General features: G+C 71.3%; 44 protein-coding genes, 1 other RNA gene and 1 pseudogene (1 of these 46 only partly in view). 33 read left to right on the top strand and 13 right to left on the bottom strand.

The features are described from left to right. Positions 1-286 carry the beginning of a DUF4142 domain-containing protein gene (locus ACTWPV_RS37705; RefSeq protein ID WP_443155451.1) on the bottom strand. The gene continues 359 nt to the left of window position 1, outside the view, so 286 of the gene's 645 nt are visible here — the first part of the coding sequence; the start codon lies at positions 284-286; its stop codon lies beyond the left edge, outside the window. 117 nt (positions 287-403) lie between these two features. Here ACTWPV_RS37705 and ACTWPV_RS37700 point away from each other — a divergent pair, with 117 nt between their 5' ends. The 4 genes from ACTWPV_RS37700 to ACTWPV_RS37685 all read left to right on the top strand — a co-directional run bounded on the left by ACTWPV_RS37700 (position 404) and on the right by ACTWPV_RS37685 (position 6947). Next, complete coding sequence (locus tag ACTWPV_RS37700) at positions 404-949, top strand: sigma-70 family RNA polymerase sigma factor (protein WP_132333685.1); 546 nt, start codon at positions 404-406, stop codon at positions 947-949. After that, positions 949-1146, top strand: coding sequence for a zf-HC2 domain-containing protein (locus tag ACTWPV_RS37695; RefSeq protein WP_443155450.1), 198 nt, complete (start codon positions 949-951; stop codon positions 1144-1146). Before ACTWPV_RS37700 ends, ACTWPV_RS37695 begins: the two co-directional genes overlap by 1 nt. An 84-nt stretch (positions 1147-1230) precedes the next feature. After that, positions 1231-2034, top strand: coding sequence for a tryptophan 2,3-dioxygenase (locus tag ACTWPV_RS37690; protein WP_443155449.1), 804 nt, complete (start codon positions 1231-1233; stop codon positions 2032-2034). Between the two features lie 38 nt (positions 2035-2072). Next, complete coding sequence (locus tag ACTWPV_RS37685) at positions 2073-6947, top strand: NAD-glutamate dehydrogenase (protein ID WP_443155448.1); 4875 nt, start codon at positions 2073-2075, stop codon at positions 6945-6947. A gap of 211 nt (positions 6948-7158) precedes the next feature. Here the strand turns inward: ACTWPV_RS37685 and ACTWPV_RS37680 are convergent, their stop codons facing one another. Continuing rightward, positions 7159-8181 carry a hypothetical protein gene (locus ACTWPV_RS37680; RefSeq protein WP_347643306.1) on the bottom strand — a complete coding sequence of 341 codons (1023 nt, stop codon included), beginning with the start codon at positions 8179-8181 and terminating at the stop codon, positions 7159-7161. Between the two features lie 121 nt (positions 8182-8302). On the opposite strand from ACTWPV_RS37680, the gene prfB reads away from it, so the two are divergent. The 7 genes from prfB to ACTWPV_RS37645 all read left to right on the top strand — a co-directional run bounded on the left by prfB (position 8303) and on the right by ACTWPV_RS37645 (position 18095). Next, complete coding sequence (gene prfB / locus ACTWPV_RS37675; protein WP_443155447.1) at positions 8303-9418, top strand: peptide chain release factor 2; 1116 nt, start codon at positions 8303-8305, stop codon at positions 9416-9418. A 379-nt stretch (positions 9419-9797) separates the two neighbouring features. Beyond that, positions 9798-10487 (top strand): cell division ATP-binding protein FtsE, encoded by a 690-nt coding sequence (ftsE, locus tag ACTWPV_RS37670; RefSeq protein WP_132333661.1) that lies wholly within the window; start codon positions 9798-9800, stop codon positions 10485-10487. A 20-nt stretch (positions 10488-10507) separates the two neighbouring features. After that, positions 10508-11416, top strand: coding sequence for a permease-like cell division protein FtsX (gene ftsX, locus ACTWPV_RS37665; protein WP_347643308.1), 909 nt, complete (start codon positions 10508-10510; stop codon positions 11414-11416). A 53-nt stretch (positions 11417-11469) separates the two neighbouring features. Next, positions 11470-11937, top strand: a complete 468-nt coding sequence (smpB, locus tag ACTWPV_RS37660; RefSeq protein WP_132593604.1) for an SsrA-binding protein SmpB — start codon at positions 11470-11472, stop codon at positions 11935-11937. 85 nt (positions 11938-12022) lie between these two features. Beyond that, positions 12023-13876 (top strand): penicillin-binding transpeptidase domain-containing protein, encoded by a 1854-nt coding sequence (locus ACTWPV_RS37655; protein ID WP_443155446.1) that lies wholly within the window; start codon positions 12023-12025, stop codon positions 13874-13876. 362 nt (positions 13877-14238) lie between these two features. After that, positions 14239-14622, top strand: a transfer-messenger RNA (tmRNA) gene (gene ssrA, locus ACTWPV_RS37650). 152 nt (positions 14623-14774) lie between these two features. After that, positions 14775-18095 carry a BTAD domain-containing putative transcriptional regulator gene (locus tag ACTWPV_RS37645; protein WP_443155445.1) on the top strand — a complete coding sequence of 1107 codons (3321 nt, stop codon included), beginning with the start codon at positions 14775-14777 and terminating at the stop codon, positions 18093-18095. Here ACTWPV_RS37645 and ACTWPV_RS37640 read toward each other — a convergent pair. The 8 genes from ACTWPV_RS37640 to ACTWPV_RS37605 all read right to left on the bottom strand — a co-directional run bounded on the left by ACTWPV_RS37640 (position 18028) and on the right by ACTWPV_RS37605 (position 24176). Further along, positions 18028-19398, bottom strand: coding sequence for an MFS transporter (locus ACTWPV_RS37640; protein ID WP_443155458.1), 1371 nt, complete (start codon positions 19396-19398; stop codon positions 18028-18030). The two genes, ACTWPV_RS37645 and ACTWPV_RS37640, sit on opposite strands and share 68 nt — an antisense overlap. Before the next feature lie 231 nt (positions 19399-19629). Beyond that, entirely contained in the window at positions 19630-20232 is a 603-nt protein-coding gene (locus ACTWPV_RS37635) for an NADPH-dependent FMN reductase (protein WP_443155444.1), read from the bottom strand. 116 nt (positions 20233-20348) lie between these two features. Then, entirely contained in the window at positions 20349-21134 is a 786-nt protein-coding gene (locus tag ACTWPV_RS37630; RefSeq protein WP_443155443.1) for a class I SAM-dependent methyltransferase family protein, read from the bottom strand. Continuing rightward, positions 21131-21691 (bottom strand): lysophospholipid acyltransferase family protein, encoded by a 561-nt coding sequence (locus ACTWPV_RS37625; protein WP_443155442.1) that lies wholly within the window; start codon positions 21689-21691, stop codon positions 21131-21133. The genes ACTWPV_RS37630 and ACTWPV_RS37625 overlap by 4 nt, the downstream gene beginning before the upstream one ends. Next, entirely contained in the window at positions 21688-22482 is a 795-nt protein-coding gene (locus ACTWPV_RS37620; protein WP_443155441.1) for a phosphatidate cytidylyltransferase, read from the bottom strand. Before ACTWPV_RS37620 ends, ACTWPV_RS37625 begins: the two co-directional genes overlap by 4 nt. Further along, complete coding sequence (locus ACTWPV_RS37615; RefSeq protein ID WP_347643316.1) at positions 22479-23081, bottom strand: CDP-alcohol phosphatidyltransferase family protein; 603 nt, start codon at positions 23079-23081, stop codon at positions 22479-22481. Before ACTWPV_RS37615 ends, ACTWPV_RS37620 begins: the two co-directional genes overlap by 4 nt. 259 nt (positions 23082-23340) lie before the next feature. After that, on the bottom strand, positions 23341-23688 hold the full coding sequence (locus ACTWPV_RS37610; protein ID WP_443155440.1) for a DoxX family protein: 348 nt from the start codon (positions 23686-23688) through the stop codon (positions 23341-23343). Positions 23689-23714: 26 nt separating this feature from the next. Next, the gene (locus ACTWPV_RS37605) at positions 23715-24176 is read right to left on the bottom strand and encodes a carboxymuconolactone decarboxylase family protein (protein WP_443155439.1); all 462 of its coding nucleotides are present in this window, start codon (positions 24174-24176) and stop codon (positions 23715-23717) included. A gap of 105 nt (positions 24177-24281) precedes the next feature. Here ACTWPV_RS37605 and ACTWPV_RS37600 point away from each other — a divergent pair, with 105 nt between their 5' ends. From ACTWPV_RS37600 to ACTWPV_RS37555, 10 genes are all read left to right on the top strand, one after another. Next, positions 24282-27143 (top strand): BTAD domain-containing putative transcriptional regulator, encoded by a 2862-nt coding sequence (locus ACTWPV_RS37600; protein ID WP_443155438.1) that lies wholly within the window; start codon positions 24282-24284, stop codon positions 27141-27143. 308 nt (positions 27144-27451) lie between these two features. Further along, entirely contained in the window at positions 27452-28696 is a 1245-nt protein-coding gene (locus tag ACTWPV_RS37595) for an MFS transporter (RefSeq protein WP_443155437.1), read from the top strand. 455 nt (positions 28697-29151) lie between these two features. After that, positions 29152-30387, top strand: coding sequence for a sugar transferase (locus ACTWPV_RS37590; RefSeq protein ID WP_443155436.1), 1236 nt, complete (start codon positions 29152-29154; stop codon positions 30385-30387). A 3-nt stretch (positions 30388-30390) separates the two neighbouring features. After that, positions 30391-31668 (top strand): O-antigen ligase family protein, encoded by a 1278-nt coding sequence (locus ACTWPV_RS37585; RefSeq protein WP_443155435.1) that lies wholly within the window; start codon positions 30391-30393, stop codon positions 31666-31668. Further along, positions 31665-33170: a lipid II flippase MurJ gene (locus tag ACTWPV_RS37580; RefSeq protein ID WP_443155434.1), complete on the top strand. Its 1506-nt coding sequence runs from the start codon at positions 31665-31667 to the stop codon at positions 33168-33170. The genes ACTWPV_RS37585 and ACTWPV_RS37580 overlap by 4 nt, the downstream gene beginning before the upstream one ends. Beyond that, positions 33167-33868, top strand: coding sequence for a polysaccharide deacetylase family protein (locus ACTWPV_RS37575; protein WP_443155433.1), 702 nt, complete (start codon positions 33167-33169; stop codon positions 33866-33868). The genes ACTWPV_RS37580 and ACTWPV_RS37575 overlap by 4 nt, the downstream gene beginning before the upstream one ends. Continuing rightward, a complete protein-coding gene (locus tag ACTWPV_RS37570) occupies positions 33865-34965 on the top strand; it encodes a glycosyltransferase (RefSeq protein ID WP_443155432.1) in 1101 nt (366 codons plus the stop codon). Before ACTWPV_RS37575 ends, ACTWPV_RS37570 begins: the two co-directional genes overlap by 4 nt. Next, the gene (locus ACTWPV_RS37565) at positions 34962-35537 is read left to right on the top strand and encodes a hypothetical protein (RefSeq protein WP_443155431.1); all 576 of its coding nucleotides are present in this window, start codon (positions 34962-34964) and stop codon (positions 35535-35537) included. Before ACTWPV_RS37570 ends, ACTWPV_RS37565 begins: the two co-directional genes overlap by 4 nt. Then, on the top strand, positions 35534-36721 hold the full coding sequence (locus ACTWPV_RS37560) for a GNAT family N-acetyltransferase (RefSeq protein ID WP_443155430.1): 1188 nt from the start codon (positions 35534-35536) through the stop codon (positions 36719-36721). The genes ACTWPV_RS37565 and ACTWPV_RS37560 overlap by 4 nt, the downstream gene beginning before the upstream one ends. Continuing rightward, complete coding sequence (locus ACTWPV_RS37555; protein ID WP_443155429.1) at positions 36712-37911, top strand: glycosyltransferase; 1200 nt, start codon at positions 36712-36714, stop codon at positions 37909-37911. The genes ACTWPV_RS37560 and ACTWPV_RS37555 overlap by 10 nt, the downstream gene beginning before the upstream one ends. A gap of 218 nt (positions 37912-38129) precedes the next feature. Here the strand turns inward: ACTWPV_RS37555 and ACTWPV_RS37550 are convergent. Next, positions 38130-38330, bottom strand: a pseudogene (locus ACTWPV_RS37550) (glycosyl hydrolase); the annotation flags it as partial. A 603-nt stretch (positions 38331-38933) separates the two neighbouring features. Between ACTWPV_RS37550 and ACTWPV_RS37545 the strand changes: the two are divergent. From ACTWPV_RS37545 to ACTWPV_RS37510, 8 genes are all read left to right on the top strand, one after another. After that, on the top strand, positions 38934-40094 hold the full coding sequence (locus tag ACTWPV_RS37545) for a carboxylate--amine ligase (protein WP_443155428.1): 1161 nt from the start codon (positions 38934-38936) through the stop codon (positions 40092-40094). Beyond that, on the top strand, positions 40091-41323 hold the full coding sequence (locus ACTWPV_RS37540; protein WP_443155427.1) for an FAD-dependent oxidoreductase: 1233 nt from the start codon (positions 40091-40093) through the stop codon (positions 41321-41323). Before ACTWPV_RS37545 ends, ACTWPV_RS37540 begins: the two co-directional genes overlap by 4 nt. A gap of 67 nt (positions 41324-41390) precedes the next feature. Further along, positions 41391-42566, top strand: coding sequence for a GEVED domain-containing protein (locus ACTWPV_RS37535; protein WP_443155426.1), 1176 nt, complete (start codon positions 41391-41393; stop codon positions 42564-42566). Positions 42567-42700: 134 nt separating this feature from the next. Then, positions 42701-43537 carry a phosphatidylinositol-specific phospholipase C/glycerophosphodiester phosphodiesterase family protein gene (locus ACTWPV_RS37530; protein WP_443155425.1) on the top strand — a complete coding sequence of 279 codons (837 nt, stop codon included), beginning with the start codon at positions 42701-42703 and terminating at the stop codon, positions 43535-43537. 120 nt (positions 43538-43657) lie between these two features. Further along, positions 43658-45454 carry a protein kinase domain-containing protein gene (locus tag ACTWPV_RS37525; RefSeq protein ID WP_443155424.1) on the top strand — a complete coding sequence of 599 codons (1797 nt, stop codon included), beginning with the start codon at positions 43658-43660 and terminating at the stop codon, positions 45452-45454. Positions 45455-45467: 13 nt separating this feature from the next. Then, a complete protein-coding gene (locus ACTWPV_RS37520; RefSeq protein ID WP_443155423.1) occupies positions 45468-48263 on the top strand; it encodes a BTAD domain-containing putative transcriptional regulator in 2796 nt (931 codons plus the stop codon). 54 nt (positions 48264-48317) lie between these two features. Further along, positions 48318-48920 carry a hypothetical protein gene (locus tag ACTWPV_RS37515; protein ID WP_443155422.1) on the top strand — a complete coding sequence of 201 codons (603 nt, stop codon included), beginning with the start codon at positions 48318-48320 and terminating at the stop codon, positions 48918-48920. Continuing rightward, complete coding sequence (locus tag ACTWPV_RS37510; RefSeq protein WP_443155421.1) at positions 48904-49440, top strand: OmpA family protein; 537 nt, start codon at positions 48904-48906, stop codon at positions 49438-49440. Before ACTWPV_RS37515 ends, ACTWPV_RS37510 begins: the two co-directional genes overlap by 17 nt. 8 nt (positions 49441-49448) lie before the next feature. On the opposite strand, the gene ACTWPV_RS37505 is transcribed toward ACTWPV_RS37510, so the two are convergent. Both ACTWPV_RS37505 and ACTWPV_RS37500 read right to left on the bottom strand, forming a co-directional pair. Then, the gene (locus ACTWPV_RS37505; RefSeq protein WP_443155420.1) at positions 49449-50534 is read right to left on the bottom strand and encodes a S1C family serine protease; all 1086 of its coding nucleotides are present in this window, start codon (positions 50532-50534) and stop codon (positions 49449-49451) included. Positions 50535-50553: 19 nt separating this feature from the next. Then, positions 50554-51984: an AMP-binding protein gene (locus ACTWPV_RS37500; protein WP_443155419.1), complete on the bottom strand. Its 1431-nt coding sequence runs from the start codon at positions 51982-51984 to the stop codon at positions 50554-50556. Positions 51985-52646: 662 nt separating this feature from the next. Between ACTWPV_RS37500 and ACTWPV_RS37495 the strand changes: the two genes are divergently transcribed. The 4 genes from ACTWPV_RS37495 to ACTWPV_RS37480 all read left to right on the top strand — a co-directional run bounded on the left by ACTWPV_RS37495 (position 52647) and on the right by ACTWPV_RS37480 (position 57621). Further along, positions 52647-53450, top strand: coding sequence for a hypothetical protein (locus tag ACTWPV_RS37495; protein WP_443155418.1), 804 nt, complete (start codon positions 52647-52649; stop codon positions 53448-53450). A 62-nt stretch (positions 53451-53512) separates the two neighbouring features. Continuing rightward, a complete protein-coding gene (locus ACTWPV_RS37490; RefSeq protein ID WP_443155417.1) occupies positions 53513-55762 on the top strand; it encodes an acyl-CoA dehydrogenase in 2250 nt (749 codons plus the stop codon). A 73-nt stretch (positions 55763-55835) separates the two neighbouring features. Further along, positions 55836-57365, top strand: a complete 1530-nt coding sequence (locus ACTWPV_RS37485; RefSeq protein ID WP_443155416.1) for a hypothetical protein — start codon at positions 55836-55838, stop codon at positions 57363-57365. Positions 57366-57489: 124 nt separating this feature from the next. Further along, positions 57490-57621, top strand: a complete 132-nt coding sequence (locus tag ACTWPV_RS37480; RefSeq protein WP_281284010.1) for a hypothetical protein — start codon at positions 57490-57492, stop codon at positions 57619-57621. Positions 57622-57671: the final 50 nt, after the last annotated feature.

The raw sequence follows: 57671 nt of genomic DNA, 5'->3' as shown, positions 1-57671 counted from the left end.
GGTCCAGCTTCATGTGATCTTCCATGATCAGCCTGCCGACTTCCTTGACACGCTGGGACTCGGCGCGGGTCTTGGCGTACTCGCCTGCGGGCATCTCCCACAGGCCGGCCTGCCGTACCTTGACCAGCAGGTCGCGGTCGGCCGCCGTGAGCGGTCCCGTGGACGTCTGCGCCCACTGGGCGGCAGCGGGATCGATAACCGGTGGCATGACCAGCAGGATCGTCACCGCGGCCGCCACGACGAAGCCGCCGAGCATGAACACCTCGCCGCGCAAAAGCCTGTGCATGGTGGGAGGTACGCGGGCTTCACCCCCCTGGTTCATCTATGGCCGGAGATAGTTAGAAATGACTGGAGTTATCGGAGTGGCTACCGCTTGGATAACGAAGGTGTAAAGATGTGCCCCGTGCTAGGTCACCTCGACGGCAGGTTCGAGAGTGCGGATGCCGAGGCGGAGCACCGCATTGCGGTGCTTTACCAGGAGTTCGGCGGCCCTCTGCTGCGACACGTCCGCAAATCCACAGGTAACGACCTTCAGTGGGCCGAAGACGTTGTACAGGAGACGCTCGTCCGGGCCTGGCGGAACTCGGCAAGACTGCAATGGGAACCAAGCCTTATATGGGCGTGGCTGCTTACCGTGGCCCGTCGCATAGTCATTGATGGTCGTCGGCGGAAGAGCGTTCGGCCGCAGGAGGTCGAGCCGCCCGAAGTCGACATGATGGCGGTGCCGGACGGTTCGGATCGGGCTCTGTCGGCGATGGTCGTCGCGGACGCCCTCCGGTCCCTGTCCGCGGAACACCGCGAAGTCATTGAGCAGACCTACCTTCGAGACCGTACGATAAGTGAGGCGGCGGAGATTCTGGGGATCCCACCGGGCACGGTGAAGTCCCGGCTCTACTACGGGATCCGGGCTCTCCGCGAACTGCTGCGGGACAAGGGGGTAGCCGGCTGATGCATGACGGGGTGGCCGCCTACGCTCTCGGCGTCCTCGACGAAGAGGAGCACGAGGCCTTCGAACGCCACCTCGACACGTGCGAGCGATGCCAGGCGGAGCTGGTGGAGCTCGCCGAGCTGCCGGACCACCTCGACGAGCTCAAGAACGCCTCCTCGACTTCCGACGACGATCCCCCGATGTCGATGTCACGTTGACGTCTATCCCCTTTTCGGGTGGTATCGGTATCGGCGAGACGTGCGCCCGGCGGCAAGTGCCGGGTGGTCGGGGGGAGGTGTTCGGTGGGCATCGACGACGATGCGCCCCGTCCCCCGCGCCGGCGGTTCGGCGAGGAAGGCGGCCGGCTGTCGTACGGCGGCTACCTCCGCCTGCCCGCGCTGCTCGCCCAGCAGCAGCCGCAGTCGCAGGCCCCTGACGAGCTGCTCTTCATCACCATCCACCAGGTCTACGAGCTCTGGTTCAAGTTGCTGCTCCATGAGCTGGAGTCGGTTCGCGAGGCCATGTCCCGTGGCGAGCTGTGGCGGGCCAGGCACCTGTTCCGGCGGGTGCACGCGGTCGAGCGGGTGCTGGTCGAGCAGGTCGAGGTCCTGGAGACGATGACGCCTCAGGACTTCCTCGAGTTCCGCTCGATGCTGGAGCCCGCCAGCGGGTTCCAGTCCGTGCAGTTCCGGGAGCTGGAGTTCCTGTCCGGGCTGAAGGACGAGCGTTACCTCGGCAGCTTCCGGCACGCCGAGGATGCCGATCTCGCCAGGCTGCGCCGCAGGCTGTCGGAGCCCACGCTGTGGGACGCCTATCTTGACGCGCTGTCGCTGCGTGGCCTGCCGGTCTCCGATGATGAGATCATGAACTCGCTGCTGGCCGTGGCGAGAGACCGCAGGTCCCACGACGACCTGTGGCAACTGGCCGAAGACCTGCTGACCCACGACGAGACCACAGCGCTGTGGCGAATGCGTCATGTCCAGATGGTCGAACGCCAGATCGGCACCAAGTCGGGCACAGGCGGCTCGACGGGCGCCCCCTATCTGCGCGGTAGAACGCGCCTGCACTACTTCCCGCTGCTGTGGGAACTAAGGGCCTGGCTATGAACAGCCATGGCGAACCCTCACAAAGGAGTGAGAGCGAAATGCCGCTCGACGAGGCCAAGGATGAGCTGCTCCAGCGAGCCGCCGAGATCTGCGCGACGAGCACGGAGCACATGAGCGCCGATGAGGCGCTGTCCTTCCTCCGGCTCTACTACCGGCACGTCGCGCCGGAAGACCTGCTCGACCGCAACCCCGTTGACGTGTACGGTCCCGCGATGTCCCAGAGGCAGCTGGCCGAGGTCCGCCCGCAGGGCAGGCCGGTGGTCCGGGCCTACACCCCGACGGTCGACGAGAACGGGTGGGATCCCGGGCACTCGGTCGTCGAGGTGGTCACCGACGACATGCCGTTCCTGGTCGACTCGGTGACGATGGAGCTCGACCGGCACGGCCTGGGCGTGCACCTGCTGGTCCACCCGCAGATGCGGGTGCGCCGCGACATGACGGGCCGGATGCTCGGCCCCGACCAGCAGGACGTCACCGGCCAGATGCTGGTCGAGTCGTGGATGCACATCGAGATCGACCGGCAGGCCGACCCGCGCGCGCTCAAGACACTCGAGACCGACCTGCTGCGGGTGCTCGCCGACGTGCGGCACGCGGTCGAGGACTTCAGGAAGATGCGGGCGCTGGCCGTCCAGACCGCGGAAGACCTGGGCATGAACCCACCGCCGCTGGAGCCCGCGGAGGTCGAGGACAGCATCGACCTGCTGCGCTGGCTCGCCGACGGGCACTTCACCTTCCTCGGCTACCGCGAATACCGGCTCGAGCACACCGACGCGGGCGAGACGCTGCGCCCGCTGCCCGGTGCGGCGCTGGGCATCCTGCGTGACGACAAGGTCAGCTCCGACAGCTTCTCCGCGCTGCCCGCCGAGCTGCGGGCCAAGGCCCGCGAGAAGCACCTCATGATCATCACCAAGGCCAACTCCCGGGCCACCGTGCACCGAGCCACCTACCTCGACTACATCGGGGTCAAGGTGTTCTCGCCCGAGGGCGAGGTGATCGGCGAGCGGCGTTTCCTCGGCCTGTTCACGCACGTGGCCTACAACGAGTCGATCTCCCGGATCCCCGTGCTCCGGCGGAAGCTGGCCGACGTCCTCGATCAGGCCGGGCTGGCGCCCGACAGCCACGACGGCAAGGACCTCATCGAGATCCTCGAGACGTTCCCGCGCGACGAGCTGTTCCAGACCTCGATCGACGAGCTCCTTCCGATCGCGCTGGGCGTGCTCCGGCTGCGCGAGCGCAAGCAGGTCAAGTTGTTCCTGCGGCGCGACGACTACGGCCGCTACATCTCCTGCCTGATCTACCTGCCGCGCGACCGCTACACCACCAAGGTCCGGCTGCAGATGCAGGAGGTGCTGCTCAAGGCCCTGGGGGGCACCTCGCTCGACTACAGCGCCATGATCGGCGAGTCGGTGCTGGCCCGCCTGCACGTGGTCGTGCGGGGCGAGCGGGGCAAGCAGCTGCCGCCGCCGAGCGTGGACGTGGAGGAGCTGGAGGCGCGGCTGGCGGCCATCACCCGCTCCTGGGAGGACGACCTGGCCACCGCGCTGGTGGAGCTGACGTCGGAGGAGGAGGCGCCCGGGCTCATCCGCCGGTACGCCTCCGCGTTCCCCGAGGGGTACAAAGCGGACTTCCCGCCCAAGGTCGCCGTGGTCGACCTGCAGCGGCTGGAGCGGCTCGTCGGCGCGGACGACGACGGGCAGGTCGAGCTCAACCTCTACGAGCCGTACGACGCGGCCGAGGGGGAGCGGCGGCTCAAGATCTACAAGGTCGGCTCGCCCATCTCGCTGTCCAAGGTGCTGCCGCTCATCCAGCGGCTCGGCGTCGAGGTGGTCGACGAGCGGCCGTACGAAGTCGACCGCGACAACGACCCCACCACCAAGAACGCCTGGATCTACGACTTCGGGCTGCGCTACACGCCGTCCGACGAGGTCGGCAGGGAGGACTTCAAGCGGCTCTTCCAGGACGGCCTCACCGCCCTGTGGACGGGCCGGGTGCAGGCCGACGACTTCAACTCGCTCATCCTGAGCGCCGGGTTGACCTGGGAGCAGGCCGAGATCCTGCGGGCCTACGCGAAATACCTGCGCCAGGCGGGCAGCACGTTCTCGCAGGCGTACATGGAGCGGGTGCTCCTGGGCAACGTGCGGCTGGCGCGGCTGCTCGTCAGCCTGTTCGAGGCCCGGCACGATCCGCGGCGGCCCGACGACGTGCGAACCGAGCTGGCCGACGCGATCCACGAGGAGATCCTGGGCGCGCTCGACGAGGTGGCCTCGCTGGACGAGGACCGCGTGCTGCGGGCGTACCTGGAGATGATCCAGGCCACGCTGCGTACCAACTATTTCCAGACGGTGAATGGGCGCCGAAAAGAGTACATATCGCTCAAGTTCGACCCGCAGGCCATCAGCGTCCTGCCCCTTCCGCGGCCCAAGTTCGAGATATTCGTGTACTCGCCGAGGGTCGAGGGCGTGCATCTCCGGTTCGGGAAAGTGGCGCGGGGTGGATTGCGGTGGTCTGACCGGATGGAGGACTTCCGTACGGAAATTCTCGGTCTGGTTAAGGCTCAGATGGTGAAAAATACCGTTATTGTGCCGACCGGGTCCAAGGGTGGGTTTGTCGTTAAACGGCCGCCTTTGTCCGGTAAGCGGGAAGACGTGCAGGCCGAAGGCGTGGCCTGCTACCGCATGTTCATCTCCGGCCTGCTCGACGTCACCGACAACCTCGTGGACGGCCAGGTCGTCCCGCCGCCCGACGTGGTCAGGCACGACGGCACCGACACCTACCTCGTCGTGGCCGCCGACAAGGGCACCGCCACGTTCTCCGACATCGCCAACGCCGTGGCCAAGGAGTACGGCTTCTGGCTGGGCGACGCCTTCGCCTCCGGCGGCTCGATCGGCTACGACCACAAGGCCATGGGCATCACCGCCCGCGGCGCGTGGGAGTCGGTCAAGTACCACTTCCGCACCACGGGCGTGGACGTGCAGAGCACCGACTTCACGGTGGCCGGCGTGGGCGACATGTCCGGCGACGTGTTCGGCAACGGCATGCTGCTGTCACAGCACATCCGGCTGGTGGCCGCGTTCGACCACCGGCACATCTTCGTCGACCCCACCCCCGACGCGGCCCGCTCGTTCGGCGAACGGCAGCGCCTGTTCGAGCTGCCACGCAGCTCCTGGGAGGACTACGACGCCACGCTGATCTCGGCGGGAGGCGGCGTCTTCTCGCGCACCGCCAAGTCGATCCCGATCACGCCCCAGATGCGCGAGGCGCTCGGCATCCCCGCCGGCGTCACCTCCATGGCCCCCAACGACCTGATCAGCGCCATCCTGCGGGCCCCCGTCGACCTGCTGTGGAACGGCGGCATCGGCACCTACGTCAAGGCGGGCTCCGAGTCGCACGCCGACGTGGGCGACAGGGCCAACGACGCGCTCAGGATCGACGCCGCCGACCTGCGCTGCAAGGTCGTCGGCGAAGGGGGCAACCTGGGGTTCACCCAGCTGGCCCGCATCGAGTTCGCGCTGAACGGCGGCCTGATCAACACTGACTTCATCGACAACTCGGCCGGCGTCGACACCTCCGACCACGAGGTGAACATCAAGATCCTGCTGGACCAGGTCGTCCGCGACGGCGAGCTGACCGACAAGCAGCGCAACGAGGTCTTCACCTCGATGACCGACGAGGTCGCCCGCCTGGTGCTGCGCGACAACCACGCCCAGAACGTGGTCCTGGCCGCGGCCCGCGCCCAGGCCGTCGAGATGCTCCACATCCACGCCCGCTACCTGCGACGGCTTGAACGCGAGGGGCTGATCAACCGGGAGCTGGAGTTCCTGCCTTCCGACAAGCAGCTCGCCGAACGCCGGCAGGCCAGACTCGGCCTGACCGCCCCCGAGTTCGCCGTGCTGCTCGCCTACACCAAGCTGACCGTCGACGCCGAGGTGCTCGCCTCCGACCTGCCCGACGACCCCTACCTCGCCTCGTGGCTGGTGTCGTACTTCCCGTCGGCGCTGCGTGAGCGGTTCCGCACGTACATGGACGCCCACCCGCTGCGCCGGGAGATCATCACCACCTGCGTGGTCAACGAGCTCGTCAACTCCATGGGCACCACGTTCATGTACCGCTTCGGCGAAGAGACGGGCGCCTCGACGCCCGACATCGTGCGGGCCTACCTCGTGGCGCGCGAGGTGTTCGACCTGCCGAGCTTCTACCGGGACGTGGAGTCGCTGGACAAGCAGGTCGACACGGCCACCCAGATCGCCATGCTGCTGGAGGCCCGCAAGCTGGTCGAGCGCGGCACCCGCTGGCTGCTGGTCAACCGCCGGCCGCCGCTGGACCTGGCCGGGTCGGTCGGCTTGTTCATGAAGCCGGTCAACGGCGTGGTCTCCCACATCCCCAAGCTGCTGACCGGCCCCGACCTGGCCGCGTACGAGGAGCGCCGCGACTCGTTCCTCGCCAGGGGCGTGCCGCTGGAGCTGGCCGAGCGGGTGTCCGCCATGGTGCCCGCGTACTCGATGCTGGACATGGTGGAGATCTCCTCCGTGACCGACCGTCCGGTCAGCGAGGCGGCGGAGGTCTACTTCGACCTGGCCGACCGGCTGCAGCTGGCCCGCATCCGGGAGCGCATCATCGCGCTGCCCAGGGACAACCGGTGGAACTCGATGGCCCGCTCGGCCCTGCGCGACGACCTCTACGCGGCGCACGCCTCCCTGACCCGTGACGTGCTGGCCCACAGCACGCCGGGCCTGCCGCCGGAGGAGCGGCTGGCCAGGTGGACGGAGGCCAACACGGCGGCGGTCTCCCGGGCCCGGCAGACGTTGTCGGAGATCTGGGAGAGCGACACCTTCGACCTGGCCACCCTCTCGGTCGCCCTGCGCGCCATCCGCACCCTGGTGTCCGCCAGCAACCTCCCCCACACGGAGTCCTGACGGAAGGGGCGGGCGCCAGAGGGCGCCCGCCCCACCCCTGCCCCGAGGGCATGCCCGCGCCGGGCCTCACGGGTCAAGAACTCGGAGAAGAAGACGGCCAAGGAGACGCTCGTCACGGCGAGCCGCCCGTGAGCCCTCACGACCGGCCATGACGGGCGGAAAGGGGCTACGGGGCGTGCGGGGCCGTCGGCTGTGCCGTAAGAAGAGAAGATCAGGTTCCGGACGCGCGCGTGAGCGCGCCGTCGTGGGCGATCACGGGGGCGGCTTTGGGGGCGGTGAGGGGAGGGACGACCGTCGCGTACTGGTGTGTTTCGACCAGCCGCAGCGTACGGCGCAGCACCGGCGTGCTGATCGCCCACCTGGCCGACCTGGGCACCGGGATGTAGTCGTCCTCGGCCGTGCGCGTCGTCGTGGTCGTGGTGCGCGACAGCGAATACTGGATGAGCGCCCCGCCGTCCTTGGTGCGCAGCGCGTAGACCGGGTAGTTGTCGGCGCTGAAGATCGAGTCGTAGCTGAAGCCCTCGGTCTTGGCGTCCTCGCGGCGCGAGGCGATCTGCTCGGCCACCTCCGTCGTGTACGGCCCCTCCGCGACGAGCCCGGCGGTGACACCGGCGGTGCCCGTCTCGGCCACGCTCGCGTGCACCGGCCCCATGAACTGCGGGCTGATCGTGATGGTTTTGTCGTCGGAGGCGACCGCGTCGGCGTAGCCGTCGGCGTCGAGTTCGATCTCCGGCAGCTCCTGTCCGGGCACGAGCTCGGCCGCGGAGCTGATGCGCCAGCGGTCGGACCTGGTGAACGTCAGGAGCGTCGGATGCCCGTCGCGGGTCGTCAGCGCGCTGAACCACGGTGACTCCTCGCCCTGCTCGAACCGGGGCACGAACAGGGTCGGCGACCCCCACGTGTAGCGGCGCGGCGCGTAGTCGGTGGACAGGTAGTCGGCCACGGTGATGCGGGTCTGTCCGCCGGCCGTGAGATCGACGGCCAGCCCGAGGCGCCCCTGGAGGTCGCTCTTCACCCGCAGCACGTCGTCGGAGACGGTGACCTCGTCGAAGACCTCGGCCGCTTCCGTCCGCGTGACCTCCGGCTCGTCCGGAGACGGCGAGGGAGAGCTGGACGCGGCGGCGGCGGAGCTGGTGGGGGTCGATCGTGGCTGGGCATCGCTCGTGCAGGCGGTCGCCACGGCAAGCAGGCCTGCGGCGAGCGCCAGCGCTGTCCGCCGACCATGTACACGCACCTGGCCCATGGTATTCGCGCCGGCGGCACGGCGAGGACCCCGACACCGATCAGCGGGCCACCAGCGCCGGACAGGGACGCTTGGGAGGTGAACTCCCCGGAGGAGGCTAGTGTAGGGAGGCGTGGCAGGTATGGATCCGGCAGAAGAGATCAACGAGCTCGCGGGCACGCTCCGCAGCATCCAGGACGTGCTCGACCTCGACGCTATGCGCAAGCAGATCGACGAGCTCGAGCAGCAGGTTGCCGCCCCTGACCTGTGGGACGACCCCGACCTGGCACAGAAGGTGACCAGCAAGCTCTCCCATCTCCAGGGCGAGCTCAACCGCGTCGAGGGCCTGGCGCGGCGGCTCGACGACCTGACGGTCCTCTACGAGCTGGCCGCCGAGGAGAGCGACGACGACACGCGTGCCGAGGCCGACAAGGAGCTCGACACGCTGAGGTCCGACGTCGGCGCCATGGAGGTCCGCACGCTGCTGTCGGGCGAGTACGACGCCCGCGAGGCGCTCGTCACGATCAACTCCCAGGCCGGTGGCGTCGACGCCGCCGACTGGGCCGAGATGCTGCTGCGGATGTATCTGCGCTGGGCCGAGCGCAAGGGTTATGCCACGGAGGTCTACGACACCTCCTACGCGGAGGAGGCCGGCATCAAGTCGGCCACGTTCACGGTCAAGGCCCCCTACGCCTACGGCACGCTGCGCGGCGAGCACGGCACCCACCGCCTCGTGCGCATCAGCCCGTTCGACAACCAGGGGCGCAGGCAGACGTCGTTCGCCGGGGTCGACGTCGTGCCGGTGGTCGAGCAGACCGACCACATCGACATCAACGAGGACGAGATCCGCGTCGACGTCTACCGTTCGAGCGGTCCGGGCGGCCAGGGCGTCAACACGACCGACTCGGCGGTGCGCATCACCCACATCCCGACCGGCATCGTCGTCTCCTGCCAGAACGAACGTTCGCAGCTGCAGAACCGCGCCACCGCCATGAACGTGCTCCAGGCCAAGCTGCTGGAGCGCAAGCGGCAGGAGGAGGCGGAGAAGATGTCGGAGCTGCGCGGCGCGTCCACCACGTCATGGGGCACGCAGATCCGCAACTACGTGCTGCACCCTTACCAGATCGTGAAGGACCTGCGCACCAACACCGAGGCGGGCAACCCGTCGGCGGTGCTCGACGGCGACCTCGACACGTTCATCGAGTCGGAGATCCGCTGGATGCGGCGCCAGGAGTCAGACGCCGAATAGGTGGTTGAGCACGAGGCTCACGAAGAGCAGCACGACGAGGAGCACGAGGACGACGGCGGGTGACAGCCCGGCGAAGCCGTGCTGGTGCATACGTTCTCTGCTGGCGCGGCAGACGGGGCAGCGTCCCTCGATCACGGGGTGGGCGCATTGCGCGCATACGAGGTGTTCACAGCTCATGACAGCCCCAAGTCTAGCCGCACAATCGTTTTGTTTCCGTTATGGACGTTCCATGCCAGTCTTCCCTCTAGACTGTCGTCTGGCCAATCGGAACGTCGATCATCGGTAAAGAAGACGCCCCCGGTCGGCCAGTGGCGGGAAGTGGGCATATGCCACCCTCGCTTCCGTCCTGACCCCTAGACTGGCATGCCGTGATGCTCTCGTGATCCATTTCGATAATGTCATCAAGGTCTACGCGAACCAGAACCGGCCCGCTCTCGACCACGTGTCTGTTGACGTGGACAAGGGCGAGTTCGTGTTCCTCGTCGGTCCTTCGGGATCAGGCAAGTCCACGTTCCTGCGTCTGATCCTGAAGGAGGAGCGGCCGAATGGCGGCGCGATCCACGTCGCCGGGAAAGACCTGTCGCGTCTGTCCAACTTCAAGGTGCCGCACCTGCGCCGCCGCATCGGCTGCGTGTTCCAGGACTTCAGACTGCTCCCGAACAAGAACGTCTACGAGAACGTGGCGTTCGCGCTCGAGGTCATCGGCAAACCCCGGCGGTTCATCCGCAAGGTGGTGCCCGAAGTCATCGAGCTGGTCGGCCTGGAAGGCAAGGCCCACCGCATGCCCGACGAGCTGTCCGGCGGCGAGCAGCAGCGCGTCGCCATGGCCCGAGCGTTCGTCAACCGGCCGATGATCCTGCTGGCCGACGAGCCGACGGGCAACATCGACCCCGCGACGAGCATCGGCATCATGAAGGTGCTCGACCGCATCAACAGGACTGGCACCACGGTCGTCATGGCCACGCACGACGCGGCCATCGTCGACTCCATGCGCAAGCGTGTCGTGGAGCTGGAGGACGGCAAGATCGTCCGTGACCAGTCGCGTGGCGTGTACGGCCAGGCGTACTGACAGGGAGCTGCAGACAGAACATGCGGGCGAATTTCATCTTCTCCGAGGTCTGGATCGGCCTCCGTCGCAACTTGACCATGACGATCGCGGTGATCATCACCGTGGCGGTCGGTATGGCGATGCTGGGCGTCGGCTTGATGATCAACGCCCAAGTCGGCCTGATGAAGGGCTACTGGGACGACAAGGTCGAGGTCTCCGTCTTCCTGTGCGGCAAGGGCACGGCCATGCCGGCGTGTAACGGCAAGGAGGCCACCAGCAAGCAGATCACGGCCCTCGAAGCGCACATCAAGGCCATCCCAGGGGTCAAGGAGGTGTACTTCGAGGACCAGACGGCGGCGTACAAGAACTTCAAGGACTCCTACTCCGCCAACAAGGCTCTCGTCGACGCCGCCAAGGTCGAGGACATGCCGCAGTCGTTCCGCATCAAGCTGGTCGACCCGGACAACTACCAGCCGATCGTCCAGGCGGTGAAGGGCCAGCCGGGCGTGGCCCAGGTCCTCGACCAGAAGGAGCTGATCGGACCGTTCTTCGTCATGCTCGACAGGCTCGCCTTCGTCGCGCTGGCGGTGGCGATCATCCTGGTGCTGGCGGCCGCCCTGCTGATCGGCAACACGGTCCGGCTGTCGGCGTTCAACAGACGCAGGGAGACCGGCATCATGCGGCTGGTCGGCGCGTCCAACCTCTACATCCAGCTCCCCTTCGTCATGGAAGGCGTCATCGCCGGCCTGATCGGCGGCGTGTTCTCGGCGATCATTCTGATCCTGGCGAAGGTCTTCCTGTTCGAGGAGCTCGGCAGTTTCTTCGGCGACGCCACCTCCCAGCTCGGCTGGAACGACGTGGCTCAGACGATCACGATCACCATGCTCATCGGCGTCGTGATCTGTGTGCTGGCCTCGTTCGTGACGCTCCGCCGCTACCTCAGGGTCTAGCCGTGCGCGCGCGGATGGGCCGCCGCCGCTCCGGCCGCCGGTAAAGTCGAAGCATGCCACGTGAGACCGGGCGGAAGGTCATCGCCCAGAACAAACGTGCTCGGCACGACTACCACGTCGACGAGACCTTCGAGGCGGGGCTCGTGCTGCAGGGCACCGAGGTGAAGTCGCTCCGCGAGGGCCGCGCCTCGCTCGCCGACGGCTACGCCAGCATCGACGGCGGCGAAGCGTGGCTGCTCAACGTCCACATCCCCGAATACTCGCAGGGCACGTGGACCAACCACACGGCCCGCCGCAAGCGCAAGCTGCTGCTGCACCGCAAGGAGATCGACAAGCTCGCCGCCAAGACCAAGGAGGGCGGGCTCACGATCGTGCCGCTGGTGCTCTACTTCAAGGACGGCCGGGCCAAGGTCGAGATCGGCCTGGCGCGCGGCAAGAAAGACTGGGACAAGCGGCACGCGCTGGCGGAGCAGCAGGCCAAGCGCGAGATGGCCCGGGCGCTGCGGCACCGCACCCGATGAGAGTGGCGGCACCGCACCTATGACACGCGCCCGCCGCACCCTCACCGCACCGATGGGGAGCGCCAGCCGCACCCTCGGCGCACCGATGAGACGCGCCCGCCGCACCGTCACCGCCACCCTCACGCTGGCGGTCGCGAGCACGATGCTGACCGGCTGCTTCGAGGAGCCGTCACCGCACGACGCGGTGCGCGACTTCCTCGTGGGCTGGCAGTCGGGCGACTACGAGCTGGCGGCCGGCCGCGCCGACGGCGACCTGGCGACGGTGCGCAAGGCGCTGGCCGACGCCAAGCTGGAGCTCGACGCGGCCTCCTTCCGCTTCAAGATCACAGACGTCAGCGTGACGGGCGAGGAGTCCAAGGCCGGCTTCCACGCCGAGGTCGATCTCGGGGAGAACAACCCGCTCTGGGAATACGACGGCGTGCTCCCGCTGCACCTGGTCGACGGCGTGTGGAAGGTGCGCTGGTCGCCTTCCGTGCTGCATCCGCAGCTCAAGGAGGGGCAGCGGTTCGCCGTCGACACCCACCCGACGCCCCGCCAGCCGGTTCTCGACAGGTCGGGAGACTCGCTGCAGACCGACACCGTCCTCTACGTCGCGGGCGTTTATCCCGCCAAGCTGGGCGGCAAGGCGGAGGAGGTCGTGGCCAAGCTGTCCGAGGTCACCGGATATGCCCAGGACCGCCTGCTGAGCCGCATCAGGTCGTCACCGCCTGACAAGTTCGTGCAGCTGGTCACGTTCGGGCGCTCGCGCTACCAGACGATGCAGCCGAAGCTCGACGCCATCGCCGGGATCGAGATCGAACCGCAGGACCAGCCCGTCAACCCCGACGCGCCCCGGCAGATCGTCGGCACCGTCAGCGCGCTCACGCCGGAGAGCGAGCAGAAGCTCGGGGGCCCGCAGCGGGCCGGCGACTCGGTCGGCAAGAGCGGCCTGCAGCAGGCCTACCAGGAATACCTGACGGGCTCCACGCAGACCAAGGTGATCACCCTCGACACCAAGACCGGCGAGCAGGTCGCCCTGCTGAAGGAGTGGCCGGGCCGGCGCAACATCTCGGTGAAGACCACGATCGACCGCGTCGTCCAGGCGGCGGCCGAGCGGGCGGTGGCCCTCACCGGCACCAGCGCGCTGGTGGCGGTCGACCGCAACACCGGCGAGATCCGCGCTGTCGGCACCAAGAACCTGCACCAGGAGAAGCAGGCGCTGGCCGGCAAGTTCCCCGCCGGCACGGCGTTCTCGATCGTGGCCGCGGACGCGCTGCTCAAGGCCGGAGTGAGCCCCAAACAGCGGCTGGCCTGCCCGCAGGAGCGCACCGTCGGGGGCGCGAAGTTCGCGAACTCCGGCGGGAGCGTCGGCCTGACTCAGTCGGCCACGTTCCAGGAACACTTCGCCAAGGGGTGCGTCACCGCGTTGGCCTCGCTCGCCCGCCGGGTTTCGGCCGGCGACCTCGCCAAGAGCGCCAAGGCGTACGGCATCGGGCAGCCGTGGCGGCTGCCGCTCAAGTCGTTCAGCGGCGCCCTGCCCGAACTGGCCGGCGACGCTGACAAGGCCAGGGCCATCGCGGGCCAGAACGTTGAGGTGAGCCCGCTGAGCATGGCGCTCGTGGCCGCGGCCGTCGCCTCGGGCACCTGGCGTCCGCCCGTGCTGGTCACCGACCCCAAGTCGCCCGACCCCGCGGCCGAGATCGTGCCCACCGCCCAGCCCGCGCCGGTGCCCCTCGATCCCAAGGTCCGCGTGGCGCTGACGGCGATGATGCGGGCCGGCGCGGTCGGCACGCCCGCCCAGGCGGGCAGGGGGAAGGTCTACGGCGTGACGATGCCGGCGGCCGACCAGCACACCTGGTTCGTCGGCTGGCAGGGGGACGTGGCGATCGCGGTGCTGGCGAAGAACTACGACGCCGGCGCGGTGGCGGGCAGCTTCTTCGCGGCCCTCCGCAACCCGTGACGGCCGGCCTGGCGACGTCGGTGAGGGCGGCCCGGTGAACCCGTGAAGGCCGGTCGGCGACCGGATGTGAGTTTTTCGTGACGGTGAGCAACCATTCGGGCGGCCGGTTGCGTCTTACTGAGTGACTGGGCTCGCTCGGGGGGTTGCGAACCCAGTCGCCGTGATGAGATCAGGACTTCATCTCGGGGGAAGTCCTGCCGTCCGGACCGGCTCGACCCTGCCGGTCGGCCCCCGGGAGCGCGTGCCACCGTGCCACGCTCCCGGGGGTTTCGCCGTTAGGGAATTAAGTTGGCGCGGAGGGCGTTGTCCCATGTACATTCGTGTCGCGCAGCTCTTTCGAGAGGTGTGTTGACAACTGCACAGGGGGTGACTGGCTTCGACTTTGGCCTTGCAAGCCAGGTGAAGCGGGCCGAGGACGGCGGACATAACCTCGTTAATCCTGTGACCGCAAACAACAAGTGCCAATTCCAAGAGCACTGTGGCGGCCAGGGACTCCCTGGCCCTCGCTGCCTAAGCAGCGAAACCACTGTCAGCCCGGGAGTGCCTTCGGCCCGGTGTCTGGCATCGCTAGAAGGCTCAACCGGTCGACCCGGCCACGGGGGAGATCGGGAAATCCAACAGTGGCTGAGCCCGTCGGCGACTTGCCTGCGTGATCGCCGGGGCTGAGAAAAGCACAGCAGGCTGCGCCCGGAGAAGCCCTGACTTGGGGTTGAAGGACGCGGGTTCGATTCCCGCCACCTCCACTGTGACATCAGGCCGCCTCTTACCTGTGAAACTCCACGGGTGAGGGGCGGTTTTCTGTTGCTGGGCGTGTCATGCCGACCAGGCAGTGACGGCGGCAATCGCGCCAAGGTCATCAACGGGTCTCACAGCGACGGCCCGGCATAGACTCGTGAGCATGCGGATCGAGGTACTGGGTCCGGTTCGGCTCAGCACCGACGAGGGCATCGCGGTGCAGGTGGCTGAACGCCACCTGCGCTTGCTGCTGGCCTCAGTGGTCGCCGCCGACGGCCGACCTGTACCGGCCGATGCCATGATCGATCGCCTGTGGGACGGCGACCTGCCCGCTGATCCGAAGAAGGTCCTGCAAGCCAAGCTCTCCCGACTGCGCGCCACGCTGGACAGAGCGCGTCCTGGTGCCCGCGAACTGCTGACCCACACCCCCGCCGGATATCGACTCGCCGTGGAGCCGGATGCCCTCGATGCCGGCCTGTTCAAGAGCAACGTGGAACGCGCGCGTCGGATGACGTCCTCGCCGCAGAAGGCCGAGTCGCTCGTTGAGACGCTGGCACTGTGGCGCGGCGAGCCTTTCGGTGATGTGACCGAGGAGGTCTGGCTGGCGCCGGCTGTCGCCGAGTTGCACGGTGTCCGTGGCGATGCAGTGGAAGCACTTGTCGAGACACTCCTGGAGCAGGGAGATCCGCAGCAGGCACTCAGCCAGGCGAGCGGCGCCATCGAGGACTACGCCACCCGTGAGGGACTGGTGAGCTCGGTGATGACCGCGCTCTATCAGGTCGGGCGTCAACACGAGGCGTTGGAGATCTTCGAGAGGCTACGCCGTCGCCTGTCCGAGGAACTCGGCGTCGATCCGACCCCTCGAATCCGCGAACTGCACAGCCACATTCTCCGTCAAGACCCGATCCTGACCTCCAGCTCTGCAGCCAGACCCGCACAGCACTCCCTTACCGGACACTCCAACATCCCGGCCGAGACCGGCCCGCTGATCGGCAGGCGCGAAGAGAGCGAGCAGATCAAGGCTCTCCTGGCCAGGTCCCGCCTGGTCACGCTGAACGGGATCGGCGGCGTGGGCAAGACCCGCCTCGCCCTGCACGTCGCCCGCGAACAAGCATCAGATTTCGAGCGCGGCACCTGGTTTGCCGATCTGACCGAGTTGACGGCGACACCAGAGGATCAACTCGGATCGGGCGAGCGCATCGCTTCCCTGATGGCCATGACCATCGGACTGCCCGAGCACGACACCACGACGAACACCCTCGACCGACTCAGCGAGGCGCTGGGACCCAGACCAGTGTTGCTGGTGCTGGACAACTGCGAGCATGTCATCGCCGAGGCGGCCGTCTTCACCACCGATCTCCTCCGCCAAGCCCGAGGCGTGCGGGTGCTGGCCACCAGCCGCGAACCTCTCGGACTGCCCGAAGAACAGCGCTATCACGTCAGTACCCTGACCACCGAACCATCCGAGGGCGACGGACGGAGTGAGGCGGTATCGTTCTTCCTCACTCGGGCCCAGAGCAGCGACCCCGGCTTCCGGCTCGATGACGGCAACGTGGATGCCGTCGAGCAACTGTGCCGGCGTCTCGACGGCCTGCCCTTGGCGCTGGAACTGGCGGCAGCCCGCATCCGGGGGCTCTCGGTGACCGACCTGCTCGAACGGCTCAGCGACCGGCTCAACATCCTGCGCCGTCCCGGACATGCGGCGCCGCGTCGGCAACAGACCCTGCGCGGGATGATCGACTGGAGCTGGTCGCTGCTCGACGACACCGAACGAGCAGTGCTGCGTCGGCTGGCGGTCCACCCTGGCAGCATGGGACTGGAAGCAGCCGAGGCGATCTGCTCCGACGAGCCCGACGATCCCGGCACGACGGCAGTGGAGCGCGCAGAAGTCATCGACGTCCTCATCGGCCTGGTCGACCGCAGCTTGGTCACGACGACATCCACCCCGGCCGGCGTGCGCTACGGCCTCCTGGAATCGATCGCCGCCTATGCGGGTGAGAAGCTCGACTCCTCCGCCGAACGACAGGCCACCGCTCGACGACATATGCGCTACTACGGTGATTTCGCGTGTGAGGCCGACGACGGACTACGCACTCGGCAGCAGCGTCACTGGTTGGCTCGGTTCTCCGCAGAACGTGCCCAGATGCGGCACGCGTTCGACGAGGCCGTACGAACAGGCGACGGCCGCAGCGCCACGGCACTCACGCTTGCCACGTTCTGGCATCAGGTGTGCGTACCCGGTTTTTCGATCAGCCCATGGATCGACGGCTACCACACCCGCTTGGGCCGCGATCTGCAGACGGTGCTCAACCTGCCCGGCGTCGGCGGTGACGACTACGCGGCAGCGGCCACCCTGGCAGCCTGCATGAGCGCCGACACAGAAGAAGGGGCACGACACATCGAGGAAGCGCTGCACGGGTTCGGCGCTGAGACGGTGACCAAGGCCCGCGTGCAATGGTTCGCCGGGGCTTCGCTCCTGTCGGCTGGGCTGCGGGAGGCTGGTGAACGGCACGTCGACCAGGCTCTTGCGAGCCTCGCCGGACACGGCGAGGACTGGGATCTCGCGGTGGCGGCGTGTCGACGTGACTGGTTGATCGTCACCCTGTGGCGTGAAGCCCCCCGCGGGCTTCCGGACGGTCGCGAAGTGTCCGAGGTGCTCCGCGAAGTGGACGACGGCTACGGCAGCATGTATGCGCTGGCGGTCGAGCACCGCTTCGCTGAACTGGTCGGCGACCACCGGCGCTCGGCGGCTGCCGTCACCGCGGCGTTGGCCATGAGCAGAGAGTTGGGCATCGAGTCGGAGACGTCGCTCTGGCTCACCGGGTCAGCGATCGCTGCCCTTCGGGACGGAAACCTGGACGATGCCGTCAAGGATCTGACGGATTCACGGGCGATCTCGGCCGAGATCGGTTTCGCCAACGGCCTCGCCTACGCGGACTTCGCCGAGGCGATGATCGCGCGCCACCGCGGCGACCTGACCGGGGCACGCACACTGCTCGACCGGTGGCGAGGATTCACCCAGGCAGCGAACGCCGAGCTGCTGACCGAGTTCGAGCAGGGTTTTCTGGCTGCCCAGGAACACGACCTGGCCGCAGCGATCGCGGCCTTCGAGACGTTCGTCTCCTTGACTCCGCAGCGCGGTGACACTCGTACGACAGCAAGGATGCTCGAACTGGCGGCGGCCATCCGCATGCTGGCCGCAGATCCCCGAGCGGCCGCCGATTCGTTGGGGGCAGCCGAAGCGATCCGCACCCGGGCAGGCGCTGAGCCGTCGGTGCCCGAGCGCCGGGACATCCGACAGGTCAGCGAACGCATCGCCGAGACGCTGTCCGATCGGGAGTTCTCCGCTGCGATGGCCCGAGGCGGCGCGCACGACCCCGTCGACCACCTGCAAGCGGTCGCGTCTTCCAAGGCGGTCATGCCACGGCACGATGACGGTGGCCGGCAGGCCGGCGGGCCAGGACGAGCACACCGATCGCGCTGAGGGCGATGATGGCCGCACCGACGGCGCTGGCGTGCGCATAGCCGGTCAAGGTGGCGTCCAGCTCACCGGCCCCGGCGAGGTGACGGCGCGTGGTGGCGGCCATGATGGCGGTCAGCAGCGCGGTTCCCAAGGCAGCACCGATCTGCTGGCCGGAGTTGACCAACGCGCTGGCGATGCCGCTGTCGGTGCCGGCTCCACGGGTGGCGGCGTCGGAGCCGGTGACCATCACGATGGTTCCGCCGGCGCCGAGAAGCAGCATGGCGGGCAGGATGCCGGTGACGTAGGTCGAGTCGGTTCCCAGCAGGATGAACGAGGCGATCGCGGCAGCCGAGATGAACAACCCCACGACAAGCATCGCAACGGCCGACACCCGCCCTGAGACAACGGTCAGGAGTTGTGAGGTCGCCATCGCGGACAGGCCGTAGGGCAGGAACGCCAGACCGGTCAACAAGGCGCTGTAGCCGAGCACGCCTTGCAGGAACGTGGTCAGGATGTACATGCCGGCGAATATGCCGATCCCCACGACGAAGACCGACGTGAATGCCGCCAGCCGTAGCCGGTCCGCGAGCAGCCGTGGCGGGATCAGCGGGTGTGCCGAACGGCGCAGCACCAGGCCGAACAGGCCGAGCAGGACGACCGCGCCGGCCAGCGACGTCCAGGTGGCCGGATGAGCCCATCCCAGGGTGCTGGCGCGATCGAAGCCGAACACCAGAAGGCCCAGCGCCACGGTCACGAGCAGCGCACTGGGGAGTCCCAGCTGCGCGCGTCCGGCAGTCGGTGTGGGTGGTGCGGTACGGACCAATCCCAGGGCGACGAGCAGCGCCACGGGTGTGGTGATGAGCATCACCCACCGCCAGGAGAAACCGTCGACCAGGGCACCGGCGAGGGTGAACGAGGCGGCGGTGCCCATCCCCATGACCATCCCGAACAGGGCGAAGGCGCGGGCTCGTTCACGCCCGTGGGTGAACATCACCGAGATCATCGCCAGCGCGGTGGCCGCGACCAGCGCACCGGTCATGCCCTGTAAGGCCCGGGCGGCCAGGAGCATCTCGGCACTCGGGGAAACGCCGCCGAGCAGGGAGGCTGCGGCGAAGCCGACGAGACCGGCGGTCAGGCACCGGCGTAACCCGACAACGTCGGCCAGGCGCCCGCCCAGGAGCATGAATGCGCCGAAACACAGCGAGTACAGCGTCACCACCGCGGCCCGGGAGGCATCGGTCAGGCCGAGTGCCTGCTGGGCCGCGGGCAGGGCGACGTTCATCATGGTCACCGCGGCGAAGACCGCGAGGTTGCCGGTCAGCACGAACCCCAAGGCCCACCACCTGCGTTGCTCGGGGCCGGTGTGTGCTGGAGTGCGCGTGGCATCCGGCGAGGGGGTACCGTCCGGCAACTGGTGCGGTGCCATGCTGCGCCGCTGTTCGGCCTGCATGTGCTTGGCGGAGTGATCGTGAGACGACATGGTCCTCTCCATACGGTGCGGTAACGGCCTCTGAGGGAGATGTCCTTCGGTGATGCGCATCGTGTTGCGCGTCAGTCATGCGCCGACAACCGCGGCTGTGCGGTGCCTGGCCGCTGAGGGCTCGGCGTCCTGGCCGCCGGGGCCGTTGAGGGCTTCGGCCAGCCGTCCGATGATCGTGCGCAGCTGATTCTCGGCGTCGTCATCGATGAGGCCGGTGTTGCCGGCTGCCCGTTCGTGCACCAGGGGCAGGCCCCAACCGGTGGACAGGACGGTGGCTCCCATCTGGGTGAGGATGTGCTCGGTCGCCTCCCGGGCCCAGGCGGCACCGAATTTGCCGGGACTCGCGCTGATCACGGCGACGGGCAGGTCGGTGAAGACGCACGCGCCGTCCGGTCGGGCGGCCCAGTCCAGCAGGTTCTTCAGCTGGCCGGGAATGCTGCCGCTGTACTCCGGCGTGGCGATCAGCACGGCGTCGGAGTGACGAACCTCGGCTCGCAAATCCTCGACCACGCCGACGGGCCGTTGTTCATGGTCCTCGTTGAACGGCGGGATCTCGCTGACGCGGTTGGATCTGTGCACCTGATGCCCGGCGTCGCGGGCGAGGTCTTCGGCGTGGGTGAGCAGTTGAGTGTTGAAGGAGCCGGTGCGCAGGCTTCCAGAGATGGTCAGGAGCTTCATGGTGGTCTCCTTCGCGTCGTTCTTGCTGGGGTCGATACCGATCGTGTGATGTACCCCCTTCGGGATGGTTTCGGAATCCCTTCGGTCTGCTCTGAGGGGTGCCGGGTGGTCTCGAGCTAGCGGCTGCTGGCGACGCCGGCGTTCTGCGCGGTCGTGACCGCGAAGAGGCCCACCTTCTCCATGCGGCTGACGACGTCCTCGAAGCCTGCTTCCCGCGCCCAGCCGTGCGCCTGCTGCACCGACCTGCACTCCATGACCCACAGCGCGCCGTCGCGGTTGGGCAGCACGTTGGCGATGAACTCCAGTTGTGGATGGCGGGTCTGGGTGGTGAAGATCAGGACACCGTCGGGCGCGAGCAGGTCACGCAGGCGGGCCACCGACTTGCTGATCTGCTCCTCGGCCAGGATCAGCTCGTACAGCCCGGAGACCACGACGATGTCGGCAGGGCGGTCGAGCGGTGCGGGTTCGAAGGCGTCGCCCTGCTCGTACACGATGTTGGTCAGGCCGCGCGCCGCCGCCTGCTTCTCGCCGAGCGCCAGCCCGTCGGGCGTCAGGTCGCGGCAGACCACCTGGGTCTCCGGCTGTTCCTTGGCCAGGTCCTGCAGGTAGCGGCCTGGGCCTGAGGCCACGTCGAGGATCAGCGCCCGGCCGGCTCGCGCCGAGACCTCCTCCCTGAGCACGTCGTGCAGCAGGGCCCGTCTGGCTCGGATGGCACGCCATCCGACGGCGTTCAGGTAGCCGCGGTCGATGAGCTTGCCCAGGCCGAGACGCCCGTGGGGTTCGTCGGCGTAGACGTAGTCGAGCATCGTGCCGCTGTCGAACCCGTGACGGTAGCCGATGCGGATGCCCTCGCTCAGTTGCCCGACCGTGCGCAGCAGGAGCCGCATGAGGGTCCACTTCATGAAATATCTCCTTCGATGAGGTTGTGTGCTGTTTCCAGGTCGTGCACCTGCCGGCGGAAGCGGACGAGGACCCGGCCCCGCCGCACCCGCCCGTGTACGGGCAGCACCTCGGAGGTGCCGTGGATGGTGACGGGCTGGAGCGGCACGCCCGCCTTGGCGGCGATGCGCGCGGCCCCGGAGCGGAACTCGCCGATGCGGCCGTCCCGCGAGCGCGTGCCTTCGGGGAAGACGACGACGATGCGTCCCTGTTCCAGGAGCTGTACGGCACGCGCGAGGTCGGCCGAGCCGCCTCCGCCCCGCCGTACGGGAAAGCCGGCGACGAGGGAGCGGCAGACGAGTGACCGCAGCGGGCCCGCGAACCAGTAGTCGGCGGCGGCCGCCACCACGGGCCGCCTGCGCGCGGGCAACGCGGCGAGCAGCGCGGCCGTGTCGGCGTGCGAGGAGTGGTTGGCGACGACCACGCACGGCCCGTCGGGAACCGTCCCTTCCACCCGCAACCCGCCGTTGCAGGTGAAGGCGGTCCGCCACAACCATCTCCGCAGGAGAGCGCCGTTCATGCAAGCACCACCGCCAGGGCCAGGGCGATCAGGAGGGAGTCGACACGATCCAGCAGGCCGCCGAAGCCGGGCAGCCACGCTCCCGCGTCCTTGACGCCCGCGCCGCGCTTGACCATCGACTCCACCAGGTCGCCGAGGGGCGCGCCGACGGCGACGGCGACGGCCAGAGCGGGGGTGAGCGACCCGAGCAGGGCCAGCACGCCGAGCCCGCCCGCCGCGCCGCCCAGCACGCCGCTCCAGGTCTTGCCCGGTGACAGCGGTGACAGCCGCGGGCCGCCCCCGAGCTTGCCGCCGCACCACGCCGCCACGTCGGCGATGGCGACGGCCAGGCAGAGCGCGAACGCCTGGGCGGGGCCGAGCAGTACGAGCCCGGCCAGCGGGGCGAACCACAGCAGCCCGAACATCCCGAAGGCGGCCCTGCGGGATCCGTCCTCCGCGTCGCCGGACAGGACCGGTGCCAGCACCACGGCCAGTAAGCACACGGCCGCCGGCCCGTACACGTCGCCCATCAGGGCGGCGACGGGGAGCAGGGTGGCGTGGGCGAGCAGGATGGCGCGTTCGGGGGCGCGCAGCCGTACCAGGCGGGAGTATTCGAGGACGCAGACGACGCCGAGCACGACCGCGAGCGCGGCGGCGCCCTGAGGGCCGAGCAGGAGGCTGCCTGTCACGAGCGGCGCGGCGACGGCCCAGGTGGTCCAGCGGCGCACCAGCTCCCGCTGCCTCGACCACCACACGGCCAGCCCGCTCACCCCGAGGGCTCCGGCCAGGTAGGGGGCGGTGTCGAGGATCATGACCCGGTCCCCTGAAGGGCGGGGGCGCTACGCAGCTCGCGGTGGACGCGCGCGAGCCGTACGACCGCTGTGATCAGGGAGCCGGCGGCGAGCACCACCAGCCAGGCGGGCCAGCCCGTGAGGGCGAACAACACCAGCAGGACGCAGCGCTCGGTCTTGCCGGCAGGGCCGCCCTGCGGGCGCCGCGCCCCTGCGGCGGCGCCCGCGAGTGCGGCCCACGAGGGGAGGGTGGCGGCCAGCGCGGCCCAGGCCACGAGCGCGGGGTCGGCCAGCGCCAGGCATCCGGCCAGCGCCGCGTACTCGGCGAGCCGGTCACCCAGCTCGTTGGCCACGGCGCCGAACCTGGTGCTCCCGCCGCTGTCGCGAGCGACGCCGCCGTCGAGGTTCGCGCAGGCCAGGCGGCCGGCGAGGGCCGCCGCGACGGCCAGCGCCACCCACGGTCCCGTCTCACCCTGAGCGAGTACGGCTCCCGCCACCGCCCCGAACACGATGCCTGACACGGTGATGGCCGAAGGACGGACGCCGCGGGCGACCAGGAAGGCCCGCACTCCGCTGAGCCGGGCGGCGTACCAGGGTTTGAGGGCGTAGAGACCGTTCATGCCGGCCAATGTCTCGCGCTACGGCAGGCCTATACATGGGGAGTTCAGCGCAATTGTCCCTAGGTAGCGCTACTCACGCGTAGGGCGGCAGCATGACCTTGAACGATTCGGCATCACGCTGATCGTATATGTCCGCGGGCCTGTCGGATCAGGGGAGGGTGGGGGATCGGCTTTCTCGTCTGCCTGTCGACCTGAGCATGCCCAGGACGCCCCTCCGCGCGGCGCGGGCGGAGGGGCGTCTCGCATGCTCAGGTCGTGCTCAGGTCATGAACCCCAGCACCAGGGACGCGGCGACCGGCGACAGGTAGAGCAGCGGGAACGGTATGTGCGCGTACGAGCGGGCGCGGATCACCGTGATGACGGCCCCGGTGAAGTACGCCACCAGGCCGATCCCGGCCAGGACGCCGATGACGGGTACGAACAGCCCGACGAGCAGGCCCGCGGCGCCCGCGGCCTTGGCGGCGCCGAGCCAGGGCCACCACTTGCGGGGCACCCCGTAGTCCGCCAGGGGACCCACCACCCAGGAGGCGCGGATGAAGACGGAGACGGCCGAAAAGCCCACCCAGGCGGCGGTGAGAATGGCGACGATGACGTACGCAGTGAACATCGGATGGTTCTCGTTTCCTGATCTCGTCAGGCCCAGGACGTGCCGGCGGGCTCTTTGACGGTGACGTTGATGCGGTTGAAGAAGTTGGTCATGGAGATCGTCAGGATGATCGCGGACAGCTGCCGCTCGTCGAAGTGGTCGGCGACCTCGTCCCAGAGGTCGTCGGGCACGGCGTCCGCGGACCGGTCGGCGATCCGGGTGACGGACTCCGCGAGGGCCAGCGCGGCGCGTTCGACGTCGCTGTAGAACGGCGCCTCGCGCCAGGCGGCCACGTTGCCCACGCGCTCGTCGGACTCGCCGGACTTCTTGAGGTTCTGGACGTGGGCGTGGACGCAGGCGCCGCAGCCGTTGATCTGGCTGGTGCGCAGGGCGACGATCTCCAGCAGTTCACCGGGCGCGCCGCCCTGGTTGATGCCCTGGTAGACGGCCTGGATCCCCTTCATGGTCTCGGGGAGCACGAACGCCGGGTTCTTCATGCGGGCTTCCATAATCGAAATCTCCTCTCACCTGTGCACTCATCATGGAAAGCCGGGTTGATACATTCGCGATGCGTCCGCTATGGACGGTTATGCGTCGTTGGGGGGGAGGCGAGGGTGGGCGTGCGGTTCGGTGTTCTCGGCCCCGTACACGTCATGGCAGGCGACCGGGAGCTGACCGGCTTGGCGCCACGTCACCGTGCGGTGCTGGCGTACCTGCTGCTGCACGCCCGCACCGTGCTCAGCGCCGATCAGCTGAGCGACGCGGTGTGGGGCGTGACGCCGCCGGACACCGCCCGCGCGCAGATCCAGGCCGCCGTCACCGCCATCCGCCGGGTGCTCCGCGAAGCGGGCGCGGCGCAGCTGCTCGTGACCCGCCCGGGCGGGTACGCCATCGAACCGGAGCAGCTCGATCTGGAGGACTTCGCCCGCCGGATGGCGGCTGCCCAGAAGGAGGCCGATCCGGACAGCGCCGCCCGCCAGGTACGCGACGCGCTCGCGCTGTGGCGGCGGCAGCCGCTGGCGGACGTGCACGCCGACTACGTCGAGAGCGCGCGCAGCCGGCTGGAGCAGCGGCGATTGGCCGCGATCGAGCGCCTGGCCGACCTCGAGCTGTCGCTGGGCCGGCACGAGGACCTGATCGACGAGCTGTCCGCGCACGTGGCGGCGCACCCGCTGCGCGAGCGGCTGTCGGGTCAGCTGATGCTGGCCCTGCATCGCGCGGGACGGCAGGCCGACGCGCTGTCGGTGACCAGGGCGTTCCGCGAGTCGCTGGTGGAAGAGCAAGGGCTGGATCCCGGCCGGGCGTTCGTGGCCATCGAGCAGGCCGTGCTGCGGGGCGATGCGGATCAGCAGCTCCAGCCGCGGGACAATGCCGCGGCACGCGAGCCCCGGCGGGCGAACTTCCTGCCGTACGACATTCCCGACTTCGCTGGCCGGACCGTCGAGCTGGAGAGGATCGCCGGGCTCGGGCCCGGTTCGACGATCTTGACCATCGACGGGATGGCGGGCATCGGGAAGACCGCGCTGGCGATTCACGCCGCGCACGCGCTGGCCGGCCGGTACCCCGACGGGCAGCTCTTCGTCGACCTGCAGGCGCACACGGCGGGGCACGAGCCGATCGAGGCGGGCGCCGCGCTGGAGACGCTGTCGCGCCAGCTCGGGGTGCCGGCCGAACGCATCCCCTCCTCGGTCGCCGCACGGGCCGCGCTGTGGCGGGCCGAGCTCGCCCAGCGCAGGGTCGTGATCGTCCTGGACAACGCCGCCGACACCGACCACGTCAAGCCCCTGCTGCCGGGCGCCTCCGACAGCCTCGTCCTGGTCACCAGCCGCCGCCGGCTGGTCGATCTCGACGGCGCCCGCACGCTGTCCATGGACGTGCTGCCGGCCAAGGACGGCGTGCGGCTGTTCACCTCGATCGTGGGGGAACGGGCGACGGCCGAACCGAGCGCGGTCCTCGACGTGCTGCAGCTGTGCGGGTTCCTGCCGCTGGCCGTGCGGATCGCCGCCGCGCGGCTGCATCATCGCCCTCGCTGGACCGCCGGCTATCTCGCCGGCAGGCTGCGTGACGAGCGCCGCCGGCTGGCCGAGCTGTCCACCCCTGACAGGGGTGTCGCGGCCGCGTTCACGCTGTCGTACCGGCATCTGGATGCCGAGCGGCAGCGCATGTTCCGGATGCTGGGCCTGCATCCCGGGCGCGACGTCGATGTCCACGCCGCCGCCGCGCTGGCCGGCGTCCCCGCCGACCACGCGGAGACGTTGCTGGAGGACCTGCTGGACGCCCATGTCCTGGCGCAGTACGAGCCTGGGAGATACACGTTCCACGACCTGCTCCGCGAACACGCGCGCGCCACCGTCTCCGCCGAGGAGACGGTTGAGGCCCGGCACGACGCCCTGACCCGCCTGCTCGACCACTACCTGCGCACGGCGGCCGCGGCGATCGCCGCTCTCTACCCGTTCGGCGGCCTCCGCAGGCCGTCACTCGCCGCGCCGGGGACCGTGTCGTTCGTGGACGGCGCCGAGGCGAGCGCGTGGCTGGACGGCGAGCGCGCCAACCTCGTCGCCGCCTGCAGCCGGGCGGCCGACGGCGACTGGCCGGTGCACGCGGGCCGGCTGGCGACCGTCGTGCATCCCTACCTCGACGGTCACGCCCACCACGCCGACGCGATCATCGTGCACACGAAGGCGCTGGAGGCCGCCCGCCGCGGGGGCGACACGGCGGGCGAGGCGCTGGCCCGGCTCGATCTGGCCTGGGTGCGCTGGCGGCAGGGCCGTTACGAGGAGTCGTACGAGGTCTGCGGGCCGGCCCTGGACCTGTGCCGCGCGGCCGGCGACCGGCTCGGCGAGTCGCGGGCGCACAACACGCTCGGCAACGTGTGCCTGCGACGGCACGCGTACGAGCGGGCGGACCACCATCTGGAGCAGGCCCTCGCCCTGAGCCGCGAGATCGGCAACCCCGTCGGGGAGGCCTACACGCTGAGCAGTCTCGGCATCAGCCACCAGCGGCAGGGACGCCATCGCGCGGCGCTTGACCACCATCGCCGGGCCCTCGCGCTCCACCGCCGGCTGGGGAACCGGAGCGGTGAGGCCGGCGTGCTCGACCTTCTCGGCCAGGACTACCTGGCGCAGGGGCGGTACGAGCAGGCCCGCGACCAGCACCGGCACGCGCTGGATCTCTATCGCGAGCTGGGCGGCCGGAGTGACGAGGCCGCGCCGCTCAACGGTCTGGGGGAGGCCGGCCGGTGCCTCGGCGACCACGACCAGGCCGTCGCGCGTCACTGCGACGCCCTCGCCGTCGCACGCGAGGTGGGCAACCGGGCCGAGGAGGCGCGCGCCCACGAGGGACTGGCGCGCGCCCACCATGATCGTGGCCGCGTGGACGCGGCGCGGGACCACGCGGAACGGTCCCGGCGCCTCTACGCCGACCTGGGCGTGCCCGAAGCCGCGGCCGTTGAGGAGTTCCTGGCCGAGCTCGCCTGACCCGCCGATCGGCGCCCGCCTGGAACGGAGCCCGGCGGGTCGTTGATCGGCGCTCTTCCCGAACGGAGCCCGGCTGAGCCGTGGATGCGCCGGGACAAGCGAGAACCGGCGTGGGCGGACGAGGACAGCCATACTGCGGACAATTGTCCGAGGTGACCTTCCGGGTGGGAACAGACCCTTGACAGGCGACCCTGGGCACATCATTCTGAGGCCAGCCCATGGTGACCACTGTACGGACGAGTGTCCGCTCAGCGCGCGGCTGCGTGCCCGGCAGTGGTCTCGTGCCCTCCAGCGCATAGGAGCGCCAGATGAGCAGCACCACAGAGCGCCCCCAGGGCGGTGCCTCCCAGCAGGTGACGAAGGCCTCCGTCGCGATCGGGTTCGCGGTCCTGTGCGCGTCGTACATGCTCAACGCGATGGACCGGCAGATCTTCTACCCCCTCCTGCCCGAGATCCGGACCGAGCTCGGCTTCTCCCTGGAGCAGGGCGGGCTGCTGGCCACCGGCTTCACGCTGGGGCTCGCGCTCGCCGGGCCCCCGGCCGGCTACCTGGCCGACCGGCTCTCCCGCAGGACGATCATCGTCATCAGCGTGCTGGTCTACTCCCTCGGCACGCTGGCCATCCCGCTCGCCGTCGGGTTCGTCGACATGAGCATCTACCGCCTCGTCTCGGGCATCGGCGAGGGCGTGCAGGCCACCGCCCTGTACGCGGTGATCGGCGCGTTCTTCTTCCACCGGCGCGCGCTGGCCGCGGGCGTCGTGGGCGTGGCGTTCGGGCTGGGCGTCTTCCTCGGCCCGCTCATCGGCACGGGGCTCGCCGAGAGCTCCGGCACCTGGCGCACGCCGTTCTTCCTGTTCGCCGCCGCCGGTCTCGCCATGAGCCTGCTCATCGCGTTCACGGTGTCGCGCAAGATGACCGAGGCGGTCACCGGAGCGGCCTCGCAGGCCGACGCCACCGCGTACGAGCACGTGCCGGCCTCCCCCTACAACCGCAACACCCTCGGCGTGGGCATCGCCTGCGCCGTGTCCGGCCTGGTCTTCTACGGCTATCTCGGGCTCTACCCGACCTTCCTCCGCGAAGGGCTCGGCTTCACCGCGGACCAGGCGGCCTTCGCGGTGTCCATGGGCGGTCTGGGCGCCATGATGGCCCTGCCGGCGGGCTGGCTGGGCGACCGGTTCAACCAGGCCCGCCTCCTGATGCTCGCCATGGTCGCCACGTCGGTCACCGCCTGCCTCATGTACCAGGTCGCGACCGCGGCGCCGGCGCAGTATCTGCTCTCCTTCCTCATGGGCACCTTCGCCAGCGGTTTCCTGTTCACCAACTGCTCCACCGCCATGCAGCGGGCCGTCCGCCCGCACCACGTCGGCCGGGGCGCGGGGCTGTTCATCCTCACGTACTACGTCGCCGCCGCCTTCTCGGGGCTGCTGTTCGCCCGTCTCGTCGGCGCGCTCGGCTGGGAAGGCGCCGGCCTCTGGCAGCTCACCCTCCTGCCCGTGCTCGGCGTCGCGGGCCTCCTGCTGGTGAATCCGGCCAGGATGGTCCTGCGGCGGTAGGCCGGTCGGCTCCAGAACGGCGGTGTCCCCGTGGGCGCCGCCGTTTTGCGTGATAAATCCGGAGCTAAACGTCAAAATTGCATTTGCCTGCTCAAAAAATTGCCAAGGAAATGTTGCCGAGCGGCGCGGTGCTTTCGCCCTTCACGTATTCGATTTTCTCCGGCTGGTGGAGCTACCATCAAATCGCTCGCTGCGGGATTGTTCGCGTATTGCCTAGGAAAGCCCCTGCTCAATGCCTATGCCGCGGCAGGTTGCCGAAAAGGTGACTATGGGCTTCATGGGTGGATTGGATTGGCTGATCGAAGGTCAGACCGGTCGAACGAGCTATGTCCGGAGAAGCAGTGGCTGTTAGCGTTGAGGGCGACCGCCGGGCCGCGCGGCCGGCGGAGCGCCGGAGCTCACGATCATGGCGAGCAGCGCAGCCACTCGCCCTGGTCGGCGTCGACCTTTTGTGCATGGCCTTCACCGCCGCCCAGGCGGGCCGGGGCATTCCGCCCGTCGCCGTCGCGGCCGTCCTGGTCGTCGTGCTCAACGGCCTCGGCCGGGTGTACGCGCCGCAGGTCCTGGCCTCCGGTCTCGACCGTGGCGGCTGGATCGCCGGATCCGGCTTCGTGGCCGCCTGCGTGGCCTTCCGGGAGTCGGCGTCGTTCGTCACGATCGTGCTGTGCGCGGTGCTCTACACCTTCCTCGCCGTGTGCGGCAGGAGCATGCTCGCCTTCGCGGCCCGCAGAGCGCACCGGTACGGACGGTCGGCGCCCACCCTGGTGATCGGCGCGGGACCGTACGGCCGCCGGCTGGCGGAGAGCCTGCTCGACCACCCGGAGCACGGCCTGTATCCCCTGGGCTTCCTGGACGAGGCGGCCGGGGACACCTCCGACCTGCCCGTTCTCGGCCGGCCCAGCGAGGCCGCGCACATCATCCAGGCCTACGAGGTGCGCGCGGTGATCCTCGCGGGGGCAGGGCAGCAGCCGCTCGCGCGGACGGCGAGGGCGCTGGGCTGCGACGTGTACCTCGCGCTCGACCTGAGCGAGCTGATCGTCGACTTCGTCACGCTGCGCGAGCACGTACGCGGTTTCCCGCTGCTCCGCATGCGTCCCGCCGCGCAGCACAGCGCGCTCTGGCCGCTGAAGCGGGCACTCGACATCACGATCGCGCTGATCGGCCTCCTTCTGACCGCGCCGCTTCTCGCGCTCTGCGCGCTGATCATTCGCGCGGAGGTCGGCCAGAGCCCGCTCTTCCGGCAGCGGCGGGTGGGCTGCCAGGGGGAGCCGATCGAGGTGATCAAGCTCAGGACGATGAAACCCGTCGACGCGCACGAGTCGGCGACCCTGTGGAGCATCGCCCACGACAGCCGGGTCGGCCGGGTGGGCAGGCTGCTGCGCAGGACGTCGGTCGACGAGCTCCCGCAGCTCTGGAACGTTCTCAAGGGAGACATGAGCATCGTCGGCCCCCGGCCGGAACGCCCGCACTTCGTCGACGAGTTCTCCCGGACCATTCCCGGATACGGCCTGCGGCACCGGCTGCCGGCCGGGATCACCGGATGGGCCCAGGTCCACGGGCTGCGCGGCGACACCTCGATCGAGGACCGCGCCCGTTTCGACAACCACTACATCGACGGGTGGTCCTTCGGCTCCGACATCAAGATCATGGTACGGACCGTGTGGTCGCTGCTCCGGCTGGGCGGGAGCTGACCCTTGGGCGCCCTTCCCCGACCCAGCCTCGTGGCGGCCGCGACCGTGCTCCTGACCTGCCTGCCCGCGGGGCTCGACGGCCTGACCGCCCAGGTGCGGGTGACGGCCGCCGACATCGCCTCCGTCGCGCTGGCCGCCGTCGCGCTCGCCCTTCTGGTCGCGAGCCCGCGCGCGGCCGAACTGCCCGCCCGCGCGCTCGTGCTCGCACCCGTCGCGGGCGCGGCCGCCATCGCGGTGCTGGCCTCGCCCGACGTGCTGGCGAGCGTGCCGGGCTACCTCAGGTACGTCCAGGTGTTCGTGATCGTCCCGCTGGCCGTCATGGTGACGGTGCGCGACCGTGCCGACAGCCTGATCGTCGGCGGGGCCGTCGTCGGCGCGGCGGCCGTGCAGGGCGTGGTCGGATGCGTTCAGGCGTTCACCGGCACCGGGGCGTCGTACGCAGGGGAGCGGGTGCGGGCCGTCGGCACGTTCGGCGCGCTCGACGTCATGGGCATGGCGAGCGTGGTCAGCTTCGGCGCGATCATCCTGCTGGGCGTGGGCCTCGGCGTACGCGGCCGGTGGCGCGCCGCCGCGCTCGGGGGCGCCGCCCTGCTCTGCGTGCCCCTCGCCCTGTCGCTCAGCAGGGGCGCCTGGCTCGCCCTGCTGTGCGCGGCGCTGGTCATGCTCTTCATGCGCAGCCGGGTGCTCGGCGCCCGGGTGCTCCTCGCCGGCGCCGCCGCCGGGACCGTGCTGGTCGCCGGCCTCGGCACGGGATCGGACGTGCTGGGACGGCGGGTCGCCTCGATGGCCTCCGCCGTGACCCAGCCCGACCAGTCGCTGAGCGACCGGTACACCCTGTGGCGCACCGCCGCCGGCATGTGGCTCGACCACCCGCTGACCGGGGTAGGACCGCGCCGGTTCGCGGAGCTGCGCGACACGTACGCGCCCATCGAGCTGTCGTCCGGCAGCGACACCGACGACCCGGTGCACGGATTCCAGCGGCAGCCGCTGCTCTCCCCGCACAACATGTACCTGCTGACCCTCAGCGAACAGGGCCTGCTCGGGCTGGCCGCCCTGGGCCTCTGCCTGGGGGCCATGGCGTGGTGGGCGGTCCGAGGAGGCGCGGTGATCGCGGCCGGGCTGCTGACCTGGCAGCTGGCCGACTTCGTCTACGGTGACATCGGCGGCCCTCCGACGCTGGTCATGTCGGTCGTCCTGGGGCTGGTCCTGGCGCGCGTCACCCGCCGCGCGGGGCCGCCGCCGGTGACCGGAGCCCTGGCCGGGCGCGGCGGGACACGATGACGACGGCCACCTCGCCGGCGGTCAGGGCCGTCAGCGTCACCGCGCTGCTCATCGGGCTCGGCTCGCTGCTCGGCTTCGTCCGCGACCTGCTGCTGGGCACGACGTTCGGGGCCGACGCCGGCACCGACGCGTTCCTCGTCGCCTGGACGATCCCTGAGACCGCGGCCCCCCTGCTCATCGAGGGCGCGATGGCCTTCGTGCTGGTCCCGCTGTTCAGCCGGGCGGTGGAGGCGGGCGACGACCCGCGGGCCCTGGTGTCGTCGACGTTGCCGTACCTGTGTCTCGCGCTCGCGGCGCTGAGCGCGGTCGCTGCCGCGGGCGCGCCGTGGCTGGTCGGCCTGCTCGCCCCCGGCATCCCGAGGGCCGACCTCGCGGCCGACTGCATGCGTGTCGCCTCGGTCACGATCCTGACGTTCGGGCTGGCCGGTTACCTCAGCGCGGCGCTCCGCTCGCACCAGACGTTCGCGCCGCCTGCCGCCATCTACGTCGCCTACAACCTGGGCATCATCGTCTGCCTGTGGTCGCTGCGCGACCAGGGCGCGTACGGCGCCGCGGTGGGCGTGGCCGTGGGCGGCGCGGGCATGGTGCTCGTCCAGGCCCCGGCGTTCGTCCGGCGCTTCGGCCCGCCCCGCCGCCCCACGTGCGGGGTGCCGCTGCCCCTGGCCGCGTTCCTGCCGATCGCGATCTTCACGCTCGCGCGCCAGAGCCAGGTCTTCATCGAGAGGTTCGTCGGTTCGTCGCTGCCCGAGGGATCGATCTCGCACCTCAACTACGCGCAGAAGATCGCGCAGGTGCCGATGGTGTTGTCCCTGATCGTGGCGACGGTGACCTTCCCCGACCTGGCCCGCGCCGTCGCCGCCGGTGACGGCGCGCAGGCGCGCAGGAGGCTGGTCGGCGACCTGGTCGCCGCCTCGGCGATCGTGCTGCCCGCCACGGCGGCGCTGCTGGTCTGCGCTCCCGACGTCGTGGCCGTCCTGCTGCGGTACGGCGCTTTCACCGAGGCGGACACCGCCGCCACCGCGCGGATCATGCAGGTGTACACGCTGGGGCTGCTCGGCCAGGCGGTGGTCGGGGTCGTGTGCCGCACGTACTTCTGCGGGCCCCGCGCCTCCTGGTACCCGGCGCTCGCGATGGCCGCGGGGCTGGTCGCGACGGCGGTGCTGGCCCGGCCGGAGTGGGGGGTCACGGGGCTGGCCGCGGCCAACGCGGCCGGGATCACGCTGACCGGCGTGGTGCTGCTGGCCGGGCTGCGCAGGCGCGTCGTCGCCCTGCCGCTGCGCGACGCCGCCACGCCCATCGGCGCGCTGCTCCTGGCCGCCGCGGCCGGCGCGGGAGCGGGCTGGGCCACGCGGCCGCTGCTGGCGGGCCTGCCGCAGCCGGTGACCCTGGGCCTGACCGGCGCCGCGATCGCCGCCGCCTTCTGCGCCGTCGCGGCCCTCGCGGGGGCCACGACCACGCTCGCCGAAATCACCCGCTCGATCAGGACGCGAGGCCGCGGATGACCACCATGCCGTACGTGCTCATGTACCACTCCGTCGAGAAATATGACAGTGATCCCTTCCAGATCACCGTCTCACCCGACCGCTTCGACCGGCAGCTGCGCTGGCTGGCCCGGTGCGGCCTGACCGGCGTCTCCATGCGCGAGCTGCTGCGCGCCCACGCGGAGGGCAGGGCCGGGCGCCTGGTCGGGCTCACGTTCGACGACGGGTACGCCGACTTCCTCGGTGAGGTCGTCCCCGCGCTGCTCGAACGCGGGTTCACCGCCACGGTCTTCGTGGTGTCCGACCTGATCGGCGAGCACAACGCCTGGGACGCCGAGGGGCCGCGCAAGCCCCTCATGGACGCCGACGGCGTGCGCCGGGCCGCGCGGCAGGGCATGGAGGTCGGCTCGCACTCGGCGGGGCACCGCTCGCTGACCGGCCTGAGCGAGGACGATCTCTGGCACGAGGTGACGGCCGGCAAGGCGGCGCTGGAGAACCTGCTCGGCGAGCCGGTGAGCGGATACTGCTACCCGTACGGGCACGCCGGCGCGCGCGAGGTGGACGCCGTCCGCAGGGCCGGCTACGGCTACGGCTGCGCGATCTGGAAGTCCGAGCTCAGCGGCCGCTACGCGTTGCCGCGGACCTACGTCGGCGAGCGGGACGGCGCGCTGCGGCTGCGCGCCAAGCGGGTGCGTCACCAGGTCCGGTGGGGGTGGTGAAGGTCCTGCATGTCATCACCGGTCTGGCGGCGGGCGGCGCGGAGCAGCAGCTGCGCTTCCTGCTGCCGCACCTGCGGGCCCGGTGCGACGTCGCGGTGCTCACCGGCGCCGGCGTGGTCGCGGACGCCATCGCGCGCACCGGCGTGCGCGTCCACCAGGTCGGGATGCGCGGGAACCGGGACCTGCGGGCCGTCGGGCGGCTGGCCCGGCTCATGCGCAGGCACCGCTACGAAGTGGTCCACACCCACCTCTACCGCGCCTGCGTGTACGGCAGGCTGGCCGCGCGGCTGGCGAACGTCCCCGCGATCGTGGCGACCGAGCACTCGATCGGCCGCGAGCACATCGAGGGGCGCCGCCTCACCCGCTCCGTCAGAGCGCTGTACCTCGCCAGCGAGTTGCTCGGGCACCTGACCGTGGCCGTCTCGCCGACCGTGGCCGACCGGCTGGCCGGCTGGGGCGTGCCGCGCTCGCGCATCGTGGTGATCCCCAACGGCGTGGACGGCGGGGCGTTCGGCTTCGACGCGGCGCTGCGCCGGCGCACCCGTCAGCGGCTGGGCGTGCCGGCGCACGCCTTCCTGATCGGCGGGGTCGGCCGGCTGGAGCCGGGCAAACGTTTCGACGCGCTGATCGAGGCGCTGCCCGCGCTCGAAACCGCCGTTCTGCTCCTGGTCGGCTCGGGTTCGTGCGAGCCGCGCCTGCGGGAGCTGGCCGGCGCGGTGGGCGCGGGAGACCGGGTGATCTTCGCCGGCGAGTCGACGGACGTGCGGGCGATGTTGTCGGCGATGGACGTGCTGGCCGCGCCGTCGGCGGAGGAGACGTTCGGCCTCGCGGTCGTCGAGGCGCTCGCCGCGGGCCTCCCGGTCCTGTACGACACCTGCCCGGCCATCGACGACCTGCCGCCGGGCTCGGCGCCCGGGGCCAGGCACGTCCCTCCGGACCGGATCGCCGCCGAACTGGCCGCGCTCGCCGGCCGCCCGCCGGGGAGGCTGCCCCCGCCCGACGCCGTCCGCCTCTACGACATCCGCCGCCAGGCCGACCGGCTGGAGTCGCTCTACCTGCGCCTGCTGGGCGCCGCACCCACGGAGGATCAACGATGACATGGACCCGGGCCCGCATCATGGGCGTGCTCGCGCGATGGTGGCTGCCGCTGTCCCTGGCGCTGGGGGCGTCTGCCGGGGCCGCGTACGCCGTGGCCAGGGACGCCGTCTACAGCGCGGACGCTTACGTCGTGGTGGTGGCGGGCGGCGACCCGGCGCAGGCGATCGACTTCGCCTCCGCCTACGCCCGGATCTCCGGCCACCCCGGCCTGCTCACCGGCGACGTGACCGAATGGGGCAGCCTGAGCGTGGCGGCCTCGCCGGACGCCCCTCTGGTGCGTCTGACGTCCGTGGCGCCCACCGGGTGGGAGGCCGCGGACCGCGTCAACCGGGCGGCCACCGCGCTGATCACGTACGCCAACGGGCACGCCACCGACACCCGCGTGCGGCTGGCGCCCTTCGCCAGCGCGTCCATCCCGACCCGCCCCTCCGCCCCGGTGCCGCTGGCCAGCGTGGCCGTCGGTGCTTTCGGGGCGGCCCTGGTCGCGGGCCTGATCCGCCTGGCCGCGCCGCAGGCGCTGCGCCAGGCGCGGCGCGAGCCCGCGCCGGTGCTGAGCGGGGCGGAGGCGTGAGCGCCGCGACGCCCGGCGCGTCCACGTCGAACGGCTCGCCCGCCCTGTCGCCCGCCCCGTCACAAGCCCTGGCACCCGCGCACGCTGCGCGGCTCACGCTGCGGGTCGTGCCGCGCAACGCGCTCTCTGGGCTGGCGGAGGACTGGGCCGACCTGCACGAGCGCAGCTCGACCGCCACGCCGTTCCAGTCGTACAGCTGGCTCTGCTCCTGGTGGCGGGCCTACGGAACTCCGGGGCGGCTGCGGGTGTTCCTGGCCTACCGGGGCGGGCGGCTGGTGGCGGCGGCGCCCCTCAGGCTGGAGTACCGGCTGGGCTGCCGGGTGCTGACGCCCGTCGGCGGCGGGCAATCCGACTTCACGGACATCATGGTGGACGACGCCGAGGGCGACGCGGGCATGCGCGAGTTGCGCGCCGGGCTGCTCGCCCAGCCGGGCTGGGACGTGATCGACCTGCCCGAGGCCCGGCCGGGCGCGGCCGTCCTGCGGCTGGCCGGGCTCTGGGGCGCCCGGGCCTGGACCCTGCCCGCGTCCACCTGCCTGCAGCTGCCGGGGCAGCCGATCGAGCAGGTGGCGGCCGCGCTCAACGGCCGGCGGGCGCGCCGGCTGCGGACGGCGCTGCGCAAGCTCGACGCGATGGACCTGTCGGTGGACGTGGTCGAGCCGGACCGGGTCGAGCAGTCGGTGACCGAGCTGCTGCGGCTGCACACCCTGCAGTGGGAGAGCCGGGGGATCAACGTGCAGCACACGCAGCCGCGGTTCAGGGACCATCTGACGCGGGCCACGCGGTCGCTGGTGGTGGAGGACCGCGCGGTGCTGAAGGAATTCAGGGTGCGGGGGCGGCTGCGGGCCTGCGATCTGACGGTGGTCGGCAAGGACTTCGTGGGCGGCTACCTGTACGGCGCCGATCCGGAACTGCGCGCCGAGGCCGACGTCCTCACGATGTTGCTGCGCGACAACCTGGAGACGACCCACCGGCTCGGCAGGCCGGTGCTGAGCCTGCTGCGCGGCGACGAGCCGCACAAGGCGAAGTTCGGCTGCGAGGCGGTCGTCAACCAGCGGGTGATGCTCGGCCGCGGCGTCCGGTCCGCCGCCTACGCCGCGAGCGCCGGCGCCCGCGTGGCGGGCCAGGAACTGCTGAAGCGGCGCTGCCCGCGCCTGGTGGAGAGGTTCGCGGCATGGCGGTGACCCCGCGCGTCCTGCACGTCACGCAGCCGGTGGACGGCGGGGTCGGCGCCTACGTGGCGACGGCCGCCGCCGACCAGGCGCGGCGGGGCTGGCGGGTCGCGGTCGCCTGCCCGCCGGCCGGCCAGGTCGCCGGAGAGCTGGCCGGCGACCTGGCCGGTCTGGGCGTGCCCTGCCTGGCCTGGGAGGCGACCCGCGCGCCGGGGCTCGCCGACGTGGGGCAGGCGGCCCGGCTGGCGCGGATCGTCAGGGAGTTCGGCCCCGACGTGGTGCACCTGCACTCGTCCAAGGCCGGGCTGGCGGGCAGGGCCGCGCTGCGGGGACGGGTGCCCACGCTCTTCCAGCCGCACGGCTGGTCGTGGCTGGCGGCCCGCGGCGCGCTCGCCGCGGCGGCGCTGGGCTGGGAACGGCTGGCCGCGCGCTGGGCCGACCTGGTGATCTGCGTCGGTACGGGCGAAGCGGAGCTGGCCAGGCGGCACGGCGTGCCCGCCGAGCTCGTGGTGGTGCGCAACGGCGTGGACCTGCGCCGGTTCCGGCCCGCCGGCCCGGGGGAGCGCGCGGCGGCCCGCGCGGCCCGCGGCATCCCGGAAGGGACGCCGCTGGCGGTCTGCGTCGGCAGGGTCACCCGGCAGAAGGGCCAGGACCTGCTGCTGTCGGCGTGGGAGCGGGTGGCCGCGCGCGACGGCGCGGCCCGGCTGGTCGTCGTCGGCGACGGCCCGCTGCTGCCCGCGCTGCGGGCGCGGGCCGCGCCGCGGGTTGACTTCGCCGGCGACGTGGCCGACGCCAGGCCCTGGTACGTCGCGGCCGATGTGGTGGTCCTGCCCTCCCGCTGGGAGGGGCTGCCGCTCACGGCGCTGGAGGCGCTGGCCACGGGACGTTCGCTCGTCGCCTACGGCGTGCCGGGGATCTCCGAGCTGGTGTCCGGCGGAGTCGGCGCGGTCGTCGCGCCCGGCGACGTGAGGGAGCTGGCGGAGGCGCTGCTGCGCAGGCTCGGGAGCCCCGCGCTCGCCGCCGCGGAGGGGGCGGCCGCCGTGGAGCTGGCGGGCGGGTTCGACGTGGGCCGGTCGATGGACGCGCTCGCCTCGTCCACGCTCGGGCTGCTCGGGGTCGGCACGGGAAAAGGGCGCCGGTGCAGCCGCTCGCGGAAGACCTCCGCCGAGCGCGGGTTCGACGAGCACTGCCAGATGCCGTGAGGACAGTAATCGGAGATCGAGTGATAGAGCACGTTGTGACTGTCGATCCAGTCGAGCATCCGGCGGACGTAGTCGGGCCGGTCGCCGTTGCGGAACAACCCCCACTCGGGGAACGAGATGGGCTTGCCGTGCCGGGCGGCGAAGTCGGCGTGCGCCTGCAGCCCGTACGGCTGGTTGACGTAGTCGGAGAAGTCCTCGCCCGGCCCCTGGTCGTAGCTGTCCATGCCGATGATGTCGACCACGTCGTCACCCGGGTAACACTCCGTCCAGGGGATCGCGTCGAGCCCGCGGCTGGGCGCGAAGTCGAAGCGGAACCGCTGGCCGGGCGCCGCGCGCATGGCCGCCACGATGCGCCGCCAGTACTGCTTCCACGCCTCCGGGTTCGGCGCGCAGCGGCTGGAGTAGGTCGTGCCGTTCATCTCCCAGCCGAGCACGATGATCGTGTCGCCGGCGCCGGCGGAGACCAGTTTCCTGCCGAGCTCCGCGAAACGGTGGTCGTGGTCGCCGCGGGCGCCCTCGGCCAGCCGCTGCGCCACTTCCGCGTCCGGCATCCCGGACTCGTTCGGAGCGATCATCGGCACGTTCAGCGCCAGGACCCGGTCCGGTTCGGCGGCTCGCCAGCGGGTCCAGGGGCCGAGGACGAACTCGGCTCCCTCGATCGACTGCCAGGTCTCGCCGGGCAGGTACGTGCGTCCCACCGTCACGCTGCTGTTCAACCAGGACTCGAAGCGTTCCAGGTGCATGGGACCGCGCGAGTCGGAGCCCAGGAAGACTCCCAGCGCCGCGCCGTGACCTTGCCGGTCGTCCGGCGGGTCGTCGCCCCAAGCGCCCAGGCCCAGCCACACCGCCGCCGCGATCGTGACGATCGCCAGCGAACAGCGCAGATAGCCCTTTCTCATCACCATCGCATGTCCCCCGTCGAAGTTTTCCCTCATTCCCTACACCCCGAATAACGGCCGATCGGATATTCAACCTGCCACTTGCCGGATCAATAGCTTTTCGTAAGGAGGAGGACGTAAATCATGCTCGATTGCACCGTCCCGGCGCTCGTGCTGCGACTGGACTCCAATGTCTTTCATCACGGGACGCTCGGCGCCATTCGCTCGCTCGGCAGGGCCGGAGTGGAGGTGCACGGGCTCGTCGAGGGCACGCACGCGCCGACGTACCGCTCCCGGTATCTGGCGCGGATGCACACGTGGTCGCGCGGCGGGGACACCGTCCAGGCGCTCACGCGGGCCGCCGACCGCATCGGACGCCCGGCCGTGCTCCTGACGCTGGACGACGCGGGGGCCATCGCCGTCGCCGAGCACGCGGCCGACCTGCGTCCCTTCTACCTCATGCCCGACCAGACGCCCGGCCTGCCGCGCACGCTGGCGGACAAGCGCCTGCTGCACCAGCTCTGCTCCACGCTCGGCGTCGTCCAGCCGGAGACCCGCCTGATCACCGGCGCCGGCGACGCGGCGGCGGCGGTCGCCGACTTCGGGCTGCCGCTGGTCGCCAAGTGGGCCCAGCCGTGGCTCCTGCCCCTGGGCATCGGGCTGCGCAGGACCGGCCTGGTGCGCCGGAGTCAACAGGTGGAACAGCTGCTCCAGCACGTGGAGGGGCGCGAGCTGCTGTTCCAGCGCTTCGTGCCTGGAGGGCCGGGCTCGGACTGGTTCTTCCACGGCTATTTCGACGAGAACTCGCGCTGCCTGTACGGCGGCGCGGGACGGAAGGAGCGCGCCTACCCGAGAGGCGCCGGGCTCACCACCTGGGGCCGGTGGCTGCCCAACCCGGTCGTGGAGGGCACGGCGCGCGAGCTGGCCGTGACGCTGGGCTACCGCGGGGTCGTCGACATCGACTTCCGCCACGACGCGGCGGCGGACACCTACCACCTGCTGGACTTCAATCCCCGGCTCGGCGCTCAGTTCCGCCTGTTCACCGACCGCGAGGGACTCGACCTCGTGCGCGCCGCCCACCTGCACCTCTCCGGCCGGTGGACGACGCGGGGGCGGGCCGGTCACGGACGGACGTACGTGGTGGAGAACTACGACCTCTTCACGGCCGGCCCGAAAAGCCTGCGTGCCCTGTGCGCGGCCGATGAATATGCCTGGTTGTCGGCCGACGACCTCCGGCCTTTCGTGGGAATGGCCGGACAGACGATAAAGCGTGGTTTCGCCCGGCTCGCCGGGTCACGGAAATGACAATGGGGGGAAATTTGCGTACGCCAGTGATTGACGTGGCGATCGTGGGCGCGGGCCCGTACGGGCTTTCGGTGGCGGCTCACGCGCTGGGCGCGGGACTCGACGTCCGGATTTTCGGAAAACCGATGCGGGCGTGGGAATTCCACATGCCCCGCGGAATGCTGCTGAAGTCGGAGGCCGCCGCGTCGCATCTTGGCGACCCGGAGCGGCGCTACGGCCTCGACGCGTTCCACCGCTACGCGTACGGCGAGCCGGTGCCCGTGGAGCGGTTCGTCGCGTACGGCAAGTGGTTCCGCGCGCGGACGGTGGGCCAGGCCCTGGACGAGTCGGAGGTGACGGCGGTCGGCGCGGAGGGGCACCTGTTCGCGCTCTCGTTGTCGTCGGGGGCGTCCGTGCTGGCCAGGACCGCGGTGCTGGCCGTGGGGCATCTGCCGTTCGCCTACCGGCCCGGCGCCCTGGACGGGCTGCCGCCCGAGGCTGCCACGCACGCCTGCGACCATCACGATCTGGACGGCTTCGCGGGCCGCGACGTGACCGTGCTGGGGGCGGGGCAGTCGGCGCTGGAGACCGCGACGCTGCTGGCGGAGGCGGGGGCGAGCGTCCGGATCGTGGCCAGGGCGGACACGCTGGCCTGGAACGACGTCCCCGAGGAGCGGCGCTCGCTCCTCGCCCGGGTACGGGCGCCGCGGTCCAGGCTCGGCGGTGGCTGGCCCTCCGTGGTCTGGTCGCGGCTGCCGGGCGCGATCAGGTATCTGCCGGCGGCGACCCGCGACCACATCGTGCGCAACACGCTCGGACCCGCAGGTTCCTGGTGGCTGCGGGACCGCTTCGACGGGGCCGTCAAGGTGATCTCGGGCACGCGGCTGACCGGCGCCGAGTACGGCGACGGCGTCCGCCTGCACCTCAGGGACCTGTCGGGAGCGGCCACCACGCTCGACACCGAGCACGTGATCGCGGCCACCGGCTACCGGGTGGACGTCGAGAGGATCGCGATGCTCCGGGGGGACCTGCGGCGCGCGGTGGCGTCGTCGGGCCCCGCGCCGCGGCTCAGCGCCACCTTCGAGACGTCCGTCCCGGGGCTCCGCCTGGTCGGGCTGGCGGCGGCGGCCACGTTCGGGCCTTCCATGCGGTTCGTGTGCGGGTGCGACTTCGCCGCCCGCCGCGTGACCAGGGGTCTCGTGAGCCACCTGCGCAGATCGCGTCGTACGGCGAAATTGCCGATGTCTTGACCGTGTCCCGCCGCCCGCGGGTCGGGCAGGACGGTAGATCTGGATCACCAGCTTCGGGGGAGCAATTATGGCTTTTCGCGTGATGGTGGCCTGCACGGCCACGGCGTTCGTCGGCTTTTCGGGGGTCGCTCCCGTCGCGCGTGCCGACAGCGCGCCATCGTCGTTCACCAACTCGCCCATGGTGGCCTCGGGCCGCACGCCGTCCGGTGTGACGGTGACGGTGCGCAAGGAGATGATCGGGACGGCGCGGGTGACGTCGGCCGAGTCGTCGTCCGCCAACCCCGCGGCGCCCGACGACGAATACCTGATCCCGGCCAACACCAAGACGTCCGCGGGTTTCGTCGACCTCTACGAGGACTTCGAGGCCGAGGACGGCGAGTGGAGCGACGTCGCCCTGCTGACGTTCACCTTCTCCAGGCCCGTACGCGACCCGCGGCTGCACGTGTTCGGCACGGGCGGCTCCTCGGGCGAGTCCAGGAAGCGCCGCGACGACTACTGGCCCGCCGTCGAGCTGGTCGGCGGCGTACCTGCCAGGCCCACCTTCTCCTGGGCGGCCGGGTTTCCCGGCTACCGGGTCACGCGCGGCGCGATCACCCCGGAAAGGGTCTATCCCGCCCGTTCCACGACCTGCGGGGTGGTCTACACCTGCGGGACGGCCAAGGTGAACGGCACGGTCAGGGCGTTCACGATCAAGCTGAAGGCGCATGACGTGCGCAAGGGGCGTGGCGCGTCCATGTCGCAGTTGTGGGCGGCGTTCAAGCTGTCACTGGCCGAGGACGTCTCGGATGCGCCTGCCTCGTACGGTGTGGCCTCGCACGCGATCACCGACTCCCATCTGGGATGGTCCGTGAGCGACGACCACACCGACGCGGTGAGCATGACCCCGCGCGCCCTGCCTCTGGACACGGGCGACGACGCCATGGAGGCCGGGGAGGAGCGCAGCATGCTCAGCGGCCGGAGGTGCAGGATCTCGGTGCCCGTGACCGCCGGATCGTCGTCGAGGGTCGCCGGCTGGATCGACTTCGACCGTGACGGCCGCTTCGACGCCGACGAGCGGGCCAGCACGCTGGTCGGCGAGGGCGCCGAGGACGCCGAGCTCACCTGGCCCCTTCCGGAGTCGCTGCCCGCCGGCCCCGTCTGGATGCGGCTGCGCATGGTCGCCAGGGCGGAGCCCGTGGACTCGCCGACGGGATGGGCCGACAGCGGCGAGGTCGAGGACCACCAGATCGAGTTCGTCGAGTGAGCCGCGCCGGCAGCATCCGGTTGGTCGAGTGAGCCGCGTGCCGGCCGCCGACAATTAGGCGAGATGTCACCCATGTCACAACTTGCACGCGTAACGTGTCACGCATCCCTTACCTCCCATGTCAAGGAGATGCGATGTTGCGTCGAACCCTCGGCGTGCTGGTCGCGGCAGGAACCATGCTGCTGGCGGCCGCTCCCGCTCAGGCGGACGGCCGGCCGGAGCCGCTGCCACGCGCCCACGCGCACAACGACTACGAGCACGAGCGGCCGCTCCTTGACGCGCTCGACCACGGGTTCACCAGCGTCGAGGCCGACATCTACCTGGTGGACGGCGAGCTGCGGGTCGGGCACGACCCCGAGGACCTGCGGCCCGGCCGCACGCTGCAGTCGCTCTACCTCGACCCGCTGATCCGCCGGGTGCGCCACGGCAGCGTCTTCCCCGGCACCCGGCAGCGGCTCCAACTGCTCGTGGACATCAAGAACAACGGCGAGGCCACGTACACCGTGCTCGACCGGGTGCTCAAGGCGTACAAGAGGATGCTCACCACCTACCACAAGGGCAAGGTGCGGCCCGGCGCCGTGACCGTGGTCGTCAGCGGCGAACGGCCGCGCGAGCTCATGGCCGGCCAGGAGCGGCGCTACGCCTTCTACGACGGGCGCATGGACGACCTGGGGCAGGGTGACCCGGGCCTGATCCCGCTGATCAGCGACAACTGGACCAACCACTTCAGCTGGCTGGGCGAGGGCGAGATGCCGGCCGCCGAACGGGACAAACTGCGCGAGATCGTGGCGACCGCGCACCGCGACGGGCAGCGCGTGCGGTTCTGGGCCACCCCCGACACGGCCGGTCCCGCGCGGGACGCGCTCTGGCGCGAGCTCGTCGCGGCCGACGTGGACCACGTCAACACCGACGACCTGGCAGGCCTGCGGGACTTCCTGCGCGAACACGACCGCCGGCGGGCCGCGGCATAGCCCTCACGCTCATGACCGCCCGGCGACGGCCTGACCGGCTGCGCCGGGTGGTCGGGCCGGGTGGTCGGGCCGGGTGGTTGGCTGGGTGGTGAATGCCGGGATCTGGCTACTCTGTCTGCGATGGACGGTGACCGGGTCATAGGCGGGTACGCGCTGCGGCGCGTCCTCGGCCGGGGCGGTATGGGCGAGGTGCACCTCGCGACCACGCCCACCGGCGGCCTGGCCGCGGTCAAGCTCATCCACCCGGCGCTGGCCCGGGATCCGGCCTTCCGCCGGCGGTTCGATCGGGAGGTGGCGGCGGCCCGCCGGGTGGCCAGGTTCTGCACCGCGCCCGTCCTGGACGCCGGCATCGACGGCGAGGTCGCCTACCTCGTCACCGAGTACGTCAAGGGGCCCGACCTCGCGCAGGCCGTACACGACCAGGGACCGCTGTCGGGCGGCAACCTCGAGGCGCTGGCGGTGGGCATCGCGACCGCGCTGAGCGCCATCCACGGGGCCGGGGTGATCCACCGCGACCTCAAACCGTCCAACGTGCTCCTGTCGCCGCTCGGCCCCCGCGTCATCGACTTCGGCATCGCCCAGCTCGTGGACAACGACAGCCTGGCCAGCCAGGCGATCCTCGGAACGCCCGCCTTCATGGCGCCGGAACAGGTGCGCGGGGAGCCGCTCACACCCGCCGCCGACGTGTTCGCCTGGGGCGGGGTGATCGCGTTCGCGGGGACGGGACGGCTGCCGTTCGGGGGCGGGGCTCCGGGGGAGGTCCTCTACCGGATCATGCAGGACGGGCCCCGGCTGGAAGGGCTGGAGGAGGGCATCAGGGGGATCGTTGAGCGTGCCCTCGCCAAGGACCCCCGCCTGCGGCCGGGCGCGCAGGCGTTGCTGTCGGAGCTGGTGGGGGGCACCCGCCTGGCCGCCGCCACCGAAGTCGTCGAACGCACCTGGACGGGCACGGTCCCCACCGGCCTCCGCCCCACCCCCGTGCCGGGCACCCGGGTCCTGGAACCTCCCTCCGGGCCGCAGCCCTCCGACGGCCGATCCCTCCTCCGGCCGGGGAACCACCACGCGGACCAGCCTCCCGCCCGGCTGGGGCACGACCATGGGGGCCCGTTGCCTGCCTGGCCGGGCGATGACCGTGGGGGGCGGTCTCCCGCCCGGTCCGGGGACGGCCGTGAGGGGCAGCCGCCCGTCTGGCCGGGGGATGGCCGCGAGGGCCGCTCTCCTGCCCGGCCGCCGGAAGGGCCGGGAGACGGCCGTGAAGGGCCGCCGCCGGTCCGGCGGGGGAAGCGGCGGTGGCCGTGGGCGGCGGGTGCGGCGGTGCTCGTGGCCGCCGTCACCGCCGCCGTGACCGTGCCCGGCCTCCTGCGGGTGAGCTGGCCGTACGAGGCCGGCTTCGGGAAGTCCTGGGCGGTCGGCCCGTCGGAGGGCGGGAACGCCCGGCTGGCCGGCCCGGCGTACGAGCTGACCGTGAAACCGTCCTGGCGGTTGTGGAAGTCGGCGCCCCGGCGGGAGCCGGAGGGCGGCGTGATCGTCAGCGCGAAGGCGACTCTGGAGGAGGGCGCCGGGGAGTACGGTGTGTGGTGCCATGGCTCGGCCCGATCCGGTGACCGTTACGAGTTCGCGGTGAACGGTTCGGGCAGGGTCACGATCGTCAAACGCCGCACGGGCACCCGGGGCCAGACCCTGTTCGGCCCGGCGGATGCGGAGAAGGCGGCCGGCAACCGCATCGTGGCGGAGTGCGGCCAGAGCGGGGGCAAGGTGACGCTGCGCATGTGGCTCAACGAACGCCTGGTCGCGCAGGTGTCCGACGCCGACGCCCCCTACGGGCCCGACGAGGCCGGCGTGCACGCGGCCTCCGGCGCCACCGAGCCCGCCCGCGTGCGCTTCGACTCCTTCGCGCTCCGGCCCGTGGGCGAGTGATGCGGAAAGGTACGTGAACGTGCGGTTCGGTGTGCTCGGGCCGCTCCGGGTCGAGGGCGAGCAGGCGCCGGGGCCGGCCAAGCACCGGGCGTTGCTCGCCGCGCTGCTGCTGGCCGCCCGCGAGCAGGTGCCGGTCGAGCGGTTGATGTCCGTGGTATGGGACGACCGGCCGCCCGCGTCGGCGGAGTCGGTGCTCAGGGTGTACGTCAGCGCGCTGCGCAAGCTGGTCGACGGCATCCGTACGGTGCCCGGCGGCTACCTGCTGGACGTGGAGCCCGACGACGTCGACTGCCACCGGTTCGAGCGGCTGGTCGCCGAGGCGAGGCGGCGGCGCGAGGAGGGGCGGATCGCGGAGGCGGCCGACGGGTTCAGGGCGGCCCTGGGGTTGTGGCGAGGCCGGGCGCTGGCCGATGTCGAGTCGTCCGTGCTGCGCAGGTCGTACGCCGTGCCGCTGGAGGAGCTGCGCCTGACGGCGATCGAGGAGCGGGTGCGGCTGGACCTGAGCCTGGGCAGGGGCGCCGAGGTGGTCGGGGAGCTGCGGGCGCTGGTGGGCGCCCATCCGCTGCGCGAGCGGGCGTGGGTACACCTCATCGAGGCGCTGCACCAGGCGGGCCGCCGTTCCGAGGCGCTCGGCGCCTTCCAGGACGCGCGGCGCACGCTCGTCGATGAGCTGGGGTTGGAGCCGGGCGCCGAGCTGGCCGAGGCGCACCGGCGGGTGTTGTCGGACGAGCAGCCCGGCTCCGCCGAACGCCGGAGCCGCGAGGACGCGGCGCCGGTCAACGAGCTGCCGCCGGACGTCTCCGACTTCGCCGGGCGCCGGCAGGTGCTCGACTGGATCGGCGCGGCGGCCCGCGAGGAGGCGCCCGCGCCCGTGCACCTGGTGCTGCACGGCCCTCCCGGCTGCGGGAAGTCGGCCGTCGCCGTGCACGCCGCCGCCGGGATCGAGCGTCCCGGCGGCCGACTCTACGCCGCGCTCGGCGCCCGGCCGCCGGGTGCCGCGCTCGAAGACCTGCTGCGCTCGCTGGGCTGCCCCGACGGCGCGGTCCCGGCCGCGCTGGACGAGCGGGTCCGGCTCTACCGCAGCATGACGGCGGGCAGGCGGCTGCTCGTGCTGCTGGACGACGCCGCCGACGAGGCGCAGGTGCGCCCGCTGCTGCCGACGGGTCCCGGCAGCCTCACGCTGGTGACGAGCCGGTCGCCGCTGGCCGGGCTGGAGGCGGCGCGGGCGTACGAGCTGGGGGTGCTCGACGACGAGGAGGCCGTGGCCATGCTCGGCGGGGTGACGGGGCACGACCGGGTGCGTGCGGAGCCGGAGGCGGCCCTGCGCATCGTCCGGCTCTGCGGGGGCTTGCCCTTGGCCCTGCGCATCGCCGGGTCGAGGCTGGCCAGGAAGCCGGGCTGGACGCTCGATCACCTCGCGGGACGGCTGGGCGACGAGCGGCGCAGGCTCGACGAGCTCAGCGCCGGCGACCTGGCCGTACGCGGCAGCCTCGCGCTCGGCTACCGCGGTCTCCCCGACCCGGAGCGGCGGCTGCTGCGCGAGCTGGGCGCCCTGTCCGCGCCGGACTTCGCGCCGTGGGTGCTGGGAGCGGACCTGGAACCGCTGGTGGAGGCGGGCCTGCTGCAGTCGCGCGGCCTGGACGAGGCGGGCCAGGAACGGTACGGCTGGCACGACCTGACCCGGCTCTACGCCGCCGAGCGCCTGGTCGAGGAGGACGGCGGCCCCCGTACGGTCCTGGAGGCCAGGGCGGCGACCGTCCTGGAGCGGACGAGGCAGGCCAGGGCCGCCCTCCTGCCTGCGGAGCCCGGTACCGGCCGCACGGAGATCCACCCGCCCGGCCGGACGGGAGCCCCGCCTGAGGCGGCCGACTGGGACACCGGCTTCAGCCGCTGGCCCCTGTCGGGTTCGGCCCTGTCGGGTTCGGCTACCGGCTCGGCACCGACGGGTTCGGCTGGGGCCGGGCTGGAGACCGGGTGGGCACGGCGTGAGGCGCGGTGGCTGGGCGCCGAGCGCCGGTTCCTCGTGGCCACCGTCGACGACTTCTCACGGGCCGGCCTGTACGAGGCCGCCTGGCGGCTGGCGTTCTACCTGACCCCGCTGTTCGAGCTGGGTGCGCACCACGACGACTGGCACGCCACGACGGCGACCGGCCTCGACGCGGCCAGGGCGGCGGGCCACCGGCAGGGCGAGGCGCTGCTGCTGCGCGGCCTGGCCGATCTGCACAGGGCCGAGGGACGCACCGAGGCGGCCGCGGCGGCGTTGCGGGCGGCGCAGCCGCTGGTCGAAGGGCTGGAGCTGGCCAGGATCACGTTGCGGCTCGGCCTGGTCCAGACGCGCGCGGACGAGGCCGAGCGGGCCTTCACCCGTGCGCTTCAGGTCTTCGACGAGGCGGGCGACCGGCGCGGCAGGGCCGACGCCTTACGTGCTCTCGGCGCGCTGCGCATGGACGCGGGCCCGCTGGAGGCGAGCCTGGCCGCGTACCGGGAGCTGGGTGACTCGCTGGGTGAGGCGGGGGTGCTGCTCGTGCTGGCCGAGCTCTCCAGGAGGGAGGGGGTTCCCGCCGAGGCGGCGGCCTCGGCGCGGGCGGCGCTGAAGACCTTCACCTCGTACGGGGACCGCAGGGGGGCCGCGCAGGCCCTGCTGGCCCTGGCCCGGGCGATGCTCGACCTGGCCGATCTCGATGGGGCACTTGAGGCCCTTGTGAGTGCTATGGGAGAGTTTGACGGCCTCGGTGATGAACCGGGCAAGGCCGAGGCTCAGCGGCTCGCACGGGAAACGCGCAGGCGACGCGGACTATGCACATCCTGAAGGTCGCTTTCCTACGGTGAGGGTCACATCCCCGAAGACGAAGGTGATCACGGTATGCGTAAGACGATCGCGCTGACCCTCGCGGCCGTCGCACTGGCGGGCTGCGGCGTGCTTCCCGGCCAGCCGGGCGGCGGGGGCGAGGAGAGGCAGCCGCAGAGCAGTGCCCCGGAGGCGCCGGCGTCCTCCCCCGCCGCGGACCAGCAGAGCCCGTCCGCGGGACAACAGAGCGCGCCCGCGCAGGAGACGGAGGCGATCTCCACCAAGGAGACGAACGTCGGCGCCGGCGACATGCACGGCAGGGCCAAGGTCGACGTCACCGCGCTCAAGCGCCAGGGCAGGACGATCACCCTCAACTGGACGGTCACCGCGCTCGACGGCAAGGTCAACCTGCACAACGGCATGAGCGGGGCTCCGCTCGACTACACGGTGGAGGGCGTCTCCCTGATCGACCCGGTCAACGCCAAGCGTTACCGGGTGGCCCGCAACGGCACGGGCGAGGACGCGGAGTGCGTGTGCTCGGGCACCCAGGGCCAGTTCCTGGAGAAGGGCGACTCGTCCACGTTGTACGCGGTCTTCGCCGCCCCGCCCGCCGACGTCACGAAGATCAACGTCGAGATGCCGATGTTCGGCGTGTTCACCGATGTTCCGATCTCTTAGCCTCGCGGTGTCCCTCGTCCTGTCGCCGGCGCCCAGCACGCCTCCGGACGCGACCGGGGCGGTCGAGGACCTGGTGCTGCCCGTGGAGGACGTCATCGGCGAGGTCGAGTCGCTGGACGGCACGCAGAGCGAGACCAGGCAGGGCCGCGAGGTGACGGTCGCGCTCACCAGCGACGTGCTGTTCGGGCTGGACAAGTGGAAGCTGACCGGCAAGGCCGAGCAGCGGCTCAAGCAGGTGGCCGGGAAGATCGGCGCGGAGGGCGCGGGCGGCGTCGTCAAGATCGAGGGGCACACGGACGACCAGGGGAGCGACTCCTACAACGTCACGCTCTCGCAGCGCCGGGCGCAGGCCGTACAGACGGCCATGCGCGGGTTGCTGACCGGCTCGGGGGTGACGCTCCAGGCGAAGGGGTACGGCGAGAGCCGGCCCAAGCTGCCCAACCTGGTGGACGGCAAGCCCATGGAGAAGAACCGGGCCAAGAACCGCCGCGTCGAGATCGTCTTCACCGCCAAGCAGTGATCCCGGGGTCACTCGCCCGGCAGCTGCCCCAGCGTCACGGTGATCGTCTCCCTCTTCCCGCCCGAGCGGATGACCCCCACGCGCACCTTGTCGCCGGGTTGGAGCGCCGTGATCGCTTCGGAGAGCTCGGCCATGGTCGCCGTCTCCTCGTCGTTGATCGAGACGATCACGTCGCCTGCCCGGATGCCGGCCTTCTCCGCGCCCCCGCCGCGCTCGACCCTGGCGACGCCCACGCCGGAGGGCTGCCCGTCCTCGCCGACGACCGTGCTGCCCCTGATGCCCAGCGCCGCCCGGTGGGTGTTGGTGACCTTGCCGTCCTTGACGATCTGCGCGGCGATGTCGGTGGCGGTGTTGCTGGGGATCGCGAAGCCGATGCCGGGAGCGGCGCCCCCGCCGAGGTCGGGGTCCGTGGCGGCGAGGGTCGGGATGCCGATCACCTGACCCGACAGGTCCACGAGCGCGCCGCCGCTGTTGCCGGGGTTGATCGCGGCGGAGGTCTGGATCGCGCCGGCGATCGTGGCGCCGGGCGAGCCGGCGGACTGCGGTTCCGAGACGGTACGGCCGAGCGCCGAGACGATGCCGTTCGTCACGCTGCCCGAGAATCCCAGCGGGTTGCCCATGGCGAGGACGATCTGCCCGACCCGCAGCTTCGACGAGTCGCCGAACTTCGCCGGGCGCAGGCCGTCGGGCCGGTCCACCTTGATCACCGCGAGGTCTCCCGCGGGGAACGACTCGACGAGCCTGGCCGGGCGCGGCGGGCCGCCGCTGGCGAGCGTGACCTCCATCTCCTGGGCCTGGCCGACCACGTGCGCGTTGGTGACGATGTGCCCGGCCGTGTCGAACACGACGCCGGATCCGAGGCCCACCTTCGTGGTGATCTGCACGATGGACGGCAGGACGTTCGTGATGACCTGCTCGTACGCCGCCTCGAGCGGGAGCCGCGACACCGTGGGGGAGGCGGTCGGGGAGGCGGTCTCCGCCGGCGAGGCGGTGCCCGTACCTGTCGGCGTGGCGGCACCCGGCGACGGCGGGGCCGACCCGCAGCCTGCGAGCAGCACCGCGGCAGCCGCCAGTCCTGCGACGAACTCCCTCATACAGGGTTCTGTGCCCAGCTCACCTCGAAAGATACGCTTCGCGGACGTCGCGCCTGCTCAGCTTGCCTGTCGGCGTGCGTGGCAACGACTCGCGGTATTCGATCATCCGCGGGTGCTTCATCCGGGCCAGCCGGGGCTCGCAGTGGCGCAGCAGATCGGCGGTGAGCTCCGCGCCACCCGAGACGCCCGCCGCGGGCTGCACGAGCGCCACGACCTTCTGCCCCCACTCGGAGTCGGGCACGCCGATCACCACGACGTCCGCCACGGACGGGTGCTCCAGCAGCGCCGCCTCGATCTCGGCCGGATAGATGTTGACCCCGCCGGAGATGATCAGGTCGGTCCGGCGGTCGAGCAGGAACAGGTAGCCGTCGCCGTCGAGATAGCCGATGTCCCCCGGCGTGTACGCCCGCCCGCGCATGGCCGCCGCCGTCTTGCCGGGGTCGCGGTGGTACTCGAACCGGTTGATCCCGTCGACGTACACCTGGCCCGGCGAGCCCGGCGGCACCTCCCCGCCGTCCTCGCCGACGATCGTGAACGCCATGCCGTCCAGCGCCCTGCCGACCGTGCCCGGCCTGGCCAGCCACTCCTGCGAGGACACCATGGTCACCACGGCCGCCTCGGTGGAGCCGTAGTACTCCCACAACACCGGCCCCAGCCAGTCGATCATCGCCTTTTTGACGGCCGGCGGGCACGGCGCGGCGCCGTGGTAGAGGTGGGTGAGCGACGACAGGTCGTACGACTCCCGATCGGGCACCCCCAGCAGGCGGTGGAACATCGTGGGCACCATGAAGGCGTTCGTCACCCGGTGCCGCTCGATCAACCGTAGCGCGCCGGCCGCCTCGAACCGTTCCGGCGCCACGACCGCGTGCCCGAACTGCAGCGCCATCATCGCCTGCCCGTACGGAGCCGAGTGGTAGAGCTGCGAGCACACCAGGTGCACGCCGCCCGCCGGCAGCCCGAAGTGCCGCCAGCTCTTGCGCATGAGGATCGGGTACAGCTCCTCGGGCGTCAGGTCCAGCAGCCGCCGCCGCACCCCCTTGGGCCGGCCCGTGGTGCCCGAGGTGTAGAGCATCATCGATCCGGCCCTGCGGCGCTCGGGGGCGACGGCGGGCGAGCCGGCCACGAGCTCGCCGACCGTGAGCGCGTCCGGGCCGATCACCACGGTGGCGCCGCAGTCGGTCACGATGTAGTCGATCTCCTCGGCCGTGAAGTGCCAGTTGACCGGCACCAGGTACGCGCCGATCTGGTAGGTCGCCAGCATCATGGTGAGGGCGTCGAGCCCGTTCTTCAGCACGGTGACCACGCAGTCGCCAGGGCCGGTTCCGCGCGCGGTCAGTCCGTTGGACGCTCGGTTCACCCGGTCGAGCAGCGCTCCGTAGGTGACCTCCTGGTCGCCGAGCAGGGCGGGGCGTTCAGGGTCGTTGGCCGCGATCTCGTAGAAACCCCTCATGTTCGCCGACCTTACAGAATAAGATTCTGCAAAGGGAATAGAGGATTTATGCCTCGCCGAGGTGACGTAATCTCAAGGCCATGGCGGACGACGGCGACCAGAGACCTGAACATGATCCACCCACCACCCCGTTCCGCAAGATCGTCCTGCCCGCCGAGGAGACGGTCCAGATCGGCCGTCTCGCCGAGGAGACGGTCCAGATCACCCGGCCGTCGGCGCAGGGATCGTCCACCCCGGTGAAACCCGCCGGCCAGCCCGCGAAGCAGCCCCAGAGCCGCCCCGGCGGCCCGCCGCCCGGCAACCCGCCTCAGGGCCAGCCGTCCGGCCGGCCTGGAAATCAGGCACCAGGCGCCGGAAACAAGCCGCCGGGCCGGGAGGGGAACCAGCCGCCGAACGCCGGTAACCAGCCGCCGAACGCGGGCAACCAGCCGCCGGGTGCCGGGAACCAGTCCCCGGGCGCCGCGAGTCAGCCGCCGGGCGCCGGTAACCAGCCGCCGGGTGGCGGGGGCCGGCCGCCGAGCGCTGGGAACCCGCCTCAGGGTGGCCCAGGTGGCCCAGGTGGCCCAGGCGGCCCAGGGGGCCCGGGTGGCCGGCAGCCGCCGCGCCCCCTGCACCAGCCGCCGCGTCCGCCCGCGAACCAGCCGCCACCCGCGCAGCCGTTCATGCAGCCGCAGGCGCATCCGGTGCCGGAGCGCACGGCCAAGCCGGCGTCCCGCGGTCTCGGCGACATCCCGATCAAGGTCGTCTACCTGGCCGGCGCCAGCCTCGCGACCGTCCTCGCCGTGCTGCTCGTCTTCGTGGTCTTCTCCGGCGACGTGCCCGCCAACCAGGGGCAGCAGGAGGAGGTGGTCGCCGTCGCTCCCGTGCCGAGCTCGGCCACCCCGTCGGCGACGCCCAGCCCGACCGTCAGCGAGAGCCCGATCGTGTTGCCGCCGGTGCCGGAGAGCAAGAAGTTCCCGGCGCTGTCCGGCAAGGCGGCCAAGGTCACCGGCACCATCACCGACAAGAACACCGGGATCAAGTATCCGCGCCTGGGCTCGCCGTGGAAGGCCAGGGACTTCCCGCCGTTCTCGGTCGCGCAGCGGATCGGCGAGGTGGCCATCCCGCACACGCTGGTCGCCTCGGCGAAATACCCCGCTGACGGGCCGGACAAGAAGCCGTCGTCCAACGCCGACTACCGCGCGATCGCCACGGAGGCGGCCCGCTGGACCATCCGTACGCAATATCCGAAGGGCGCCACGCTCGCGTGGACGGCCTCGCAGAAGATCCCGGTCGGCAAGGGGTGGACGCTCGGCTACAAGGTCACCTACACCTTCGACGGCAAGGAGCAGGTCGCCCAGGCCATGGTGACGGTGGTCGAGGTGGGCAGGACGAAGCCGACGCTGCTCATGGCCTCCATCCCCGAGACGAACAAGGAGCGCTGGCGTGACCTGAGCACCATCGTGAAGCGGGTTCGCCCGCTCTAGGCCAGAAGCATCCTCTAGAATATGGTTCTGGGCATGGCGCCGGACCTGGCTGGAGGATGAGCATGGCGATCGGTTTGAGCGAGGAGCACGGGGCGCTCCGCGAGTCGGTGAGCGGCTGGGCGGAGCGCAACATCCCGGCGGAGCTGCTGCGCGCCGAGGTGGACGGCCGCCCGCCGTTCTGGCCGGGCCTCGCCGAGCAGGGGCTGCTCGGCCTGCACCTGCCCGAGGAGTCGGGCGGGTCCGGCTACGGGCTGCTGGAGACCGCCGTGGCCGTGGAGGCGCTGGCCGAGCGGATGGCGCCGGGCCCGTACGTGCCGACCGTGCTGGCGAGTGCGGTGATCCACACCTCCAAGCGGCACGACCTGCTGGAGGGCCTCGCCGACGGCACGCTCACCGGCGCTGTCGCTCTGGCCGGCTCACTTACCGGCTCACTTACCGGCATCCGTGACGACGACGGCTCCCTGGTCGTCTCCGGCACGGCCGAGCCCGTGCTCGGCGGCTCCCTGGCGGACGTGCTGGTGCTGCCGGTGACCACGCCGGAGGGCGAGGAGTGGGTCGTGGTCGACGCCTCCGCCGCCACGGTCACCGCGCTCCCCTCCCTCGACCTGACCAGGCCGGTGGCCAGGGTCGAGCTCGCGGGCGCGGCCGTGCCCGCGGAGCGGGTGCTCGACGGTGTCGAGGTCGCCGACGTCCGCAACCTGGCGGCCATCGTGCTCGGCGCGGAGGCGGCGGGACTGGCCTCGTGGTGCGTCACGGCCGCCGCCGAATACGCCAAGGTACGCGTGCAGTTCGGCCGCCCGATCGGCCAGTTCCAGGGCATCAAGCACAAGCTCTCCGGCATGCTGGTCGCGCTGGAGCAGGCCCGCGCCACCGTCTGGGACGCCACCAGGGCGGCGGAGCGGGAAGCCGGTCCCGAGGAGCCGGTGGAGGCTCCGGAGAGCGCGACCGCGGGCGCGGCGAAGGAGCTGGAGCTCGCCGCGGCCGTCGCCGGGGTGATGGCGCCCGACGCGGCCGTCCAGTGCGCGAAGGACGCCATCCAGACGTTCGGCGGCATCGGCTACACCTTCGAGCACGACGCGCACCTCTACTACCGCCGCGCGCTCACCCTGCGGGCCCTGCTCGGCCCGTCGTCCGAGTGGGCCGCCACGGTCGCCACGCTCGCCCTGCAGGGCGTCTCCCGCTCGATGGAGATCGACCTGCCGGAGGGCGCGGGCGAGCTGCGCGAGTCGATCCGCGCCGAGATCGCGGAGATCGCCGGGCTGGAGGGCAAGGAGCAGAAGCGGGCGCTCGCCTCGCGCGGCTTCGTCATGCCCCATCTGCCCAGGCCGTGGGGACGCGACGCCAGGCCGCTGGAGCAGGTGCTGATCGCGCAGGAGCTCAGGGCCGCGAAGGTCCGGCTGCCCCAGATGATCATCGGTGCCTGGGTGGTGCCGTCCATCGCCACGTACGGCACCCAGGAGCAGCAGGAACGGTTCCTGCCCAAGACGCTCAGCGGCGAGATGATCTGGTGCCAGCTGTTCTCCGAGCCCGGCGCCGGATCCGACCTGGCCTCGCTGCAGATGAAGGCGGAGCGGGTCGAGGGCGGCTGGAGGCTCAACGGCCAGAAGATCTGGACCTCGGTCGCCCACGTGGCCGAGTGGGGCATCTGCATCGCCCGCAACTCCAGCGAGGGCTCCAAGCACGACGGCATCACGTACTTCCTGGTCGACATGAAGGCCCCGGGCGTCACGGTCAGGCCGCTGACGGAGATGACCGGCGAGAACCTGTTCAACGAGGTCTTCCTCGACGACGTGTTCGTCCCCGACGACCTGGTCGTGGGCGAGGTCGGCGAGGGCTGGAAGGTCGCCCGCAACACGCTGTCCAACGAGCGGGTCTCGTTGTCGTCCGGCTCGGGCGGCACCGGCTCCTCCGTGCCCGACCTGCTCGGCCTGGCCGGGCGGCTGGGCCGCGAGCTGTCGCCCGTGGAGGCGCAGCGGGTGGCCGGGGTGGTCTGCGAGGGCCACTCCATCAACGCGCTGTCGCTGCGGGTCACGCTCAAGCAACTGGCCGGCTCCGAGCCGGGCGCGGACGCCTCCGTACGCAAGCTGCTGTCGACCTCCCATGCCCAGCACGTCTCCGAGACCGCCGTGGAACTGCTCGGCCCGGCGGCGGTGACGGCCGCCGACATGAAGCTCGGCGACGCCGGCTACTGGAACAGGGCGGTGCTCGCCACCCGCGCGATGACCATCTACGGCGGCACCACCGAGGTGCAGCTCAACATCATCGGCGAGCGCATGCTGGGCCTGCCGAGAGACCCGGAGCCCGGTAAGTAACGCATGTGAGTCTGTGGCGGCTACTCTCCCCTGTGCCTGGAATGTTCGAGGACGGGGGAGAGGCGGTGCCGCGGTGGACGTCGAGCGGTCGTCGCCCGTGCCCCCGGCGCCCGCCCGCGCGCGCCTGACGCCCGCCCGGATGGCGCCCGCGCTGCTCGGCGCGGCCCTGGCGGCGCTGGCCCTGGGGCCCGCGCTGGGCTGGGGCCTGGTGCTCCGGTACGACCTGCTCTTCGTGCCCGACGCGCCGCTGCTGCCGGACCGCGGCGGCTTCCCCCGCGCCGTGCCCAGCGACCTGGTCGTGGCGCTCCTGTCCCGGGTGTTGCCCGTGGAGATCGTGCAGAAAGGGCTGCTGGCCGGGATCTTCGTGCTGGCCGCGACCGGCGCGGCGGCGCTGGTGCCGCCGGAGCGCCGGCTGGCCCGGCTGGTCGCCGCGGCCTGCTTCGCCTGGAACATCTATCTGGCGCAGCGGCTCATGCTCGGCCAGTGGGCGCTGCTGCTCGGCGTGGCCGGGCTGCCGTGGGCGGTGCGGGCCACGGGCCTGCGCTGGACCCGCCTGGCGGCGGCGCTGCTCCCCGCCGCGATCGGCGGGTTCCAGGCGATGCTGGTCTCGGCGCTGACGCTGCTGCCGATCGCCGTCGCGCGCCGCAGGGTGCCCGTGGTGGCCGGGATCCTGGCCGTGTACAGCCTGCCGTGGGCGCTGCCCGCGCTCGGCTCGGGCGCGGTGACGGACCCCGCCGGGGTGGACGCGTTCGCGGCCCGCGCCGACGGTCCCTTCGGCGTGCTGGCCAGCCTCTTCTCGCTGGGCGGCATCTGGAGCGCCGACGCGGGGCTGCCCGGCCAGGAGTCGTGGTGGTCCGCCACCACGCGCCTGCTCCTGGTCGCGGCCGGCGTCCTCGGGTACGCCCGGCTCCGCTCCCGCCCCGAGCGGCCCGCGTGGTGGGGCGGGCTCGCCGTGGCGGCCGGGGCCGGGTTCTGCGTCGCCGCGCTGGGGGCGTTCCCGGCGGGGCGGGAGGCGCTCGAAGGGCTCATCGCGCTGTGGTCGGGGTTCGGGCCGCTGCGCGACGGCCAGGTCTACCTGGCGCCGCTCGTCCTGGTGGCGGCGGTCGGCCTGGCCGCGGCCCTGCGGTCGGGCGCGCCGGCGCTCGTGGGGGTCATGGCGCCGGTGCTGGTGCTGCCCACGCTGGCGTACGGAGCCTTCGGGCGGCTGGCGGTGGCCGCGTACCCGCCCGAGTGGCGGGCCGTGCAGCGGATCGTCAACGACGACCCGGCCCCCGGCGCGCTGGTGTCGTTGCCCTGGGGCGCGCACCGGGCCTTCGCCTGGAACGGCGGCCGGGTCGTGCTCGATCCGGCGACCAAGCTCTTCGAGCGCCGGGTGATCGCGGACGACACCCTCGTCGTCGGCCTGCCGGGCGGTGGCCGGTTGCGGGTGCGCGGGGAGGACCCGCTCAACCGGCGCGTCGCCGGGCTGCTGGCCGCCGGTGACTACGCGGGCCTGCCCGCCAGGTACGTCCTGGTGGCGGGGAGCCAGAACGAGTTCTCCCTTGAGCCGGCCGGCTGGAAGACCGTTTTCCGCGGCGAAGAGCTGCACTTGTTGCGGCGTTGACCGGCCGTTTTGTGATATACCGAAGGGTAACTTGCTTTATCACGGTTTGACCAATGTTATGGCTTCAAGGCGGAACAGGTTCTAGTCTCGGCACACTGCGCCACTGACAGGAAGGAGTGCTCTGTTGTTGCGACTTCTCGTGGCCCTGGCCATCGGAGCTCTGCTGGCGGTCGGAGCCTCCGTCGCCGTGGTCAACGTGGCGTCACCCGCCCTGACCCCGCCGAACCAGCCGCTCTACAACTACGGCACCAGGTGATCCTGGCCCCTCGACGGGTCGTCCCTGCTTGATGGCGTCGTACCAGCTCA

Origin of the sequence: Nonomuraea sp. KM88 (assembly GCF_052245635.1) — a bacterium.
Taxonomy (GTDB): Bacteria; Actinomycetota; Actinomycetes; order Streptosporangiales; family Streptosporangiaceae; genus Nonomuraea.
This window is presented reverse-complemented; position numbering and strand designations above follow the sequence as displayed.

Coding starts and splice junctions, on each gene's coding strand:
- ACTWPV_RS37695 (WP_443155450.1), top strand. CDS start 949: ATGCATGACGGGGTGGCCGCCTACGCTCTCGGCGTCCTCGACGAAGAG.
- ACTWPV_RS37685 (WP_443155448.1), top strand. CDS start 2,073: ATGCCGCTCGACGAGGCCAAGGATGAGCTGCTCCAGCGAGCCGCCGAG.
- ftsX (WP_347643308.1), top strand. CDS start 10,508: ATGCGGGCGAATTTCATCTTCTCCGAGGTCTGGATCGGCCTCCGTCGC.
- smpB (WP_132593604.1), top strand. CDS start 11,470: ATGCCACGTGAGACCGGGCGGAAGGTCATCGCCCAGAACAAACGTGCT.
- ACTWPV_RS37655 (WP_443155446.1), top strand. CDS start 12,023: ATGAGACGCGCCCGCCGCACCGTCACCGCCACCCTCACGCTGGCGGTC.
- ACTWPV_RS37645 (WP_443155445.1), top strand. CDS start 14,775: ATGCGGATCGAGGTACTGGGTCCGGTTCGGCTCAGCACCGACGAGGGC.
- ACTWPV_RS37635 (WP_443155444.1), bottom strand. CDS start 20,232: ATGAAGCTCCTGACCATCTCTGGAAGCCTGCGCACCGGCTCCTTCAAC.
- ACTWPV_RS37630 (WP_443155443.1), bottom strand. CDS start 21,134: ATGAAGTGGACCCTCATGCGGCTCCTGCTGCGCACGGTCGGGCAACTG.
- ACTWPV_RS37625 (WP_443155442.1), bottom strand. CDS start 21,691: ATGAACGGCGCTCTCCTGCGGAGATGGTTGTGGCGGACCGCCTTCACC.
- ACTWPV_RS37620 (WP_443155441.1), bottom strand. CDS start 22,482: ATGATCCTCGACACCGCCCCCTACCTGGCCGGAGCCCTCGGGGTGAGC.
- ACTWPV_RS37615 (WP_347643316.1), bottom strand. CDS start 23,081: ATGAACGGTCTCTACGCCCTCAAACCCTGGTACGCCGCCCGGCTCAGC.
- ACTWPV_RS37610 (WP_443155440.1), bottom strand. CDS start 23,688: ATGTTCACTGCGTACGTCATCGTCGCCATTCTCACCGCCGCCTGGGTG.
- ACTWPV_RS37605 (WP_443155439.1), bottom strand. CDS start 24,176: ATGGAAGCCCGCATGAAGAACCCGGCGTTCGTGCTCCCCGAGACCATG.
- ACTWPV_RS37595 (WP_443155437.1), top strand. CDS start 27,452: ATGAGCAGCACCACAGAGCGCCCCCAGGGCGGTGCCTCCCAGCAGGTG.
- ACTWPV_RS37590 (WP_443155436.1), top strand. CDS start 29,152: ATGGCCTTCACCGCCGCCCAGGCGGGCCGGGGCATTCCGCCCGTCGCC.
- ACTWPV_RS37580 (WP_443155434.1), top strand. CDS start 31,665: ATGACGACGGCCACCTCGCCGGCGGTCAGGGCCGTCAGCGTCACCGCG.
- ACTWPV_RS37575 (WP_443155433.1), top strand. CDS start 33,167: ATGACCACCATGCCGTACGTGCTCATGTACCACTCCGTCGAGAAATAT.
- ACTWPV_RS37565 (WP_443155431.1), top strand. CDS start 34,962: ATGACATGGACCCGGGCCCGCATCATGGGCGTGCTCGCGCGATGGTGG.
- ACTWPV_RS37555 (WP_443155429.1), top strand. CDS start 36,712: ATGGCGGTGACCCCGCGCGTCCTGCACGTCACGCAGCCGGTGGACGGC.
- ACTWPV_RS37545 (WP_443155428.1), top strand. CDS start 38,934: ATGCTCGATTGCACCGTCCCGGCGCTCGTGCTGCGACTGGACTCCAAT.
- ACTWPV_RS37540 (WP_443155427.1), top strand. CDS start 40,091: ATGACAATGGGGGGAAATTTGCGTACGCCAGTGATTGACGTGGCGATC.
- ACTWPV_RS37535 (WP_443155426.1), top strand. CDS start 41,391: ATGGCTTTTCGCGTGATGGTGGCCTGCACGGCCACGGCGTTCGTCGGC.
- ACTWPV_RS37530 (WP_443155425.1), top strand. CDS start 42,701: ATGTTGCGTCGAACCCTCGGCGTGCTGGTCGCGGCAGGAACCATGCTG.
- ACTWPV_RS37525 (WP_443155424.1), top strand. CDS start 43,658: ATGGACGGTGACCGGGTCATAGGCGGGTACGCGCTGCGGCGCGTCCTC.
- ACTWPV_RS37515 (WP_443155422.1), top strand. CDS start 48,318: ATGCGTAAGACGATCGCGCTGACCCTCGCGGCCGTCGCACTGGCGGGC.
- ACTWPV_RS37510 (WP_443155421.1), top strand. CDS start 48,904: ATGTTCCGATCTCTTAGCCTCGCGGTGTCCCTCGTCCTGTCGCCGGCG.
- ACTWPV_RS37505 (WP_443155420.1), bottom strand. CDS start 50,534: ATGAGGGAGTTCGTCGCAGGACTGGCGGCTGCCGCGGTGCTGCTCGCA.
- ACTWPV_RS37500 (WP_443155419.1), bottom strand. CDS start 51,984: ATGAGGGGTTTCTACGAGATCGCGGCCAACGACCCTGAACGCCCCGCC.
- ACTWPV_RS37495 (WP_443155418.1), top strand. CDS start 52,647: ATGCAGCCGCAGGCGCATCCGGTGCCGGAGCGCACGGCCAAGCCGGCG.
- ACTWPV_RS37490 (WP_443155417.1), top strand. CDS start 53,513: ATGGCGATCGGTTTGAGCGAGGAGCACGGGGCGCTCCGCGAGTCGGTG.